General features: G+C 73.0%; 52 protein-coding genes (1 of these 52 cut by a window edge). 35 read left to right on the forward strand and 17 right to left on the reverse strand.

What is annotated here, in order from left to right; translation table 11 throughout:
* The first annotated feature begins 375 nt into the window (after positions 1-375).
* The 8 genes from ACFYOB_RS08905 to ACFYOB_RS08940 all read left to right on the forward strand — a co-directional run bounded on the left by ACFYOB_RS08905 (position 376) and on the right by ACFYOB_RS08940 (position 6,445).
* On the forward strand, positions 376-1,338 hold the full coding sequence (locus ACFYOB_RS08905) for a Zn-ribbon domain-containing OB-fold protein (protein ID WP_388556564.1): 963 nt from the start codon (positions 376-378) through the stop codon (positions 1,336-1,338).
* Positions 1,338-2,405: a thiolase domain-containing protein gene (locus ACFYOB_RS08910; RefSeq protein ID WP_388556567.1), complete on the forward strand. Its 1,068-nt coding sequence runs from the start codon at positions 1,338-1,340 to the stop codon at positions 2,403-2,405. Before ACFYOB_RS08905 ends, ACFYOB_RS08910 begins: the two co-directional genes overlap by 1 nt.
* The gene (locus ACFYOB_RS08915) at positions 2,402-3,577 is read left to right on the forward strand and encodes a thiolase domain-containing protein (RefSeq protein WP_388556569.1); all 1,176 of its coding nucleotides are present in this window, start codon (positions 2,402-2,404) and stop codon (positions 3,575-3,577) included. The genes ACFYOB_RS08910 and ACFYOB_RS08915 overlap by 4 nt, the downstream gene beginning before the upstream one ends.
* A 142-nt stretch (positions 3,578-3,719) precedes the next feature.
* Positions 3,720-3,947, forward strand: a complete 228-nt coding sequence (locus ACFYOB_RS08920) for a DUF397 domain-containing protein (RefSeq protein ID WP_388556802.1) — start codon at positions 3,720-3,722, stop codon at positions 3,945-3,947.
* 153 nt (positions 3,948-4,100) lie between these two features.
* The gene (locus tag ACFYOB_RS08925) at positions 4,101-4,574 is read left to right on the forward strand and encodes a hypothetical protein (RefSeq protein ID WP_388556572.1); all 474 of its coding nucleotides are present in this window, start codon (positions 4,101-4,103) and stop codon (positions 4,572-4,574) included.
* A gap of 9 nt (positions 4,575-4,583) precedes the next feature.
* A complete protein-coding gene (locus ACFYOB_RS08930) occupies positions 4,584-4,997 on the forward strand; it encodes an ACT domain-containing protein (protein ID WP_388556574.1) in 414 nt (137 codons plus the stop codon).
* 43 nt (positions 4,998-5,040) lie between these two features.
* Positions 5,041-5,859, forward strand: a complete 819-nt coding sequence (locus ACFYOB_RS08935; protein WP_388556577.1) for a maleylpyruvate isomerase family mycothiol-dependent enzyme — start codon at positions 5,041-5,043, stop codon at positions 5,857-5,859.
* Positions 5,860-5,944: 85 nt separating this feature from the next.
* On the forward strand, positions 5,945-6,445 hold the full coding sequence (locus tag ACFYOB_RS08940) for a hypothetical protein (protein WP_030960903.1): 501 nt from the start codon (positions 5,945-5,947) through the stop codon (positions 6,443-6,445).
* Positions 6,446-6,455: 10 nt separating this feature from the next.
* Here the strand turns inward: ACFYOB_RS08940 and kstD are convergent, their stop codons facing one another.
* From kstD to ACFYOB_RS08955, 3 genes are all read right to left on the reverse strand, one after another.
* Positions 6,456-8,255 carry a 3-oxosteroid 1-dehydrogenase gene (kstD, locus tag ACFYOB_RS08945; RefSeq protein ID WP_388556580.1) on the reverse strand — a complete coding sequence of 600 codons (1,800 nt, stop codon included), beginning with the start codon at positions 8,253-8,255 and terminating at the stop codon, positions 6,456-6,458.
* A gap of 78 nt (positions 8,256-8,333) precedes the next feature.
* On the reverse strand, positions 8,334-8,951 hold the full coding sequence (locus tag ACFYOB_RS08950) for a hypothetical protein (protein ID WP_388556583.1): 618 nt from the start codon (positions 8,949-8,951) through the stop codon (positions 8,334-8,336).
* 240 nt (positions 8,952-9,191) lie between these two features.
* Positions 9,192-10,316, reverse strand: coding sequence for an aminoglycoside phosphotransferase family protein (locus tag ACFYOB_RS08955; RefSeq protein ID WP_388556585.1), 1,125 nt, complete (start codon positions 10,314-10,316; stop codon positions 9,192-9,194).
* A 231-nt stretch (positions 10,317-10,547) separates the two neighbouring features.
* Between ACFYOB_RS08955 and ACFYOB_RS08960 the strand changes: the two genes are divergently transcribed.
* Positions 10,548-12,044 (forward strand): hypothetical protein, encoded by a 1,497-nt coding sequence (locus ACFYOB_RS08960; RefSeq protein ID WP_388556588.1) that lies wholly within the window; start codon positions 10,548-10,550, stop codon positions 12,042-12,044.
* Positions 12,045-12,118: 74 nt separating this feature from the next.
* Here the strand turns inward: ACFYOB_RS08960 and ACFYOB_RS08965 are convergent, their stop codons facing one another.
* Entirely contained in the window at positions 12,119-13,540 is a 1,422-nt protein-coding gene (locus tag ACFYOB_RS08965; protein WP_388556591.1) for a PP2C family protein-serine/threonine phosphatase, read from the reverse strand.
* A gap of 189 nt (positions 13,541-13,729) precedes the next feature.
* Positions 13,730-13,978: an SCO4226 family nickel-binding protein gene (locus ACFYOB_RS08970; RefSeq protein ID WP_388556594.1), complete on the reverse strand. Its 249-nt coding sequence runs from the start codon at positions 13,976-13,978 to the stop codon at positions 13,730-13,732.
* A gap of 290 nt (positions 13,979-14,268) precedes the next feature.
* Between ACFYOB_RS08970 and ACFYOB_RS08975 the strand changes: the two genes are divergently transcribed.
* The 5 genes from ACFYOB_RS08975 (at position 14,269) to ACFYOB_RS08995 (ending at position 21,379) form a co-directional block, all read left to right on the forward strand.
* Positions 14,269-16,479, forward strand: coding sequence for a molybdopterin cofactor-binding domain-containing protein (locus ACFYOB_RS08975; protein ID WP_388556597.1), 2,211 nt, complete (start codon positions 14,269-14,271; stop codon positions 16,477-16,479).
* Between the two features lie 49 nt (positions 16,480-16,528).
* Complete coding sequence (locus ACFYOB_RS08980; RefSeq protein ID WP_388556600.1) at positions 16,529-16,984, forward strand: (2Fe-2S)-binding protein; 456 nt, start codon at positions 16,529-16,531, stop codon at positions 16,982-16,984.
* Between the two features lie 177 nt (positions 16,985-17,161).
* Positions 17,162-18,589 (forward strand): PucR family transcriptional regulator, encoded by a 1,428-nt coding sequence (locus tag ACFYOB_RS08985; RefSeq protein ID WP_388556603.1) that lies wholly within the window; start codon positions 17,162-17,164, stop codon positions 18,587-18,589.
* Positions 18,590-18,640: 51 nt separating this feature from the next.
* Positions 18,641-20,599 carry an APC family permease gene (locus tag ACFYOB_RS08990; RefSeq protein ID WP_388556606.1) on the forward strand — a complete coding sequence of 653 codons (1,959 nt, stop codon included), beginning with the start codon at positions 18,641-18,643 and terminating at the stop codon, positions 20,597-20,599.
* Between the two features lie 33 nt (positions 20,600-20,632).
* Entirely contained in the window at positions 20,633-21,379 is a 747-nt protein-coding gene (locus tag ACFYOB_RS08995; RefSeq protein ID WP_388556609.1) for an MOSC domain-containing protein, read from the forward strand.
* 42 nt (positions 21,380-21,421) lie between these two features.
* Here the strand turns inward: ACFYOB_RS08995 and ACFYOB_RS09000 are convergent, their stop codons facing one another.
* Positions 21,422-22,627, reverse strand: coding sequence for a helix-turn-helix domain-containing protein (locus tag ACFYOB_RS09000; protein WP_388556613.1), 1,206 nt, complete (start codon positions 22,625-22,627; stop codon positions 21,422-21,424).
* A gap of 209 nt (positions 22,628-22,836) precedes the next feature.
* On the opposite strand from ACFYOB_RS09000, the gene ACFYOB_RS09005 reads away from it, so the two are divergent.
* From ACFYOB_RS09005 to ACFYOB_RS09040, 8 genes are all read left to right on the forward strand, one after another.
* Positions 22,837-23,400 (forward strand): TetR/AcrR family transcriptional regulator, encoded by a 564-nt coding sequence (locus ACFYOB_RS09005; protein ID WP_388556616.1) that lies wholly within the window; start codon positions 22,837-22,839, stop codon positions 23,398-23,400.
* 571 nt (positions 23,401-23,971) lie between these two features.
* Entirely contained in the window at positions 23,972-24,217 is a 246-nt protein-coding gene (locus tag ACFYOB_RS09010) for a helix-turn-helix domain-containing protein (protein ID WP_388556618.1), read from the forward strand.
* A gap of 160 nt (positions 24,218-24,377) precedes the next feature.
* Positions 24,378-24,809 (forward strand): hypothetical protein, encoded by a 432-nt coding sequence (locus ACFYOB_RS09015; protein ID WP_388556620.1) that lies wholly within the window; start codon positions 24,378-24,380, stop codon positions 24,807-24,809.
* On the forward strand, positions 24,806-25,591 hold the full coding sequence (locus tag ACFYOB_RS09020) for a transcriptional regulator (RefSeq protein ID WP_388556622.1): 786 nt from the start codon (positions 24,806-24,808) through the stop codon (positions 25,589-25,591). The genes ACFYOB_RS09015 and ACFYOB_RS09020 overlap by 4 nt, the downstream gene beginning before the upstream one ends.
* A gap of 71 nt (positions 25,592-25,662) precedes the next feature.
* Complete coding sequence (locus tag ACFYOB_RS09025; RefSeq protein ID WP_388556625.1) at positions 25,663-26,109, forward strand: roadblock/LC7 domain-containing protein; 447 nt, start codon at positions 25,663-25,665, stop codon at positions 26,107-26,109.
* Positions 26,110-26,180: 71 nt separating this feature from the next.
* A complete protein-coding gene (locus tag ACFYOB_RS09030; protein WP_388556628.1) occupies positions 26,181-26,555 on the forward strand; it encodes a hypothetical protein in 375 nt (124 codons plus the stop codon).
* Positions 26,556-26,723: 168 nt separating this feature from the next.
* Positions 26,724-30,311 carry a CDP-glycerol glycerophosphotransferase family protein gene (locus tag ACFYOB_RS09035; protein WP_388556631.1) on the forward strand — a complete coding sequence of 1,196 codons (3,588 nt, stop codon included), beginning with the start codon at positions 26,724-26,726 and terminating at the stop codon, positions 30,309-30,311.
* 125 nt (positions 30,312-30,436) lie between these two features.
* The gene (locus ACFYOB_RS09040) at positions 30,437-30,925 is read left to right on the forward strand and encodes a VOC family protein (RefSeq protein ID WP_388556634.1); all 489 of its coding nucleotides are present in this window, start codon (positions 30,437-30,439) and stop codon (positions 30,923-30,925) included.
* Here the strand turns inward: ACFYOB_RS09040 and ACFYOB_RS09045 are convergent.
* A complete protein-coding gene (locus tag ACFYOB_RS09045; protein WP_388556637.1) occupies positions 30,922-31,662 on the reverse strand; it encodes an NAD-dependent deacetylase in 741 nt (246 codons plus the stop codon). The genes ACFYOB_RS09040 and ACFYOB_RS09045 overlap by 4 nt on opposite strands.
* Before the next feature lie 219 nt (positions 31,663-31,881).
* On the opposite strand from ACFYOB_RS09045, the gene ACFYOB_RS09050 reads away from it, so the two are divergent.
* Together ACFYOB_RS09050 and ACFYOB_RS09055 are read left to right on the forward strand one after the other, a co-directional pair.
* Complete coding sequence (locus tag ACFYOB_RS09050; protein WP_388556640.1) at positions 31,882-32,313, forward strand: hypothetical protein; 432 nt, start codon at positions 31,882-31,884, stop codon at positions 32,311-32,313.
* A gap of 87 nt (positions 32,314-32,400) precedes the next feature.
* Complete coding sequence (locus ACFYOB_RS09055) at positions 32,401-33,252, forward strand: GNAT family N-acetyltransferase (protein ID WP_388556642.1); 852 nt, start codon at positions 32,401-32,403, stop codon at positions 33,250-33,252.
* A gap of 73 nt (positions 33,253-33,325) precedes the next feature.
* Here the strand turns inward: ACFYOB_RS09055 and ACFYOB_RS09060 are convergent, their stop codons facing one another.
* From ACFYOB_RS09060 to ACFYOB_RS09070, 3 genes are all read right to left on the reverse strand, one after another.
* Complete coding sequence (locus ACFYOB_RS09060; protein ID WP_388556645.1) at positions 33,326-33,769, reverse strand: SSI family serine proteinase inhibitor; 444 nt, start codon at positions 33,767-33,769, stop codon at positions 33,326-33,328.
* 414 nt (positions 33,770-34,183) lie between these two features.
* The gene (locus tag ACFYOB_RS09065; protein ID WP_388556648.1) at positions 34,184-34,645 is read right to left on the reverse strand and encodes a Crp/Fnr family transcriptional regulator; all 462 of its coding nucleotides are present in this window, start codon (positions 34,643-34,645) and stop codon (positions 34,184-34,186) included.
* 158 nt (positions 34,646-34,803) lie between these two features.
* Positions 34,804-35,106 (reverse strand): hypothetical protein, encoded by a 303-nt coding sequence (locus tag ACFYOB_RS09070; RefSeq protein WP_328924194.1) that lies wholly within the window; start codon positions 35,104-35,106, stop codon positions 34,804-34,806.
* 302 nt (positions 35,107-35,408) lie between these two features.
* On the opposite strand from ACFYOB_RS09070, the gene ACFYOB_RS09075 reads away from it, so the two are divergent.
* On the forward strand, positions 35,409-38,141 hold the full coding sequence (locus ACFYOB_RS09075) for a DNRLRE domain-containing protein (protein WP_388556651.1): 2,733 nt from the start codon (positions 35,409-35,411) through the stop codon (positions 38,139-38,141).
* Between the two features lie 97 nt (positions 38,142-38,238).
* Here ACFYOB_RS09075 and ACFYOB_RS09080 read toward each other — a convergent pair whose 3' ends face one another.
* The gene (locus ACFYOB_RS09080; protein ID WP_388556654.1) at positions 38,239-38,649 is read right to left on the reverse strand and encodes a DUF3224 domain-containing protein; all 411 of its coding nucleotides are present in this window, start codon (positions 38,647-38,649) and stop codon (positions 38,239-38,241) included.
* A 123-nt stretch (positions 38,650-38,772) separates the two neighbouring features.
* On the opposite strand from ACFYOB_RS09080, the gene ACFYOB_RS09085 reads away from it, so the two are divergent.
* Positions 38,773-39,798: a helix-turn-helix transcriptional regulator gene (locus ACFYOB_RS09085; RefSeq protein ID WP_388556657.1), complete on the forward strand. Its 1,026-nt coding sequence runs from the start codon at positions 38,773-38,775 to the stop codon at positions 39,796-39,798.
* 11 nt (positions 39,799-39,809) lie between these two features.
* Here the strand turns inward: ACFYOB_RS09085 and ACFYOB_RS09090 are convergent, their stop codons facing one another.
* Positions 39,810-40,328, reverse strand: coding sequence for a GNAT family N-acetyltransferase (locus ACFYOB_RS09090; RefSeq protein WP_388556805.1), 519 nt, complete (start codon positions 40,326-40,328; stop codon positions 39,810-39,812).
* A 420-nt stretch (positions 40,329-40,748) separates the two neighbouring features.
* On the reverse strand, positions 40,749-41,219 hold the full coding sequence (locus tag ACFYOB_RS09095; protein ID WP_388556660.1) for a hypothetical protein: 471 nt from the start codon (positions 41,217-41,219) through the stop codon (positions 40,749-40,751).
* Between the two features lie 98 nt (positions 41,220-41,317).
* On the opposite strand from ACFYOB_RS09095, the gene ACFYOB_RS09100 reads away from it, so the two are divergent.
* Positions 41,318-41,614, forward strand: a complete 297-nt coding sequence (locus ACFYOB_RS09100; protein ID WP_388556663.1) for a hypothetical protein — start codon at positions 41,318-41,320, stop codon at positions 41,612-41,614.
* A gap of 4 nt (positions 41,615-41,618) precedes the next feature.
* Here the strand turns inward: ACFYOB_RS09100 and ACFYOB_RS09105 are convergent, their stop codons facing one another.
* Positions 41,619-42,461 carry a MerR family transcriptional regulator gene (locus ACFYOB_RS09105; protein WP_388556665.1) on the reverse strand — a complete coding sequence of 281 codons (843 nt, stop codon included), beginning with the start codon at positions 42,459-42,461 and terminating at the stop codon, positions 41,619-41,621.
* Between the two features lie 58 nt (positions 42,462-42,519).
* Positions 42,520-42,948 carry a hypothetical protein gene (locus ACFYOB_RS09110; RefSeq protein ID WP_388556668.1) on the reverse strand — a complete coding sequence of 143 codons (429 nt, stop codon included), beginning with the start codon at positions 42,946-42,948 and terminating at the stop codon, positions 42,520-42,522.
* A gap of 231 nt (positions 42,949-43,179) precedes the next feature.
* On the opposite strand from ACFYOB_RS09110, the gene ACFYOB_RS09115 reads away from it, so the two are divergent.
* The 3 genes from ACFYOB_RS09115 (at position 43,180) to ACFYOB_RS09125 (ending at position 46,599) form a co-directional block, all read left to right on the forward strand.
* On the forward strand, positions 43,180-44,454 hold the full coding sequence (locus ACFYOB_RS09115) for an MFS transporter (protein ID WP_388556670.1): 1,275 nt from the start codon (positions 43,180-43,182) through the stop codon (positions 44,452-44,454).
* Positions 44,455-44,632: 178 nt separating this feature from the next.
* On the forward strand, positions 44,633-45,382 hold the full coding sequence (locus ACFYOB_RS09120) for a peptidoglycan-binding protein (protein WP_388556673.1): 750 nt from the start codon (positions 44,633-44,635) through the stop codon (positions 45,380-45,382).
* Positions 45,383-45,522: 140 nt separating this feature from the next.
* A complete protein-coding gene (locus tag ACFYOB_RS09125; protein ID WP_388556676.1) occupies positions 45,523-46,599 on the forward strand; it encodes an RNA ligase (ATP) in 1,077 nt (358 codons plus the stop codon).
* 37 nt (positions 46,600-46,636) lie between these two features.
* Here ACFYOB_RS09125 and ACFYOB_RS09130 read toward each other — a convergent pair whose 3' ends face one another.
* Positions 46,637-47,929, reverse strand: coding sequence for an ROK family protein (locus ACFYOB_RS09130; RefSeq protein WP_388556678.1), 1,293 nt, complete (start codon positions 47,927-47,929; stop codon positions 46,637-46,639).
* Between the two features lie 163 nt (positions 47,930-48,092).
* On the opposite strand from ACFYOB_RS09130, the gene ACFYOB_RS09135 reads away from it, so the two are divergent.
* From ACFYOB_RS09135 to ACFYOB_RS09155, 5 genes are all read left to right on the forward strand, one after another.
* Positions 48,093-49,409: an ABC transporter substrate-binding protein gene (locus ACFYOB_RS09135; protein WP_388556681.1), complete on the forward strand. Its 1,317-nt coding sequence runs from the start codon at positions 48,093-48,095 to the stop codon at positions 49,407-49,409.
* 10 nt (positions 49,410-49,419) lie between these two features.
* Positions 49,420-50,475 carry a carbohydrate ABC transporter permease gene (locus ACFYOB_RS09140; RefSeq protein ID WP_388556683.1) on the forward strand — a complete coding sequence of 352 codons (1,056 nt, stop codon included), beginning with the start codon at positions 49,420-49,422 and terminating at the stop codon, positions 50,473-50,475.
* Positions 50,465-51,328 (forward strand): carbohydrate ABC transporter permease, encoded by an 864-nt coding sequence (locus tag ACFYOB_RS09145; protein WP_388556686.1) that lies wholly within the window; start codon positions 50,465-50,467, stop codon positions 51,326-51,328. The genes ACFYOB_RS09140 and ACFYOB_RS09145 overlap by 11 nt, the downstream gene beginning before the upstream one ends.
* On the forward strand, positions 51,325-52,701 hold the full coding sequence (locus ACFYOB_RS09150) for a GH1 family beta-glucosidase (RefSeq protein WP_388556689.1): 1,377 nt from the start codon (positions 51,325-51,327) through the stop codon (positions 52,699-52,701). Before ACFYOB_RS09145 ends, ACFYOB_RS09150 begins: the two co-directional genes overlap by 4 nt.
* Positions 52,702-52,821: 120 nt before the next feature.
* Positions 52,822-53,739 carry an NADP-dependent oxidoreductase gene (locus ACFYOB_RS09155; protein ID WP_388556692.1) on the forward strand — a complete coding sequence of 306 codons (918 nt, stop codon included), beginning with the start codon at positions 52,822-52,824 and terminating at the stop codon, positions 53,737-53,739.
* Positions 53,740-53,752: 13 nt separating this feature from the next.
* On the opposite strand, the gene ACFYOB_RS09160 is transcribed toward ACFYOB_RS09155, so the two are convergent.
* Positions 53,753-55,766, reverse strand: partial view of a poly(A) polymerase gene (locus tag ACFYOB_RS09160; RefSeq protein ID WP_388556696.1) — the 3' portion only. The gene runs 875 nt beyond the window's last position; 2,014 of the gene's 2,889 nt are visible here — the last part of the coding sequence; its start codon lies off the right edge, out of view; its stop codon occupies positions 53,753-53,755.

The following is a 55,766-nucleotide window of genomic DNA, read 5'->3' on the forward strand; positions in this document are numbered from 1 at the left end:
CGTGCGTCGATCGTTGGCGGGGCTGGTTGGGGGTTCTGCCCCCGGCCCCGCGTGTCGATCGTTGGCGGGGCTGGTTGGGGGTTCTGCCCCCGGCCCCGCGTGTCGATCGTTGGCGGGGCTGGTTGGGGGTTCTGCCCCCGGCCCCGCGTGTCGATCGTTGGCGGGGCTGGTTGGGGGTTCTGCCCCCGGCCCCGCGCCTCGAACGCCGGCGGGGCTGGATTGGGGGCTCCGCCCCAGACCCCGCGCGTCGAACGTTGGCGGGACTGGATTGGGGCCCCGCCCCCGGCCCCGCGCCTCAATCGTCGGCGGGGCCGGATGCCGGGCTCCGCCAACCCGCCTCGAACTCCCCCAGCCACGAGAATCGGAGAGCCACCCGTGACAGCCACCGTGCCCTCGCCCGACCTGCTCCGTGCCCCGCTCGTCGTCGAGTTCCCGTTCACCCGGTCCCTCGGGCCCGTGCAGTCCGCGTTCCTCACCGGGCTGCGCGAAGGTCTCGTGCTCGGAGTGAAGACGTCCGACGGGGCCGTGATGGTGCCACCCGTCGAGTACGACCCCCGCACCGCCGAGGAGATCCGCGAACTCGTCCAGGTCGGCGCCACCGGCACCGTCACCACCTGGGCCTGGAACGGCCGGCCCCGCCCGAACCAGCCCCTGGACACGCCGTTCGCCTGGGTCCTGGTCAAGCTCGACGGCGCCGACACGGCCCTCCTGCACGCCCTCGACGCCCCCGGCCCCGGATCCGTGCGCACCGGGATGCGGGTGCGCGTGCGTTGGGCGGCCGAACGCACCGGGGCGATCACCGACATCGCCTGTTTCGAGCCGTACGAGGGCCCCGCCGGCCCCGGAGCCGCCCCGCACGCCGGGGACTTCGCGGAGCCCGTCACCGGCATCGTCGCCCCGGCCCGCCTGGACTACACGTACAGCCCCGGCCGCGCCCAGACCGCGTACATCAACGGCCTCTCCGAGCAGAAGACAATCGGCGAGCGCTGCCCCTCCTGCCACAAGGTGTACGTCCCGCCCCGCGGGGCCTGCCCCACCTGCGGGGTCGCCACCACCGACCGGGTCGAGGTCGGCCCGGCCGGCACCGTCACCACGTACTGCATCGTCAACATCAAGGCCCGCGGCCTCGACATCGAAGTCCCCTACGTCTACGCCCACATCGCCCTCGACGGCGCCGGCCTCGCCCTCCACGGCAGGATCGGCGGCATCCCGTACGACCAGGTCCGCATGGGCCTGCGCGTCGAACCCGTATGGACCGAAGGCGGCCGTTACCCCGACCACTACCGCCCCACCGGCGAGCCGGACGCGGACTACGACGCGTACAAGGAGCTCATCTGATGCCCAGGACGAGCAGGCACGCACGCGACGTGGCCGTCGTCGCCTTCGCGCAGAGCGACCACCTGCGCCGCACCGACGAACTCAGCGAAGTCGAGATGGTCATGCCGGTCCTCCACCAGGTGCTGGCCGCCACCGGCCTCAAGGCCGGCGAGATCGGCTTCACCTGCTCCGGCTCCAGCGACTACCTGGCCGGCCGGGCCTTCTCCTTCACCATGACCCTCGACGGTGTCGGGGCCTGGCCGCCGATCTCCGAGTCGCACGTCGAGATGGACGGCGCCTGGGCCCTCTACGAGGCCTGGGTCAAGATCCAGACCGGCGAGGCCGACACCGCGCTCGTCTACTCGTACGGCAAGTCCTCGCCGGGGCCGGTACGGGACGTCCTGACCCGGCAGCTCGACCCTTACTACCTCGCCCCGCTCTGGCCCGACTCCGTGGCCCTGGCCGCCCTCCAGGCCCAGGCCCTGATCGACGCGGGCGAGACCGACGAGCCCTCCCTGGCGGCCATCGGCGCCCGCAGCCGGGCCGCCGCCGAGGCCAACCCGCACGCCCAGCTGAGGGGTCCGGTGCCCCAGGGCGACTACCAGGTCCACCCGCTGCGCACCGGCGACTGCCCGCCCATCGGCGACGGCGCGGCGGCCGTGATCCTCGCCGCCGGGGACACGGCCCGGCGGCTGTGCGAGCGCCCCGCCTGGATCACCGGCATCGACCACCGCATCGAGGCCCACGGCCTGGGCCTGCGCGACCTCACCGACTCCCCGTCCACCCGGACCGCCGCCGAGCGCGCCGGGGTGTTCGACGCCCCGGTGGACACGGCGGAACTGCACGCGCCGTTCTCCTCGCAGGAGGTCGTGCTCCGCAAGGTCCTCGGGCTCGGCGACGGCGTCGCCGTCAACCCCTCCGGCGGGGCGCTCGCCGCCAACCCGGTCATGGCCGCGGGCCTGATCCGGATCGGTGAGGCGGCCGCCCGCATCCACCGCGGCGAGTCCGACCGCGCCGTCGCGCACGCCACCTCCGGCCCCTGCCTCCAGCAGAACCTGGTCGCCGTCCTGGAAGGGGACCCCGCATGAGCACGTCGGGCAAGGAACCCGTAGCCGTCGTCGGCATCGGCCAGACCAAGCACGTCGCCGCCCGGCACGACGTCTCCATCGCCGGCCTCGTCCGCGAGGCCGCCCTGCGTGCCCTCGCGGACGCCGGGCTGGGCTGGGCGGACATCGACGCGGTCGTCATCGGCAAGGCCCCCGACTTCTTCGAGGGCGTGATGATGCCGGAGCTGTACCTGGCGGACGCGCTCGGCGCCGTCGGCAAGCCCATGCTGCGCGTGCACACGGCCGGTTCGGTCGGCGGGTCCACGGCGCTCGTCGCCGCCAACCTCGTGGCGGCCCGCGTCCACCGGACCGTCCTCACCCTCGCCTTCGAGAAGCAGTCCGAGTCCAACGCCATGTGGGGCCTCTCGCTCCCCGTCCCCTTCCAGCAGCCCCTGCTGGCGGGCGCGGGCGGATTCTTCGCACCGCACGTGCGCGCGTACATGCGGCGTACCGGAGCCCCCGACACGGTCGGCTCGCTGGTGGCGTACAAGGACCGGCGCAACGCGCTGAAGAACCCGTACGCGCACCTGCACGAGCACGACATCACCCTGGAGAAGGTCCAGGCCTCGCCGATGCTGTGGGACCCGATCCGCTACTCCGAGACCTGCCCCTCCTCGGACGGCGCCTGCGCGATGATCCTCACCGACCGGGAGGGCGCGGCCCGCTCGCCGAAACCCGCGGCCTGGGTGCACGGCGGGGCCATGCGCAGCGAGCCGACCCTCTTCGCGGGCAAGGACTTCGTCTCGCCGCAGGCCGGCAAGGACTGCGCGGCCGACGTCTACCGCCAGGCGGGGATCACCGACCCGCGCCGGGAGATCGACGCGGTGGAGATGTACGTGCCGTTCTCCTGGTACGAGCCGATGTGGCTGGAGAACCTCGGTTTCGCGGCGGAGGGCGAGGGCTGGAAGCTCACCGAGGCCGGGGTCACCGAGCTCGACGGGGACCTTCCGGTCAACCCGTCGGGGGGTGTCCTGTCCACCAACCCGATCGGCGCCTCCGGCATGATCCGCTTCGCGGAGGCGGCCCTCCAGGTCCGCGGCCAGGCCGGGGAACACCAGGTTCCGGACGCCCGCCGGGCCCTGGGGCACGCGTACGGCGGCGGCGCGCAGTTCTTCTCCATGTGGCTGGTGGGGGCCGAGCCGCCGGAGTCCTGAACGAAAGACGGCCCCGCGTCGGGGACGGGCGGGGTGCCGGACCGGCCACGGGTGACTCACCGTGCCCTGTGCGGCACCCGCCGCGATGGTTAACCTTGCCCCCGGACGACGTACCGGGAGGAGCACGCACGTGGCCGAGAGCATGACTTCACAGCCCCTCGCTGGCTGGGGCAAGCCGGACCTCGATCTCACCGAGGCGCAGTGGCGGTCGAGCAGCCGGGGAGCGGGGGACGTCCAGATCGCCTTCGTCGAGGGCTTCATCGCGATGCGCAACAGCGAGCGCCCCGAAAGCCCCTCGCTGATCTTCGCGCCCGACGAGTGGCGCAGGTTCGTACTGGAGGCGCGGGGCGGCGAGTTCGACCTGACGTAGGCCTTCTCCTGCCGTGACCGCGCGCGGCGCACCACCGGGGGCGCGGAGCCGCCGGCCCGATGGTGCGCCGGCCGGGGCCCTCGGGAAATCCGTTGCCGGGCGTGCGGCGCACCCGCAGTATGGCCCGCATGACGATCATCCGCCGAAAGGGCGATGCCGCGTAAGCGGCCCGGCGCGCTGCGCGCCGAACGAGGAACCTTCGCAGGCCGTCGGCCTCCCGCCTGGGCGTGGGAACTGCCGTCCGTGGACCGGCTGTCGCCCGCCGCGAGTGCCCGGGTTCACTGGGCTCTGGGTGCCCGGTCGGGAAACGTCACGGAACTCCTGCGCATGTACCGGCGCTTCCTGGGCACGCCCGGCCGCCGGCTGTGGCTGGTCCCCTCGGGCTGCCCGGCCTGCCCCGGCTGCGCGCTGGACGACGTCGCCGTCGTCCGGGACGAGCTCGCCGACCACTACCGCGCCCTGCCGCCCGGCGCCCAGCGCGCGCTGGGCCGCGTACTGCGCCTGCTGGACGAGGAGTTCCGGCGCCGCACCTTCCCCGACCCCGATCCGCCCGCCGCGCACCGGGCCGACTGGAGCGGCTACCCGTACGCCTGGTGGCACCGTCGGCTCTACCGGGCTCACGGTTAGGGTGGCCGGATGAGCGGAGAGAGCGACCTGCGGAAGCTGCTGAGCGGGATGCGGCCCGAACTGAACGAGGGCCGGTACGTGTTCTGCACCGTCCCCGGCACCACCGTCCCCGCGGGCACCGCACCCGTCGCCACCGTCCTGGAGCCCGAGGGCCTCACCCTGGTCCTGCGTCAGGAGGACGCCGACGCGGCAGGCCTGGCCTACGACTACACGGCCGGCTGGATCACCCTGCGGATCCACTCCGCCCTCGACGCCGTCGGGCTCACCGCCGCCGTCGCCACCGAACTCGGCGCACACGGTCTGAGCTGCAACGTCATCGCCGGCTACCACCACGACCACCTCTTCGTGGCCGCCGACCGGGCCGCAGAGGCCGTCGCCGTCCTGGAGCAACTCGCCGGTCGCTCCGAAGACGTTCGCCCGTAGCCCAAGCGGGGAGGACCGGGCGAGGCCGGGGCAGAGTGATCTCATGGACCACGACTCCAGGCTCTCCCGCTTCCGGAGCGAGGCATCGGCATTCGAGAAGGCCGTCCGCGGGGCACTCGACCCCGGCGGGTCGGCGCCACTGGTCCCCTCGTGCCCCGGCTGGTCGGTCTGCGACCTCGTGGGACACCTGGGGGGAGTGCACCGCTACCTCATCCACGTCCTGCGGGAACGCCTTACCGAGGCACCGGACCCCGCGGACCTCTCCTTGTACGGCCTGCCCGCCGACCCGGAGGCACTGGCCGCCTGGCCTATGCCCGGCCGTGCCCCGAGCCCGGGCCCCGCGCCCGAGGGGCTGACGGACTGGTTCGCGCAGGGCGCGCGGGACCTGGAGGGGCTCCTGCGCGAGCTCGGGCCGGACGCGGCGGTCTGGACCTGGTCGGCCGAACAGAGCTCGGGTTTCTGGCTGCGGATGCAGACGATCGAGCTGGCCCTCCACCGCTGGGACGCACAGTCCGTGACGGGCGCCCCGGCCCCGCTCGATCCGGACCTGGCGGCCGACGCCGTGGCCCAGACCTTCGAGGTCATGGCTCCGGCACGGCGCTCCTGGCAGGCGGCACCGGCCGGTGCGGGGGAGCATTACCGCTTCCGGCGTACGGACGGTCCGGAATCCTGGACCGTCCTCTTCGACGGCGAAGAGGTCCTGTCGGCGCCCGACGACACCGCCCCGGCGGACGTCGAGGCAGCCGGGACCGCCTCGGACCTCGCCCTGTTCCTCTGGCACCGGCTGCCCGCCACCGGCCTGCGGGTCACCGGCGACACCACCCTGTTGGCGCACTACTTCACCCTGGTCCCACCGGTCTGACGGGCCTGACCGGCGGGCGGCCCGGTCAGGGCGGGGATGCGGGCCCCCGGGCCGGAAAACCCGTGCGGCCACGTACCATGGCGGCATGTCCTTCCTCCGCCGCCACCGCGCCGCCACCCCCGCCGGCCCGGACTTCGACGTCCTGGCCATGGACCCGGGGGACTGGCCGGGCAATCTCGGGGCCGGGCTGCTGCCCGCGCCCGACGGCAGCTGCCAGGGTGTCTTCCTCCGCTACGACCTGTTCGGCGGACGTGGCCCCGCGATGATCATCGGCAACCTCCCGGAGGGCTCTCCGGCCCGGGACCTCGCCGACGGCCAGGTCCCCTTCGAGGTCGCCCAGCTCCTCGACGCCCTGGAGAACGACGAGGACGTCGAGGTCACCGGCGTCGAGGACTGCCCCGTCATGCAGGGCGACAACCTCCTCATCGTCCGGAAGATCAAGCTGTCGGAGTCCCGCATCTCCTGCGTCCAGTTCGACCGCAGCGACAACGTGCTGGTCACCATCGCCAGCTGGGACCGCCCGATCACCGACGACCTCTACGCCCTCCTGAAGCCGCTCCCCGCCGAGCTCTTCCAGCAGGGCTGATCCACAGGAATCACGCGTCCGCGATGTCGTTCGCCGCCACGTAGCCGAACGTCATCGCGGGGCCGATCGTCGATCCGGCCCCCGCGTAGCTGTGGCCCATCACCGCCGCGCTCGCGTTCCCCGCCGCGTACAGGCCTCGGATCACCGAGCCGTCGGCCCGCAGCGCGCGGGCCCGTGCGTCCGTCACGATGCCGCCCTTCGTGCCCAGGTCGCCCGGCACGATCTTGAAGGCGTAGAACGGCGGCGCCCAGACGGGTGCCAGGCAGGAGTTCGGCGTCACCCCCGGGTCCGTGTAGTAGTGGTCGTACGCCGTGTCGCCCCGGTGGAAGTCGGGGTCGGTCCCGTTCCACGCCTGCGCGTTGAACCGGTTCAAGGTCGCCCGCAGCGCCGCCGCCGGGACCCCGATCTGCCCGGCCAGCGCGTCCCAGGTCCACGCCTTCTTCGCCGCGCCCGTCTCGTACCACGAATCGGGGAAGACGATCATCGGCAGGACGTCCTTGAACAGGTACTTGTTGCGGTAGTTCTGGTCCACGACCAGCCACGCCGGGATGTGCGAACCGGTCGCGGCCCGGTCCTTCTCGTACATCACGTGCACCACATCGCTGTAGGGGGCGGCCTCGTTGACGAACCGCGCGCCGTTCCCGTTCACGATCAGCCCGCCCGGCAGGGTCCGTTCGGCGAGGCAGAAGTAGGGCTCGCCGGGCAGCGGGATCGACGGGCCCCACCAGGCGTCCTCCATCAGGGCCAGCGCCGCCCCGGCCCGCTGGCCCGCCAGGATCCCGTCGCCCGTGTTCTCCTTCGCCCCCACCGACCACTGGGTGCCGATCGGCTGCTGCTGGTACTGCGCCCGCATCGACGCGTTGTGCTCGAAGCCGCCCGAGCCGATGACCACCCCGCGCCGGGCCCGTACGGCGCCGCGTACACCCTCCTTCTCCACGACCACCCCGGTCACCGCACCGCCTTCCTGGACCAGGTCGACCAGGGGGCTGTTCAGCCACACCGGCACCCCCGCCCGCTGCAGCCCGGCGCGCAGCCCGGCCGCCAGGGCCTGGCCCATCGTCAGCGGCTTCTGCCCCAGCAGCGCCGCCTTCGTGCCGCGTGCCAGGCACTCGGTGGAGACGGCGAGGCCCTTGGCGTTCACGGCCGCCAGGTTCAGCCACTTGTAGTCCTGGCTGAAGACCACCATCCCGGCGGGGACCGGCATGTACGCCGGGTTCAGGCGGGCCAGTTCGGCGCCCAGGATGTTCCCGTCGATCTGGTCGGGCTCGATGGAGCGGCCGTTCGGCAGCCCGCCCGGCAGGTCGGGGTAGTAGTCGCTGTACCCCTCCATGAAGCGGAATCGGAGCGGGCTGTTGGCCATCACGAAGTCCAGCATCCGCGGCCCGTTGGCGAGGAAGGCGGCCTGCCGGTCCGCCGGCACCTCGGGCCCGACGACCGCGGAGAGGTACGCCGCCGCCTTCTGCGGGGTGTCCGGCACCCCCGCGCCCAGGATCACCGAGTTGTTGGGCAGCCAGATCCCGGCCCCCGAGCGCGCGGCGGACCCGCCGAAGGTGGGCGCCTTCTCCACCACCAGTACGCTCAGCCCGCGCTTGGCGGCCGTGAGCGCGGCGGTCATCCCGGAGGCCCCGGAACCGACCACGACGACGTCGTACTCGCCGAGCGGGGGCCCCTGTTGGGCGCCGGCGCCGGCGGCCCGCGCGGCGGCGGACGGCAGCACGGTGGCGGTGAGCACCCCGGCGCCCGTCCCGGCGAGGACGGTACGTCTGGAAGGGAGGCCGTCGGGGGACGTGCGTGAAGCGCTTGCGGACATGGGCAGGCTCCGGCGGTGTGGGGAGGAGGGAACGGCTCCAGCATGTCTGATGCTGAGTCAGAAAAGGTGTTCGGGGGATCATGTGATGTCAAGGCCTCCGGCGCCGCCGCCTCCCGTGCGCCGCCTCCAGTACGCCACCGTCACCGCGCCCAGCAGCGGGCCCCACAGCACCAGCGGGGTGTAACAGGCGTAGAACCACACCGCGCTCCAGCCGCCCGCCGTGCTGGGGAAGTCGTCGGGCAGCGGATCGCCCTGGACGGTGGTCCCGGCCACCTGGGTCACCGCCGCGAGGACGGTCCAGAGAGCGGTCAGCGCGAGGGCGCCGAGCGCGGCCGGGACGCCGGCGGCGGCAACCGGGATCCGTCGGCCGCCGAGGACCGGGATCCAGCGGGGGACCACCTCTCCCCACGCGGCTACGAGCCCGACGGCGGTGAAGGCCAGCAGCTCGGAGACGACCGAGAGGATGACGACGTACACGTCGAGCGGCAGCCAGTGGGGCAGCCGCCCGCTGTCCGCCGCGGAATGGTCGACGAAGAGGAGGCCCAGCCGCCAGATGCCGGACGGCAGGACGGTGAAGGGGATGGCGTACGCGGCGATCCGCGCCCAGCGCGGAACTCCTGCCACGGGGGTATGCGCGGCCTTCCAGGCGGCGCGCACGCGACCGCCCGACGGTCTCGTCCCGGCATGCACGGACATGGCTACCTCCGGAGTGGCGGGCATCGGTTGCCCGGCCTGATCCGAAGATCGCAGCCGCGCCGGCGGCGCGGATCGCCCGCCGGGCGGATCCGCTTCCGCCGTGCGGGGGAGGCGGGTCGGCCTCGCGGCGTACCCGCCCGCGTACCGGGTGCTCACCCGCCCGCGTACGCACTTGCGTACGAGCGAAGTCCCGCGGCGGTGGGGGCCACGGGACTTCGCGCAAGGGGGACGCGGGACGCGTCAGCGGGTGCCGACCGCCGCGCGGATCGCTCCGCGCGCCATCCCGGCGTCGTCGTGCAGACGGCGCAGCAGCAGCCGCTGCTCCTCTCCGGACGACAGGGCGCCGGCCACCAGGGGCTGGGCCGGAGCGGTCGCCAGCATCGAGCGCTGGACCGCCGTCTCCGACATCCGGATCTCCCGGGTCAGCACCAGCATCAAGTTGACCAGGAAGGCGTCCCGAGCCGCCGGACCGGCCGACTGCGCGAGCCGGCTGATCTGGCTGCGCGCCGCCGGGGCGTCGCCCAGCACCGTCCACAGGGTGGCCAGGTCGTAGCCCGGCAGGTACCAGCCCGCGTGCTCCCAGTCCAGGAGCACCGGCCCGGCCGGGGACAGCAGCAGGTTCGACAGGAGCGCGTCACCGTGGTTGAACTGCAGAGCCGTGCCCGACAGCTTCACACCGTGCAGCAGTTTCTGCAGGTCACCGAGGTCCCGGTCGGTCAGCAGGCCCAGCTCGTAGTCGCGGGAGATCCGCCGCGCGTAGTTCAGCGGGGTCCCGAACAGATCCGCCGGCGGACGCCACTGGTTGACCCGGCACACCGCACCCAGGGCCGCCCGTACGTCGACCCGCGGCGGGGCCTCCACGGGATGCCGCTGCAGCGCCGCGACCCGGCCCGCCATCCGTTCGACGATCAGTACGCAGTTCTCCGGGTCGGCGGCGATCAGCCGCGGCACCCGGACCGGCGGGCGGTGTCGGACGAACGCCCGATATGCTCCCATTTCGTGCCGGTACCGCTCACGCCACTCGGGCGAGTGGTCCAGTAAAACCTTCGCGACGGCGGTCATCCGTCCGGTGGTGCCCACCAGGAGGACCGACCGGCCGCTGCGCCGCAGCACCTGGACCGGCGCGAACTCCGGACAGATCCGCTGCACCGAGGCGAGCGCGGTGCGCAGTTGAGCCCCTTGCGGCCCCGAGAGGTCGATTCTTCCGCTGAGCGGCTGAGATCCGGCTCCCGGCATCCGCCGTGCTCGTACGGTGCCCTGCGCTGGAACGGCGGGACGGCCGGGTTCGAGATAGGGGCCGCCGCCCGCCTGGAGCGTGCGGTGCGGCCGGACCGGGGCGGACACGGAGGACGTTGCTGCGTACATGGCGTTACGGATCCCTTCGTGCGCCGACGATTTGCGTACGCCGCCCCGCCGGATCCCGTACTTCACCCTGGGGAGCTCCGCCGGTGAACCGGGGCGGGGAGGCGCATTCCAACCAGACACCCGGGCGTGGGTGGCGCATCATCGAGCGTGCCCTGGCGAAGCCTGGCGAATAGTCGCCGGGCATCTGACGGCGGGCTAATGTCAACTCAGCCGAGAACCTGGGGGCTTGACGTGAGCAAAGGTCCGAACACCCGCTTGAACGACCTGTTCGGCCTGGCCGGCTGGTCGAAAGGCGAACTCGCGAGGATGGTCAACCGGCAGGCGGCGGCCATGGGCCACCCCCAGCTGGCCACCGACACCTCGCGGGTACGGCGCTGGATCGACATGGGGGAGTCCCCGCGCGAACCGGTGCCCACGGTACTGGCAGCACTGTTCACCGAGCGGCTCGGTCGTGTCGTGACCATCGAGGACCTCGGGTTCGTACGGCAGCGGCGCACCAGCAGAAGGCAGCCGGACGGGGCTCAGGAGAACCCCGACGGAATGCCCTGGGCGCCCGAACGCACAGCCGCGGTCCTCACCGAATTCACGGGAATGGACCTCATGCTCAACCGTCGCGGTCTGATGGGCGCGGGCGCCGTGCTCACCGCCGGCTCCGCCCTTACCAACGCCATGCACGACTGGCTCCACACCGACCCCGCCCTCGCCAAGGAGAGGCAGCGCTTCGGGGGCTCCTTCCAGGCCGACCCCGCGGGCTACGACCGCTACGAGGCCGCGCCCATCGGCTCCCAGGAGATCGAGGCGCTGGAACGCTCCGTCGAGGTGTTCCGAGCCTGGGACGCCTCCAGAGGAGGTGGCCTCCAGCGCAAGGCGGTCGTCGGCCAGCTCAACGAGGTGGGCGGGATGCTCGCCTACCACCACCCCGACCACCTCCAGCGGCGGCTGTGGGGGGTGGCGGCCAACCTCGCCGTGCTCGCCGGCTGGATGTCCCACGACGTGGGCCTCGAACCCACGGCGCAGAAGTACTTCGTCATCGCCGCGCACGCCGCGCGCGAGGGCGGCGACCGGCCGCGCGCCGGCGAGGCGCTGTCCCGGGCCGCCCGCCAGATGGTCCACCTCGGCAAGCCGAACGAGGCCCTCGACCTGATGAAGCTGGCCCAGTCGGGCTCCGGCGAGCAGACCCTGCCGCGCACCCGCGCCATGCTGCACACCATCGAGGCCTGGGCGCAGGCCGCCATGGGCAAGGGCCAGGCCATGCGCCGCACCCTGGGCGAGGCGGAGGAGCTGTTCGTCTCCGACAAGAGCGACGTACCGGCGCCGAGCTGGATGCAGCACTTCGACGAGGCGGACCTGCACGGCATGCAGGCGCTGGCGTACCGTACGCTCGCCGACCACGATGCCACGGCCGCGCCGATCGCCGCCCGCCACGCCAAGGAAGCCCTGCGGCTGCGCGGCGACGGCTACCAGCGCTCGCAGATCTTCGACTACATCTCGATGGCCTCGGCCTGCTTCATCGCCGACGATCCCGAACAGGCCGACCGCTACGCCCGGCTGGCCCTCGTGTCGATCAACGAGACCTCCTCGCACCGGACATGGGACCGGCTGCGCGAGATGTACCGGCTCACCGGCCAGTACGCGGGGTACGCGCGCATCGAGGACCTGCGCGAGGAGATCGAGCTGGCCCTGCCCGACATCCCGGCACCGCGCGGCCCGCGCGGTACGGAGGTGTAGTGGCCGAAGGCGGAAGGAGACGAGAGAGGCCGCGCCTTCCGGCGCGGCCCTGAACCCTTGACGCTGTTCCCCGCTCAGGAGCCGACCCGGGCCACCAGCACGCAGGCGTCGTCCTCGCGCTCGCTCTCGCCGAACTCTTCGATCACCATCCGCACACAGTCCTGTGCCGACCTCGCCGCCGAGAACCGGGGCGCGAGCGCCAGCAGCCGCTCGGCTCCGTCGGCCCGGCTGAACTCGATGCTGCGCGGCGTCAGCCCGTCCGTGTGCAGGACGAGTACGTCGCCGACCTCCAGTCGCTCCTCGGCCTGCCCGTACGAGGCTCCGGAGGTGGCGCCCAGGAGGACGCCCTCCGGCGGTGCCAGGGAGCGGCCGGAGCCGTGGCGGAAGAGGAGGGGGGCCGGGTGTCCGGCCTGCGCCCAGCAGAGCACGCGGCGCGCGGGGTCGTACCGGCAGCACACGGCCGAGCCGAGCGCGGGCTGTACGGAGGTCTCCAGGAGCTGGTTCAGCCAGCCCATCAGGGGGCCGGGCTCGATGCCGGCCATGGCCATGCCGCGCAGGGCGCCGAGCATCATCGCCATCCCGGAGGTGGCGGTGACCCCGTGCCCGGTCAGGTCGCCGACGGTCAGCATCGAGCGCCCGTCGGGGAGTTCGAGGGCGTCGTACCAGTCGCCGCCGATCAGTGCGCGGGTCGCCGACGGCAGGTAGTGCGCGGCCACGTCGAGCGAGCCCGAGCTGCTGTACGGGAACCGCAGGGAGCCGCGCCACGGGGGGAGCACGGCTTCCTGCAGCTCGACCGCCAGCCGGTGCTCGGTCTGCGCGATCTCCCGCTGGCGCTGCAGCGAGTCCCGTGACTCGCGCACCGCCCGCTGGCTCCTGCGCAGTTCACTCACATCCCGGAGCACGGCCCACATGGATGCCGTGCAGCCGTCGGAGTCGAGTACCGGTTCGGCTCTCATGTGCAAGGTCCGGACTCTGCCGTCGGCCCGGACGATGCGGAACTCGCCGTCGATCGGCTTGCCGTCCACAAGGCAGGCGGTGACCCACGCGGTGAGCAGCGGCTGGTCCTCGGAGAAGAGGGTGGAGCCCAGTTCATCGAGCGGGAGTGCGCCCGACTCGGGGGACCGGCCGAAGATCTGGAACAGCTCGTCGGTCCAACTGACCTCGTCCGTCAGCAGGTTCCACTCGGCACTGCCGACGCGCGTCTGCGCCTCGGGCCCGGCTTCGGGGGCCGCCGACGGGAGTTCGACGGTCTCGGGCGCGGGCGGCAGGCCCTCTTTGAGCTGACCCAGGTGCTCGCGAAGGTCGTCGAGGTGGTGGACGGCGAGATCGCACAGCGCGCGCTGCCAGCGGCCCTGGGCGTCGTCGTCGTCGACGACGGTGTCGCGGCGGACCGCGTCCACGTCACCCCGAAGGCGCCGGGTCTGCGAGATCAGTGCGTCCACCGACCCCGGCTCGGGTGGTTGCGCGGGACGGTCCGCGAACAAGTGGGACGGCATGAGAACTCCGATACAGGCGCGGCACGGCCAAGTCTGGAGGAAGAACCGGTTACGACTGTGGCACAGGCCGCGACGGCCTGTAAGGAGTTTGGCAACATCCGTTAAGGACTTGCATGTGGCATATGCCAAGGGCCTCCCGGCATCTCTTCATCTGTACGAATACTTCCGGCCACCCCTGTACGGGCGGCCCTAGACGGAGATCGGCACCGGGTGGATCTCCGCGGCCGGGTGTCCGGTCGCCTGGTGGATGCGCTGCACCGCGTCGGCCGAGGGAGCCTCGGAGAGGCAGTAGACCGTTCCCGACTCGGGGTCGGCCCAGGCCTGCTTGAAGTGCACGCCTTCGCGCGCCTCGATCTCCAGGTCCGCCCGGTGGGCTGCCATCAGCTGGTCGGCGGTGATGCCTTTCATACCGGTGTGCACGTCCATGAAGGTCGCCATGGCCGCACACCTCCTCACTGTCTCGGTGGGTACGCGGGTCTGCTCTTCTCATCGTCCACCTGTGGCCTGAATCCTGCTGCTCCGCGGCGGTTCGTCGCGTGTACGCGCGAGGTGTGCGAGTGCGCCGGGCCGTGGAGCACCCGTCACACCTCCGGTGCGGTACCCCTCGAACGAAGGACCCCGCTCCGCGCCACCGCTTCCCACCCCGCGCGCCCATCGCTACCCTACGTGTCGGTAACGAGCAGGGGGAGGTCCGCACGCGGGCCCGTGCAGGGTGGGGACACAGCATCATGACCGGGCAGAGCCGCCGCACCTTCCTCACGTACCTCGTCGCGGCGCCGACGCTGGCCCTCGTCACCCGGGCCGGGGCCGACGCCCTCGCCCCGCAGCCCGCCCACGCCGTGGTGCCGAGCCTGCCCGCCATCGCCGACGTCATCGACCTCGGAGACCTGTTCATCCTGGCGGGCGCGCCCACCTCCGCCCTGCTGGCGCTCGCCGTCGAGGCGGACGGGACCATCCGCTTCCGGCTGCCGCGCGAGGAGGTGGGCCAGGGCCTCACCACCGCCGTGGCCATGCTGGTCGCGGAGGAACTCGACGCGCCGCTGGCCGCCGTACGCGTGGAACTGGACGACGCGCGGCCCGAGCTGGTCTTCAACCAGCTCACCGGCTCCTCCAACTCCATCCGCTCCCTCTACGGACCGGTCCGGCAGTGCGCCGCCACCGCCCGGGCCCGCCTCGTCGCGGCCGCCGCCCGCCGCTGGGGCCTCTCCGCGGCCACGCTGACCACCGCGAACGGAGCGGTCCGCGCCCCCGACGGCCGCACCGCCGACTACGGCTCCCTCGCCACGGCCGCCGCCGACCCGGACCTGATCGTCCTCGGCGCCACCCCGAAGAAGACCGCGAAGCACACCCTCGTGGGGCGGCCGACCAGCCGGGTCGACGCCCGCGCCATGGTCACCGGAGCCCAGCGGTACACCCTCGACCTCGACGTGCCCGGCGCCAAGCCCTGTGTGGTGCGCCGCCCGCCCACCCTCGGCGGCAGCGTGAAGTCGGTCGCCAACACCGCTGCGGTCCAGGCCATGCCCGGGGTCCTGCACGTTTTGACCGTACCGACCGGGGTCGCCGTCGTCGCCGAGACCTTCGGTCAGGCCCTGAACGCCAAGGCCGCCCTCCAGGTCACCTGGGGCCCCGGCCCGGCCGACGCGCTGTCCGACGCGCAGATCCGTACGAAGCTGCGCGCCGCGACCCCGCCGCTGCTGGTGCCGCCGCTGCTGACCCCGTACGTGGACGCCGAGTTCGACTTCGCGTTCGTCAGCCACGCGCCGATGGAGACCAACTGCGCCGTCGCCGACGTGACGGAGGACCGCGCCGAGATCTGGTCCGGGCTCAAGTCCCCCATCGTGGCCCGCGAGACCATCGCCGCCGACCTCGGCCTGCCCCTGGACAAGGTGAAGGTGCACGTGGTCCAAGCCGGCGGATCCTTCGGCCGGCGGCTCTTCTTCGACGCGGCCCTGGAGGCCGCCCGGATCTCCAAGGCCTGCCGCCGCCCGGTCAAGCTGATGTGGACCCGCGTGGACGACACCCGGCACGGCCGGATGCGCCCCGCCACCCACCACAAGATCCGGGCCACCCACCTGCTGGGCGAGGTGCTCAGCTTCGAGCACCGGGTCGCCGCCGCCGAGACCGACTTCCGGCACGGGCTCGGTGAGATCATCACCGCCACGGCCGCGAACCTGCCGCTCGGCATCGGCAACGCGACACTGGCCCAGACCCTCTTCCTCACCACGGTGAAGTCCCCGTACCACTTCGGGCTCACCACGCAGGCCCTCACCGAGGTGCCGACCGGCATCCCCACCGGCTCCTGGCGCTCGGTCTACTCCGCCAACACCCGCGGGGCCGAGGAGATCGTGGTCGACGAACTGGCCGCGGCGACCGGCAAGGACCCGTACCGCTTCCGCCGCACCTTCCTGAAGACCGACGCCCAGCGCGCCGTGCTCGACAAGGCGGCGACGGAAGGACAGTGGGGGCGGCCGATGCCCGCGGGATGCGCGCAGGGCATCGCCTTCCACGAGGAGTACAAGTCCCGCACCGCCTGCCTCGTCGAGATCGACACCCGCGACCCGGAGCACGTCCGCGTCACCAAGGCGGTCATCGCCGTGGACGTGGGCCTGCCCGTCAACCCGCGCGGCCTGGAGGCCCAGATGATCGGCGGCCTCACCGACGCCATCTCCACCACCCTGCGCGCCGGCCTGCACCTGGACAAGGGGCTTCCGCTGGAGGGCAGTTACAGCCAGTTCCACTGGGCGAAGCAGCGCGACACCCCGCGCGACGTACAGGTTCACGTACTCCCGGCCACCGGGGAGGAGCCGGGCGGCGCGGGCGAGCTGGGGGTCCCCGCGGCGGTCGGCGCGATCGCCAACGCCTGGGCGCGGGCGACCGGTTCCAAGCCGCGCAGCTTCCCCCTCGACTTCGACGTCGACTTCACCCCCTACCCCCGATAAGCCCCCCCGCAGGCCCCCAGCCCCCACAGCCCCGGACCAGGAGTACGCCGTGCCCTCCCACACCTTCACCGTCAACGGGCGGAGCGTCACCGTGGACGCGCCCGACGACCTGCCCCTGCTGTGGGTCCTCCGCGACATGCTCGGGGTCAACGGTCCCAAGTACGGCTGCGGCGTGGACGTCTGCAAGGCCTGCACCAGTCATCTCGACGGCACCGACATCCGGCCGTGCGTGGTGCCCGTCTCCGCCTGCGCGGGGAAGTCGGTGACCACCATCGAGGGGCTGGCGAACGGGGACGAGCTGCACCCGGTGCAGGAGGCCTGGCTCGAACAGGACGTCGCCCAGTGCGGCTTCTGCCAGCCCGGCCAGATCATGGCGGCCGTCGCACTGCTCAAGCGGACCGGCGAGCCGACGGACGAGGACATAGACGCCATCGCCAACATCTGCCGGTGCGGCACGTACTTCCGCATCCGGGAGGCCATCCGCAGTGCGGCCGCCAGGATGTGAGCGGCGGCGGACCCCGGTGCTTCCCCCGTACCGGGCGCATCGCGCCCCCGCCGGGATCCGGCCGCTCGTCCCTCAGCCTATGCGGGTGGAGAGCCGTCCGCAGGGTGCGCTGCGCCCAGTGACGGGCCGAGACGGGTATCACTGCGCACAGTGTGCGGCGGATGGTTGAATGCGGCCGTGCCTCGGTCCGACGACATCCTCAAGGTCCACAGGCTCGCCCACACCGGAGGCTCGGCCGCGCTGCTGGGGTGGCTGGCCGCCCGCCTGGGCGGGTGGGCCGGTGTGGTGGACGCCGACGAGCAGGGGCGGGGTCCCGAGTCCGCCGTGCGGGGCGCCGCCGAGATGAGCGCCCGCGGCGTACGGTCGGCCGTCCTGCACCACGGCGGCTCCGCCACGCTGCTGTTCGCGCTGGACGACGGGCGTGCGCTGGCCGCCGTACTGGAACTGCCGCACCACCCCGGCGCGGCCTCGCTGCTCGCGGACGCCGCCGTACCGCTGGCCCTCGTACTGCGCGCCGAGGAGGCCGCGCGGCGGGAGGAGCGGGCCCAGCTCGCCGAGTCCCGGGCCCGGGAGGCGGTGCTGCACCTGCTGATGAACGGCCGGCTCTCCATCGCCCACCAGATCGCCGAGACGCTGGGGTCCTCGCTGCCCGAGCCGATGCGCATGTACGTCGTGGAATGCCGGACCGGCCGCCGGGGTGAAGTGGCCCGGCGGTGCGAGGAGCTGACGGGCGGCCGGGCCTGGATCGTGCGCTGCCCGGCTTACGTCCGCCACCTCATCGTCCTCGTCCCGGCGGACCTGGCCCCGGCCTCGGCCGACCACGACCCCCTGGCCTGGGCGCTGGTGGAGGTGGCCCCGGACTGCGCGGTCGGGATCAGCGGGGAACTGGGCCTGCGCGAGGCCCCGGCCGCATACACCCAGGCCTTCCACGCCCTGGCCGTCGCCCGCGGCCGGAGCGAAGGGCACGCCCGCTTCGGGCCGGGCCCCGAACTGGCGCTCGCCGCGCACGGAGCGGGGGCCGGCTGGGCCGAGGCGCTGCTGGCTCCCCTGCACGCGCACGAGCCCCGGCGCCCCCAGGACCCCGGGGCGCAGGAGCTGCGGGCCACCGCTCACGCCTGGCTGAACTTCACCTCGCACGCGACCCGGCTGCTGAAGATCCATCGCAACACCCTCGCCGCAAGGCTCCGCCTGGTCGAGGCGCTGCTCGGCCTGGACCTCGCACGTCTCGCGGACCAGGCGGCGCTGTCGCTGGCACTGCGGCTGACCCCGGACGGTCCGCCGGGCGGGGGGCGGGGCGCGGGCGCGGCGCTCGCCCCGGACCTCGACGAGGTGCTGCGCGATCCGCGCCTGACCGCGTGGGCCCGTTCCCATCTGGGCCCGCTGACCGGACCGGACGCTCCGCCCGGCGCCCGCGAGACCGTCCGCGTCTGGCTGGCGCACGACGCCCAACTCGTCCCGGCCGCCGGGGCGCTGGGCATCTCCGTGCCGGGTGCCCGCAAGCGGCTGTCCCGCGTGGAGGCACTCCTGGAACGCTCCCTCCTCCAGTCCCCGAGCGCCCGCCACGACCTGTGGCTGGCGCACCGGGCGGAGGAGCTCGCCGGGTGACACAGGCGGCAAAAGGGAAGACCGGCGCAAAACGTCGACGATCATTCCTCCATGAGGCGCATCAATGCGAAACGCGTACTGGTCGGTGAACCCCTCGACACCGCGCGCCTGGGGGAAACCCTGCTGCCCAAACGGCTCGCCCTGCCCATCTTCTGCAGCGACCCGCTCTCCTCGGTGGCGTACGCCACCGAGGAGATCCTGCTGATCCTCGCCCTCGGCGGCGTCGCGCTGCTCCACCTCACGTGGTACGCGGCCGCCGCCATCGTCTTCCTCCTCGTAGTGGTCGTCGCCTCCTACCGGCAGACCTGCCACGCCTACCCCGGAGGCGGCGGCGCCTACATCGTCAGCTCCGAGAACCTCGGCCAGACCGCGGCCCTGACCGCCGCCAGCGCCCTGCTCGTCGACTACGTGATGACCGTCGCGGTCTCCGTGGTCTCGGGCGTCGACGCCATCACCTCGGCCATCCCGGCGCTGAGCGGCCACGCGGTCGCCCTGTCGGTGGCGTTCGTGGTGCTGCTGACCCTGATGAACCTGCGCGGTGTGCGCGAATCGGGGCGCGTCTTCGCCATCCCCACCTACGGCTTCGTGCTCGTCATCTACCTCATGTTCGCCTGGGCCGCCGTCCGCATGGCGACCGGCGACACCATCCGCGCGGAGTCCGCCCACCTGCCGATCACCGCGGCCGGCACCTACACCGGGATCGCAGTCGTGTTCCTCGCGATGCGTGCCTTCGCCTCCGGCTGCACCGCCCTGACCGGCGTCGAGGCGATCAGCAACGGCGTCCCCGCCTTCCGGAAGCCCAAGGCCGGCAACGCGGCGACCACCCTCGCCGCGATGGGCGTGCTCTCGGTGACCATGTTCATGGGCATCACCGTGCTCGCCATGACGTACCAGGTGCACGTCGCGGCCGACCCCACCGAGCTGGGCCTGCCCCCCGGCACCCCGACCTCCACCGCCCTCGCCCAGATCGGCCGGGCCACCTTCGGCGACTGGCACTTCCTCTTCTACCTGCTCCAGGCCGTCACCGCGGGCGTACTGATCCTCGCCGCGAACACCGCCTTCAACGGCTTCCCTATGCTCGCCTCGATCCTGGCCAGGGACCGGTACGCGCCGCGCCAGCTCTTCAACCGCGGCGACCGGCTCGTCTACTCCAACGGCGTGGTGCTCCTCGCGCTCACCGCCATCGCGCTGATCGTCGCCTTCGACGCCGAACTGACCCGCCTCATCCAGCTCTACATCATCGGCGTCTTCGTCTCCTTCACCCTCTCCCAGGCGGGCATGGTCCGGCACTGGCGCGGAGAACTCGCCTCGCCCGCCACCGCGCGCGAGGAGCGGGTGCACATCCACCGCCGGCTCGCCATCAACGCGGTCGGCGCCTCCTTGACCGCCCTGGTCCTTGTCATCGTCCTGATCACCAAGTTCACGCACGGCGCCTGGCTGGTCGTCATCGCCATGCCGCTGCTCTTCCTCGGCATGAAGGGCGTACGCCGCCACTACGACCAGGTCGCCCGCGAAGTCGCCGTCGCCCCCGGCGCGAAGCCGCGCAAGCCCGCCCGCCACCACGTACTGGTCCTGGTCGCCTCCGTGCAGGCCCCGACCCTGAAGGCGCTCGGCTACGCCCAGGGCCTGCGCCCCGACACGCTGACGGCGGTCACGGTCGCGGCGGACGAGGAGGAGGCGGCCCGGCTCCGCGCGGCGTGGGCCGAGCACGCCCCGGGCCTCCCGCTGAAGATCCTCCACTCGCCGTACCGCGAGGTGGTCCGCCCGATCCTGGCCCACGTCGTGGAGCTGGTGGCGGACAGCCCGGCCGACATGCTGTCCGTGGTGATCCCGGAGTACGTGGTCGGCCACTGGTGGGAGCAGCCCCTGCACAACCAGAACGCGCTGCGGCTGAAGGCGCGGCTGCTGTTCACCTCGGGGGTCGCGGTGATCGACGTGCCGTACCTGCTGCGGTCGGCGAAGACCGAGGACGCCCCGCTCGCCCCGGTCGCCCCGGTCACGCCGAAGTGACCGGTACTCCGCGGGCGGGCTACCGTCGCCGTCGTGGCGGAACTCATAGGTGTGATCGAGCGGTTGTGGCGGTACCCGGTCAAGTCGACCGGTGGCGAACGGCTGCGCAGCGCGGAGGTCGACCGGCGGGGCCTGGTGGGCGACAGGCTGTACGCGGTACGGGACGCGGACGGCAAGTTCGGCTCGGGCAAGAACACCCGCCGCTTCCGGCGCATGGACGGGCTGCTGCACCTGAGCTCCCGCTATCCGGAAGGCGACCGGAGGCCGCAGCCGCCGCGGGAACGGCAGCAGCCGCGGCAACCGGAACTGATCGACCCGCATGGACGCACGGTGGCCGATCCCACGGCCTACCTCCGCGCGTACCTCGGCCGCGACGATGTGGAGCTGGTCCGCGAAGGCGGGATCTCACACTTCGACCAGCTGCCGCTCAGCGTCCTGACCACGGCCACCCTCGACTGGATTCGCCAGGAGGTACCGGACGTACCGATCGACGAACGCCGCTTCCGGCCGAACGTCCTCCTGCGCACCCCACCCGGTACCCCGCCGTTCGTCGAGGACGAGTGGATCGGACGCGGGGCCCGCACGGGGGACGCCCTTCGCATCGAGTTCCTGCGCTCCAGCGAGCGGTGTGTGATGACCAACCAGGCCCAGCGGGACCTTCCGTACTCGTCACGGATCCTGAAGGCCATCGCCGCGGCCCACGACAACCGGCTCGACGTGCTCGCCGGCGTCATCGCACCGGGCACCGCCCGCGTAGGGGATCCCGTACTGCTGGCCTAGCCCCTCACCGCCGGCCCAGCCCCTCACCGCCGGCCCAGCCCCTCACTTCGGGTCCACGCGGCCACGAGGTGCCTGTGGTGCCGGGGTCCGCTGGACCACCGCCGCGTGGGCGAGCGCCAGCTCCACCAGCTGCCGCGGGTCCGACAGGGAGCGCCCCGTCAGCTGCTCCACGCGGCGCAGCCGGTTGGACACGGTGTTGCGGTGGCAGTACAGCCGCTGCGCGGCGAACGTCGTCGAGCCCCGACAGGCCAGCCAGGTGCCCAGGGTGGTCAGCAGCAGCCGGCGGTCCTCCGCGGGCAGGGCCAGCACCGGTCCCAGTACCACCTGCCGCAGCCGCCCGGCGAGTTCGGCCTGGCCCGCGACCAGCGCCCCCGGCAGTCCTTCGTCCAGCAGGGCGGTGCGCGGGCCGCCGGACTCCGGGGCGGTACGCAGCGCGAGGGCGGCCAGCCGGTACGCCCGGGCGAGTTCGGCCGGAACCTCCACGACCGGGCTGACCCCGGCCCGGACCCCGAGCGGCGCGAGCAGTTCCCGTACGGACTCCAGCGGATGGTGGCCCAGCTCCACCAGGCCGGTCTCCGCCTCGGCACGGATCCGCCACAGCACGCGCAGGTCGCCGGCCCCCGCTCCGGGCCTTTCCATCGCCCGGGCGGCACCGTCCGCGGCCACCACGACCACCGCGAAGCGGCCGCGCTCCGGCAGCCCCAGCTGCGCCGCGGCCTCCGGGGCGGCGGGACCCGCGGGGGCGGCCGCGCCGTCGAGCAGGGAGTCGAGCAGAGCCGCGCGGCGCTCCCGGTCACGGTCGGTGCGGGCGGCCTCCGTACGCCGGTAGGACTCGGACGCGGCGTCCGTCATCTGGTCCAGTACGTCCCACAGCGCGGTCGCGCCCGGCAGCAGGCGGGGCAGCGCCGCCCGGTCGTGCGAGGCCACGGCCTCGGAGAGGGCCGCCCAGAGCAGCCGCCCGCCGCTGCGGTAGGTGCGCAGCAGCGGGGTGAGCGGCAGCCCCAGCTCCGCCCGGAGCGTGCCGGCGGCCCGGGCGTCGGCGAGCTCCACCGGCAGGCCGCGGGAGCTGCGGACCAGGCCCTCGACGGCCTGGCGGAGGTTGTGGTGGATCCGCTCGCGCAGCTCGGCCCGGCCGAGCGGGGCGGCGTACGCGGGATCCTCGGTCAGCGTCCGGTCGGCGAGCCGGTCCGCCGCCAGGGCGAGCCGGCGCGCCAGGTCCTCGCGTATCTCCTCGATGATCCGCTCCATGACGCGCAGCCTGACACGGGGGAGGGGGTGGTGGGGAGGGCCCGGACCAGCCGCATCCGCATGCGTGTACGCATCCGCTACCGTGAGCGGAGCACTGCGCTTGCAGTGCTCACCGGTCTCCGGGACTGCTCGCCACGACCCGTACCCGCCGTACCGCCCGCCGCTCACGACCCGCCGCCCACGGCCACCGACGACCCCGAGGACCGCTCATGCGCCAGAATCCGCAGCGCCGCGCCGCACTGCTCGACGCCGCCATCGAAGTCCTGGCACGCGAGGGTTCCCGCGGCCTGACGCTGCGCGCGGTGGACGCCGAGGCGGGCGTGCCGACGGGTACCGCCTCGAACTACTTCGCCAACCGGGCCCAGCTGCTCGTGCAGATCCTCCACCGCACCCGGGAGCGGCTGGTCCCGGACCCCGCCGACCTGGCCGGCCCGCTGGACACCAAGGTCCTGCTCGGCCAGCTCCTGGGCCGGATGCGGCGCGAGCGCAGCGTGCACATCGCGATGCTGGAGCTGCGGCTGGAGGGCACCCGGCGCCCCGAACTCCAGGCGGAGCTGGCAGGGTTCCAGCGCGCCGAGCTGGAGGCGAACGTCAGCTGGCACCTGGAGGCGGGCCTGCCGGGGGACCGGCAGGGGGTGGTGCTGCTCTACCTCGCGATGCTGGGTCTGATCGTGGACGACCTGACCGTGCCGACGCTGCTGGAGTCCTACCCGGTGGAGACGCTCATCGAGGAGATGGCCGAGCGCCTCCTCCCGGAGCGGCCCGCGGGCTGACCGGCCGACTCGGCGCTCACCTCGTCCTCCCGGGATCCGTCGCAGAGGACCTGCGCCGGATACGGGCCGTCCGCGGCCGCGCACCGGCCGCAGGCGGGTGGGTCGGCGGGTGACCGGAACGTCACGGCGTTCACGAACCCTTCCTGCTGGTTCGGCGCGGGGGACGGCTCCACCACCACGCTGTACAACCCGGCGGTGCCGAAGGAACGCGTTGACGCTCCACCGGGCGGACGCGGACGCGAGCCCCAGCAGCAGGGCCCCGAATCGGCTGCGCAAGGCCCCGCAGGACGGTCGCGATCCGGCCGGATTCCGGGTCCGGCGCGCCAGGGTCCACGTTCCAGTCGAAGGCCTCGCACCATTCGACGTACCGTTCGGCACGGGGTACCGCGGTCCCGCGCTGCGGGCACTCCCGGGCAGGCGGCGCCGCCGACCCGACGCCGATCTGCGCCCGCGCGGCCGGGCCGGGGTGCGGTGATCTTATGCTCAGGTTTACGCGAGTCAGCTGGTTTTGCGGCTGGTGAGGGACTTTGATGGGTTTGCCAGGCCTCGCACCGGAGCAGGGGGACCACCCATGGGCACCGCGCAACACAGCCAGAAGGACAGCACACCCACCCTGATCGGTTCCGTGCAGCGCGCGCTGCGCCTGCTGGAAGCGATGTACGCGGAAGGCGGGGTGACGGCCAAGCGGCTCGCCCGGCTCACCGGCATCCCGCTGCCCACCGTCTACCACTTGCTGCGCACCCTGAGCCATGAGGGCTATGTGCAGCGCGAGGGCGGCTCGTTCCGGCTCGCTGACGATCTTCCGCTCGCTTCGTGATCAAAAGTGGACGGGTTCCGGCCAAGCTCTCGCGCCCTTCCGTGCATGTTCCAGCGGAAAATGCCAGAACGCCCTTTCGCAGTGTGGAAGTTGAGTAAGTTCCCTCCTGTCGCGCCGTACGACCGTGCACTCCGCACGTCCGGCCGGGAGGGGAGCCCGCGTGCCCGGGATCGACGAATGCCTGCTCGAAGCCATGGCCCTGCCTGGTGCGCGGGGGGCCGCGCTGGTCGACTGGAGCAGCGGACTGGCCCTCGGCACCGCCGGGGACTCGCCCGTGGGCGATCATGAGACCACCGCCGCCGAGACCGCCGAGCTGGCCCGGGCGGCCGCCGAGTACGAGTCCTTCGCCCCGGCGGAGGCCGAGCGGATACCCGGTGACGGGTCCGGCATACCGCCCGCCGGCCCGCCCGTCGGCCCACCTGTCGAGGACGTGATCGTCACCACCCGCACCGGCTACCACGTGCTGCGCTTCGTCGAGACCAGCTTCGACAGCAGCGTCTTCCTGCACCTGTGGCTCGATCGTGCCGACGGCAATCTCGCCCTGGCCCGCCACAGGCTCCGCGCCCTCGCCGAGGGGCTGGTGCTCAGATGACCACCCCGGTCACCACCGCCGGCGTCGCCGTCTCCCCCCTCCTCACCCGGCTCGCCGCCGAACGCGCCACCGGCGCGTTGTTACGTGACCGGGGCACCCTCTTCCTGGAGAACGGCCGCATAGTGCACGCCGAGAGCCCGGCCACTCCCGGCCTCGACGTACTGCTCACCACCGGCGGCGGCCTCGCCCCAGAGCGCTGGCGCGAGGCCGTGGACCGGGCCGGTGCCCGCCGCCAGGTCGCCCGCTTCCTCGTGGACAGCGGCGGCCTCGCCGGCGGAGAGCTGGAGATCTGCCACCTCGCCGCCATCTTCGACGCCGCCTTCTTCGCGCTCTCCCCGGGCAGCGGCCCCTCCCGCTTCCGCCGCGGAGCCACCCACTGGATCGGCTCGGTCCGCTCCGTCCCGGCCGCCGCCGTGGAGCGCGAGACCCGCCGCCGCCGGGAACTGCTCGACGCGGTCTGGCCGTACCCGCTGCTGGACACCTCCCCGGTCGTGCCGAGACAGGCCCTCCCCGGCCAGACCATCACAGCCCGGCAGCGGATGCTGCTGCACCAGGCGGACGGCGCGCGCACCCCGGCGGACCTCGCGTGGGTACTCGGCCGGCCCGCCTTCCACACTCTGCTCGACGTACGGCGCCTCGCGGCGGCCGGACTGGTCGAGACCCCGCACGCACCGGCCCCGCCGCCGGTCGTGGACCCCCTGCCCGACTGGATGACCCAGGCCCAACCCCCGGACGTGGCGCTGCTCCGCCGGTTACGCGACGCACTGGAGGCAAGCCTGTGAGGCTCCCGCTGCGACCGGCCCTGCGCGCCGACCGCTCCGAGCGGAGGCAGCCCGAAAGGAGAAAGGCCGACATGAGCACGGTGCCTCCCGAGGCGGAGGCCGAGATACTCGCCGAGCTCCGCAGGCTGCGGGCCCGCGTGCCCCAGCTCACCGGCGCCCTCGCCGCGAGCGCCGACGGCCTCGTACTCGCCCAGGACAGCGCAGCTGCCGAGGCCGAGACCGTCGCGGCACTGACCGCGGCCGCCCTCGGTGTCGCCCAGCGCCTGAGCGACAGCACCGGCCAGGGCGGATTCCGCGAGCTGCTCGTGCGCGGTGAGCACGGCTACGTGGCCACCTATGCGGCGGGCGAGGCGGCCGTCCTCACCCTGACCGCGGAGCCGCGCGTCAACGTCGGCCGGCTCCACCTGGAGGCCCGGCGCTCCAGCCTGCGCGTGGGCGAGCTCATCGACCGCACCCTCGGGCGGCGGGGCACCGGCGTTCCGCCCCTTCCGCCGCTGCCGCCCGCTCCGCCCACCTGACGCCCCGTAGGGCGACACCAGACTGCACCGCAACCAGAACAGCCACAGCGAACACGAAAGAGGAACCACTCATGGCAAATGTCGAGACCTGCCTCAAGGAATGCACCACGACCATCGACGGCGCACTCGGCGCCGCCCTGGTCGACTACGGCAGCGGCATGGCCCTCGGGACCATCGGCGGTGGCAAGGACCTCGACCTCGCGGTGGCCGCCGCGGGCAATACGGACGTGGTCCGCGCCAAGGTCCGCACGATGGAGATGCTCGGCCTCAAGGACGAGATCGAGGACATCCTCATCACGCTGGGCGGCCAGTACCACCTGATCCGCCTGCTGAAGGGCCGGGGCACCTCGGGCTTCTTCCTCTACCTCGCCCTCGACAGGGGCCGGGCCAACCTCGCCATGGCCCGCCACCAGCTGAAGAGGATCGAGGCCGAGCTGGAAATCTGAGCCAGACCGCGTCGTCGAGGTGGCGGGCGGCTTAAATCTTTGCCGTCCGCCCCGGCGATCAACTGTGGTATGCCCGATAAGGGAGGAGATCGCGATTCTGCCACCTAGTAGGATGCTGTGAGTAGCTGATCATCGATAAAGCACCAAACGCTGGAGAACCCGCCACCCATGCCCCCGCGCCTGAGCATCGTCGTCCCCGTCTACAACGTCGAGCTCTACCTCGACGAGTGCCTGGAATCCATCGCCGCTCAGACCTTCGGCGACTTCGAGGCCATCCTCGTGGATGACGGGTCCACGGACACCAGCGCCGTCATCGCCAAGGCCTTCGCCGCGCGGGACAAGCGCTTCCGGGTCGTGATGCAGGAGAACGCCGGCCTCGGCGCCGCTCGCAACGTCGGTGCCCGGCACGCCCACAAGGACAGCGAGTACCTGGCCTTCGTCGACAGTGACGACACCATGCCGGACTACGCCTACCAGCGGCTGATCGAGGCCCTCGACGAGACGGGCTCGGACTTCGCCGGCGGCAACGTGAAGCGCTTCCGCTCCGTCGGCATGTCGCAGTCCTGGGGCCACCGGGCGGCCTTCGCCAAGACCCAGCTCAAGACCCACATCTCCAAGTTCCCGGCGCTGGTCACCGACCGCACCGCGTGGAACAAGGTCTACCGGCGCACCTTCTGGGACGAGCACGGCTTCCAGTACCCGGAGGGCATCCTCTACGAGGACGCCCCGGTCAGCATCCCCGCGCACTACTTCGCCTCCAGCGTCGACATCCTCAGCGACTGCGTCTACCACTGGCGCGTCCGCGAGACCGGCGAGCGCTCCATCACCCAGCGCTCCACCGACCCGGTCTCGCTCATCGACCGCGTGACGTCCGTCCGCCTGGTCCGCGAGTCTCTCAAGGCCAAGCAGGGCGCCAAGTACACCCGCTACCTGCGCGACTACGACTACAACGTACTGAGCGAGGAACTCCCGCTCATCTACAAGTACGTCGGTGAAGGCGGCGCCGACTTCCGCGCCGCGTTCGTCAAGGAGGTCGGCGGCCTCGTCCGGGAGATCGGCACCGGCCCCTGGTCCGACCTGACCGTCGCCGACCGCCTCAAGGCGTTCCTGGCGAGCGAAGGCCGCGTCGAGGACTTCATCGCCCTCCAGGACCACCAGCGCGACTACCACTACAGCGTGCCCGTCAAGGGCATCGCCCGCCCGCAGGCGGACTACCCCTTCCTGCAGGGCCGCCCGCCGGTCCCCGCCAAGATCCTCACCCTCGGCCCGCGCGAGCGCCGCGTCGTCAGCCGCCTTGAGCAGGCGGCCTGGGCCGACGGCAAGCTCCTCCTGCGCGGCTACGCCCTGCCCGGCCACCTCGGCGCGGAGAGCCGCCTCGGCTCCCGCAAGATGCTGGTGTTCCGCGAGGGCGGCAAGCGCCGCCGCTCGGTCGTCAGCGCCCGTACGGTCGCCTCCCCGATGGCCACCGTGAACGCCCACCACCTCGCCCTGAGGCACGCCGACTGGGCCGGCTTCACCGCCGTCGTCGACCCCTCGGTCTTCCAGTCGGGCGGCACCTGGCGCGAAGGGATATGGACCACCTCCGTCGCCGTCACCGGAGCCGGCGGCCTGCACCGCGCCCGCCTCAAGGGCGGCGAGAACGACACCGGCCAGAACCCGCCCGCGCACTGGGTGGCCCCGGACGTCCGGATCGTGCCGTCCGTCTCCGGCTCCCTCACCATCCAGGTGGAGATCGTCCGCGCCCGCGCCCTGGACGTACGAGCCGACGGTGACGACGCCGCCCTGATCAGCGGAGAGCTCTCCGCCCAGATCGACGGCGCCGCCACCCTGCAGGCCGTGCACGTCAGCACCGGCACCGTCCTCACCTTCCCGCTGGAGACCGCCGCCGGTACCGCGGCCGGCGCCGGCCGGATCCCGTTCACCGCCCGTGTGCCGCTGGCCGAGCTGGCCGCCGTACCGGACGCCCCGTGCGAGCCCGGCGAGTGGACCCCGGAGCCGTGGAGCCTGTCCGTGCTCGGCGCCGACGGCACCGAGCACCGCCTGGCCCACGACGAGCGCGGCGGCTTCAACGGCCTGGTCCTGCCCCTGCCCGGCCAGGCCGAGGGCCGCGTCCTGTTCGCCAAGCGCGGCAACACCGGACACCTGACGCTCTCCGTGCAGCCCTCGCCGCCGCTGATCGACACCGTCGAGACCAAGGACGGCACCGTCACCCTGAAGGGCCGCTTCACCGCGCCCACCGACGAGCCCTACGAGCTCGTCCTGCACAACGCGCACGGCGTGGAGTTCAGCTACCCCGTCACCCGTGACGGCAACGGCTTCGAGACCACCTTCGAGCCCGTGCTCCCCGAGCCGTACGCCGGCCGCACCACGCTCCCCGAGGGCCGCTGGTGGCCCACGCTGCGCCCGGCCGCCCAGGGCGGAACCACCGCGGGCCTCCTCGGCGTCGACCGCGGCGCTCCCGTGCAGATGGGCCCCGGCCTGCTCTTCGCCGGACCGCACCCGCTCACCGTGCACGGCCGCCGGATGCGGGTCGAGACCCGCTTCTACGACCGCATGGTGCTGGTCGCCGACCCGCTGCTCAGCCCGCACGACCGCTCCCGCTACACCCAGCGCGTGATCCGTTTCGAGACCTACCCGGCGCAGCGCGCCCTGCCGGTCAAGGACGTCGTCCTCTACGACACCTTCCAGGGGAACGGCGCAGGCGACTCCCCCCGCGCCATCCACGAGGAGCTGGTGCGCCGCGGCGAGAAGCTGGAGCACGTCTGGCTGGTCCGCGACGGCCGCGCCGAGGTCCCGGCGACCGCACGCGCCGTGCAGCACGACAGCGTGGAGGCCTGGGAACTGCTGGCCCGCGCCCGCTACTACGTGACCAACGACAACGTGCCGGGGCACTTCGAGCGCCGCGCCGGTCAGGTCGTCGTCCAGACGTGGCACGGCACGCCGATCAAGCAGATCGGCCACGACTTCGTGCACGACTACTACACGAGCCCCGAGATCCTGGAGGGGCTGGCGCACGACAGCGCCCAGTGGACCCTGCTCGCCTCCCCGAGCTCGTACGCGACGCCGCTCCTCAAGCGCGCCCTCGGCTACGACGGCGAGGTCATCGAGGCCGGCAGCCCGCGTACGGACGCACTCGTACGGCCCGACGCCGAGCGGATCGCCGAGGTCCGGCGGCGGCTCGGCCTGCCCGAGGGCAAGAAGGTCGTCCTCTACATGCCCACGTGGCGCGAGAACTGCGAAGGCTGGTCCGGCGGCTACAAGCTCGACCTGCGGATCGACCTGGAGCAGGCGCGCCGTGAGCTGGGCGAGGACCACGTCCTGTTGATCCGCGGCCACCACCACGTGGGCGAGCAGGTCCGCGAGGGCGTCCGCGACGGCTTCGTCGTCGACGTCTCGCGCTGGCCCGACGCCGCCGACCTGCTGCTCGTCGCCGACGTGCTGATCTCGGACTACTCCTCCGCGATCTTCGACTTCGCGCTCACCGACCGGCCGATCCTGCTCTTCACGTACGACCTGGAGCACTACAAGGGCACGCTGCGCGGCTTCAACTTCGACCTGGAGGAGAAGGCGCCCGGCCCCCTGCTGGCCGATTCGGCGAGCCTGATCGAGGCCGTACGGAACGCGGACACCGTCGGCGAGCAGTACGCGCAGGCGCGGGCGGCGTTCCGCGACGAGTTCTGCGACCTGGACGACGGCCGCGCCACCGAGCGTGTCGTCGACCGCATGCTCGCGATGGGCGCTCAGCCCGCGAAGTAGGCCGTACGGGCGAAATCCCCGCCGAACACAGACCGGCCCCGGGCCCACCGATGAATTTCGGGCCCGGGGCCGGTCTGTATGTGAGGAACGGTAACCACCGTCCACACACCGGCCTGGAGGCAGAGATGAGCGGCAACGGTTTCACCACGTGTCTGTGGTTCGACGGCGACGCGGAAGCGGCCGCCGACTACTACGTGTCCGTCTTCAAGGACGGCAAGATCGGCCGGACCAGCCGCTACACGGAAGCGGGCCCCGGGACGCCGGGCGCCGTGATGATCGTCGAGTTCGAGATCAACGGGCAGAAGTTCGTCGGCCTCAACGGCGGACCGCAGTTCCCCTTCACCGAGGCGATCTCCTTCCAGATCCACTGCGCCGACGAGGCCGAGGCGGACTACTACTACGACGAGCTGACCAAGGAGGGCGGCCAGGAGTCCGCCTGTGGCTGGGTCAAGGACAAGTTCGGGGTGTCCTGGCAGGTCATCCCTCCGGGTGCCATCGACGTGATCGGCGATCCGGACCCGGAGCGGGCCGCCCGCGCCACCGCCGCCATGATGAAGATGAAGAAGCTGGACGTGGCGGAGCTGCGTCGGGCGGCCGACGGGTTCTCGGGCTAGAGCGTTTTCCGGCCGGCGGAGATCCGGGCCAGGAGTGCGGGCAGGGCGGTCCCGATCGGCTCGCGGACCACCTCGTCGGCGAGCGGGTCGTACGGGGTCTCCTCGGCGTTCACGATGATCAGCCGGGCCCCGGCCTCCGCCGCCATCCCGGCCAGGGAGGCGGCCGGCTGCACCTGGAGCGTCGACCCGACGGCGATGAAGACCTGGCACCCCTTGGCCACCGCCATCGCCTGCCCCAGCACCTGCGGGTCGAGCCGTTCGCCGAACATCACGGTCGCCGCCTTGAGGATCCCGCCGCACCGCCGGCAGGCGGGATCCGGCTCCCCGGCGGCGACCCGGGCCAGCGCCTCGTCCATGTCCGACCGGGCACGGCAGGCGGTGCACACCACCGACCGGGCGGTGCCGTGCAGCTCGAACACCTTGCGTGCGGGCATCCCGGCGAGCTGGTGCAGCCCGTCCACGTTCTGTGTGATCACCCGCACCGGGGTGCCGCCGCGCTCCAGCTCCGCCACGGCCAGGTGCGCGGCGTTGGGCCGCGCCCCGAGCACGGCGAGCTCGGCGCGCATCAGCCAGGACCGGCGCCGGATCTCCGGATCGGCCATGTAGTACGAGTAGGTCACGAGCTTCTCGGCGTCGGGCTCACGCCGCCACAGACCCTGCGGCCCCCGGTAGTCCGGAATCCCGGAATCGGTGGACATCCCGGCCCCACTGAACACTGCGACGAGCGGTTTCCCCATGCGCCGAGCCTATGTACGGGTCCCTCGCGGACGCGACCGCATTTATCCGTTCACCCGTCTGCCACCGTCCGCCGCCCGTCTGCGCCTCCCGCAGATCGGGGCGGGGACCCGTGCGCCCGGGGCCGGAGGGCCGTTTCTGCGGTGAATCCCGACCTCCACTGGGGTGAGATCCGGGCCGGGCCGCTGCCCTCGGCACCGGCAGGCGGGTACAAACCGGGCATGAAGCTCAAGCCGTACAGCCTTGTCGCCCTGCTGCTGACCCTGTCGGCGCCGGTGACCCTGCCGTCCGTTCCCGCTCTCGCCGCGCCGGTGGCCGTCCCGGGGCCGCCGCGGCACGACGCCGAGGCGATCAGTCACTTCCTCGCGGCCTTCTACGGCAAGCACGGCCCGTCCCACCGGGACCGTGAGAGCCGCATCTCGCAGGTGCTCAAGGACAGACAGAAGGAGACCCCGGAGGTCGACGTCCTGCTCTGCGCGCAGAACGAACCGCAGGACATCAGCGTCGGCCCGGTCACCGTCGCCCAGTCGGCGGCCGTCGGCTGGGCCACCGTCACCACCCACTGGGAGTCCGGCGAGACCGACACCTTCACCGCCTACGTACGCCTCGACTCCGAGCCCATCCGGGTCGACGACGTGATCTGCGCGGGCTGAGACACCCGCGCGCCACGGCAGGGCCGGTTCCCGGCGGCTCATCAGGCCCTGCTGCACGTCCTTCGGCCGTCTGGTACAACACCGGGCATGACGGGATTCGAGATCACCGGCGCGAGCGCCGCCGACATGGAGATGATCCGCGGCTGGGCCGACGAGGAGGGCTGGAACCCGGGAGACACGGACCGGTTCGCCTTCGCGGTCGCCGACCCGGAGGGCTTCCTCGTCGGCCGGCTCGACGGCGAGCCGGTGGCCTGCGTCTCCGCGGTCCGCTACGGCGAGGGTTTCGGGTTCATCGGCTTCTACATCGCCCTGCCCGCCTTTCGCGGGCAGGGGTACGGCATCAGGCTCTGGCATGCCGCGATGGAGCGGTTGGACGGCCGGCTCATCGGGCTGGACGGGGTCGTCGAGCAGCAGGACAACTACCGCAGGTCCGGCTTCCGCCGGGCCTGGAACAACGTCCGCCACGAAGGTGTCCCGCAGGGCGCCGGTGAGGACGCCGGCGCCGGGGTCGACGTGGTCGACGCGGCCGCGCTGCCCTTCGGGCAACTCGCGGCCTACGACCGCCGGTTCTTCCCCGAGGCGCGCGACGCCTTCCTCTCCGCCTGGACCGCTCTGCCCGGCCGGACGGCGCTGGCCGCCGTCCGCGGCGGCCGGATCGAGGGGATCGGCGTCATCCGGCCGTGCAGCGGAGCCTCCCGTATCGGCCCCCTCTACGCGGCCACCCCCGGCGTCGCCGCCACCTTGCTGCGGCGGCTCGCCGAGCACGCGCCCGGCGGTCTGGTCTCCGTGGACGTGCCGGACGCGAACCCGCACGGCATCGCCCTGTTCGAGGGCCTCGGGATGGTCCCCACCTTCGAGACCGCCAGGATGTACACCGGCCCGGCCCCCGAGGTCGAACTGGCCGGGATCTACGGGGTCACCAGCCTCGAACTGGGCTGACCCGGCGAGGCGACCGCGGCCGGGCGGCTGTCGACGTGCCACCCGGCCGGTCACCGCATGCGCTGAGCGGGCGTCAGAAGCTGAACAGGACGCCGTTGGCGCTGCGCAGACCGCACGGGTTGCCGAAGGTGTGGTCGTAGTTCAGCCGACGGCCCTGCCACACCCCGTCGGCCGTGACCGTCATGGGGTTCCACTCCTTGGTACACGCCGCGTCGGGCCCGGGCGCCGCGAGGACGTCCAGCCGTGCAGCGTTCGCACGTAATTCGGCGCACGCGCCGACCGGGTTCGGGTGCGTCCCGCCCGGCGTCGGCGCGCAGACCAGCGTCACCGCGCGCAGTACCGTACCGGTCGCGGTGTCGTCTCCGGCGGTCACCCCGAGCACGAGCGCGGACGGGGCGTAAAGGCTTTCCGTGCCGGAAGTAGCGGCTCCGGCCGCCCCCGGCCAGGCCAGCGCAGTGAGCGCGGTGAGCGCCATGGCGGCGGAACCGAGCCCGAGACCCCTGGTGATGGACCGCATTTCGAACACTCCCTTGGGTTGTTGTTTCGGATAGCGGACAGAGTCTTGCCGACGCGGGCCTTGAACGCCCGTTCGGACCCCCATTTCTCGTCACCGATCGTGTACGGATGACTGCAGACCGCAGCGGTGCGACAGGGCTGACCTGTGCCGGAGCAGGCCGCCGAAACGGCCGAACACCGACCGCGAGACACGCGTGAAACCTTTGCGAAAAGGCCCCGGAAGCGCTCCGGGACCCCCGCCGGGCAGCGCCGGCCATACCCCAGGACTCGTCGCTCCCGGCCCGGCTCGCGGGGGCCGGCGGGATGCCGGTCCGGGAGAACGTGACAGCCGGCCTCCGCCGGACGGCGGCCTCGTCGCCTTGAACCCGGCCGGGATGTTGCGGGCAGCCGTCTGCTGGGCGTCCGCCCGGAGGGCTCAGCGCGCCGCGGCGCGCGGGGCGTAGAGGTCGATGAGACGGGTGCGGGTCTGGTGCAGCCGAATGGCAAGGACGCGCCCGACCCAGTGGCCGATCGCGGACCCGAAGGCGGGATCGGCGTCCATGAGCAACCGCACGCTCGTGCCGTCGAACTCGTACGCCCGCACCGGCGTCATCGCCTCGGCGCTCAGCTGCCACACGTACGGCGGGAACAGCCACGACCAGCCCACCAGCTCACCGGGGCCGAGGTTCTCCACGGGCGTGGGCCTGCGGCCGCCGGCCACGGGGATCTGCAAGGTCACCGTGCCCGAGCGCACGATCCAGAAGGACTTCGCCACGGAGCCTTCGTCGAAGATCCGAGCGCCTTCGGGGAAATTGACCTCGCGGGCCTGGGCCATCAGTCGGCCACGATGCTCGGCGGACAGCACGGCAGCCATCCGGACGGGGGAAGGTGTGCTCACGACGGCCTCCGATCACGACCCCCCACGGCGCACTGCTACCCCCAGTGTCGCCGACTGGCGCCCCATCGAGACCGCAACGGACAGGGCTTCTTCCGGACCGGGCCCATCCGGCCGGTCCCGGTACGCCCCGCACGTTCCCGCCCGGCCAGGCGGCCCCTCTACTCGTCGGCGTTCGCCTCCAGGCAGGCCAGTTCCATGGCGTCCAGCACCGCCTCGTTGCTGCGCCCGCTCAGCTCGGCGACGTTCTCGATCTGCGCCGTCGCCCAGGCCGACAGTGTCATGGCCAGTACCCGGAGCCCGTCGGTGCCGTAGTCGGCCAGGATCGCGTCGGCCACGACCATCGCGTCCTCCGGCACCTGCTCGGGGGGTTCGAGGCCCGCGAGACCGCGCAGCATGGCGAGCGTGCGGCGGGAGATCTCCGGCGTCATCCTCGCCAGCCGCATGTCCTCTTCTTCGTCCATCCCCGCCCCATCCTCCAGTGCCGTGCCCGTCCCCCCAGGGCACCGTAGAGGGGCGCGGCGCCGCGCGGGGCGGTTTTGCCAGGGTGACCCTGTGCGAACGGGTGGTGGCCGACAGGTTCCGGTTGGCTCGTCTTGGCGCACCGCCAATTTGGCATCCGATGTGTCAAGTGGGATGAACCGATTGAAGATTCGCCCTAGGGTGCGCCCGTACGCATGGCTGCGGACGGCTGTTCGGCCGTTTCCGGCCATGACTCACCCGGCCGCGCCCGATACGGCCACACCGCACTCGAACTGGGGGGTTCATGCGTAGATCCAGAGGGCTGGCGGCCGCTCTCGCCCTGTCCCTGGCCACAACCGGCGCGGGGATCGGCCTCGGCCTCGTCCAGCAGGCGGCGGCCATCACCCCGCCCGTCGCGTTCACCGCCGACGCGCTGTCGACCTGGCAGCCCAACGGCGTGGTCTGGGCCCTCGCCGAGGCGGGCGGCCAGGTCTTCGTCGGCGGCACCTTCTCCGCCGTGCGCCCGCCCGCGGGCGGCGCCGGCAGCGAGCAGCCGGTGGCGAACTTCGTGGCGCTCGACGCCGCGACCGGCGCCCCGACCTCCTGCGAGCTGTCCTTCACGGTCGGCGGCGGCACCGCCACCGTCCGCGCGCTCACCCTCTCGCCCGACAAGAGGACCCTGTACGCGGGCGGCTATTTCGGCGCCGTCAACGGCACCCCCGTCTCCAGTCTCGCCGCCATCGACGTGGCGAGCTGCACGGTGAAGCCCGCGTTCCGGCCTGCCTTCGCGGCCACCGTACGGGCCGTCGCCGTCACCGACGACACCGTCTACGCGGGCGGCGACTTCCTCAGCGTCGCCGGCCAGCAGCGCGAGCGCTTCGCCGCGGTCGACGCGGCCGACGGGACGCTCAGGCCCTTCACCGCCAACGCGGACGAGCCCGGCCGCGCCGTGGAGGTCACCCCGGACGGCAACAGCGTGCTGCTCGGCGGCGACTTCTTCACCGTCAACGGTACGAACACGCACGCGCTGGCCGTCGTGAACGCGACGAGCGGCGCGGTCACCAAGTCCTATCCCGGCTTCATCGAGACCAACTCGGTCGTCAAGGACATCGCGACCGACGCGACCGGCTTCTACACCGCCAACGAGGGCACGGGCGGTGGTGTCTTCGACGGCCGGATCGCGCTGGGCCTCGGCGACTTCAACCAGCGCTGGCGCGACACCTGCCTCGGCGCCACGCAGGCCGTACTGCCGTACCAGAGCGTGCTCTACAGCGCCTCGCACGCGCACGACTGCTCCAGCGTCGGCGAGTTCCCCGACGGCCAGCGCCACCACCTGCTCGCCCAGCCGACCAGTGGCACCGGCAAGCTGGGCTGGGCCCCCGACACCAACGACGGCATCGGCGAGGGCATCGGCCCGCGCGTGATGACGGTCGGCTCCAAGGGCGGCGTCCAGTACCTGTGGGTCGGCGGCGAGTTCACCACCGTCAACGGCGCGGCGCAGCAGAGCCTGACGCGTTTCGCCTCCACCGGGGACACCGGCGCGCCCACCGTGCCCGTCGCGAGCGCGGTCAGTTTCAAGCCCGGCCAGGCGCAGGTGCGCTGGCGCACCAGCCTCGACCTCGACGACAGTGCCCTGACCTACAAGATCTACCGCAACGGGGCGGCCCCGCCGATCGCCACGGTCACCGCGGACTCGCTGTTCTTCCGGCGCCCGCAGGCCTCCTGGACCGACACCACCGTCACGCCCGGCCAGTCGTACACCTACCGCGTGACGGCGACCGACGCGGCGGGCAACGCCAGCGCCCTGTCGGGCACCGCGAGCGTGACGGTCCCGACTTCCGTGGACGGCTACCCGAACCAGGTCCGCGTCGACGGGGCCCAGCAGTACTGGCGCTACGACGAGTCGGCCCTGCCCTTCGTCGCCGATTCCTCGGACGGCGGCAACCAGAGCGGTGTGCACCTGAACGCCCCCGCCCTGCGCCAGACACCCGGTGCGGTCTCCGGCGCGAGCACGGCGATCGGCTTCAACGGCACGGACACCCAGGTGTACGGGGACAAGCGCCAGACGGTTGGTAGCACATACACCATCGAGACCTGGTTCAAGACGAACACCACCCGCGGCGGCAAGCTCTTCGGCTTCGGGAACAACCAGTCCCGCGGCAGCAATCAGTACGACAAGCATATCTACATGACCAATGACGGCCGGCTGGTGTACGGCGTCTACACCGGCGCGACCCGCACCGTCACCACCAGCGCCGCGTACAACGACGACAAGTGGCACCACGTCGTCGCCACCCAGGGCCCCGGCGGGATGACCCTCTACGTCGACGGTGCGCAGAAGGGCACCCTGAACGTCACCACCCACGAGAACTTCTCGGGCTACTGGCACGCCGGCGGCGACAGCCTCGGCGGCTGGCCGGACCGCCCGACCAGCGAGTACTGGGCGGGCCGGCTCGACGAGACCGCCGTCTACCCGACCGTCCTGAGCGCGGCGCAGGTGCAGAACCACTACGCCCTCGCCACCGCCCCGGCCGACTCGGTGGTCGAGGTGACCGCCGCGGAGGACACCTACGCCAACGCGGGCGCGCCCGACACCAATTACGGCACCTCGAGCTCGCTCGCCGTGCGCGGCACCTCGTTCTACGCGAGCTACCTCCGTTTCAACCTGCCCGCCGCACCCGCGGGCACGGTGCTGAAGTCGGCCGCCCTCAGCGTGAAGACGAGCACGATGAGCGGCGCCGGTACGACGGACACCGTCTCGGTCGTCCCGGTCGCCGGGCCGTGGACCGAGGGCGGGACGACGTACAACAACCGCCCCGGCCCGGGCGGTCCGGCGCTCGGCGCCTTCGCGGGGGTCCCGGACGGCTCTGCGGTGCACACCACGGCGCTGAACACCCAGGTCGTCGCCGCGGCCCTCGGCACCGGCTACGGCCTGGCCCTGAGCAGCGCCGGTACGGACGCGCTGTGGCTGTGGTCCTCGGAGGCGCAGGCCAACGAGGGCACACCGCAGCTGACGCTGACCTTCGGCGCGCCATGAGGTACGCCTTGAGGTACGTGGTGAGGTAGGGCAGCGCCGTCGGTGGGGACGGGCCGGTTCCGGTCCGCCCCCACCGACTGTCCGGACGGCCCGGGCCTCAGGCGATGCAGTACGTGAAGGTGTACTCCACGGACGATTCGCCGTACGGGAAGGTGAACCCTCCGGAGCCCGTCAGTCCGGCGAGATCGCCGGTGCCGGAACCCGGCACCACCTCGAAGCGGCACACGGTACCGGCGGCGTCGAAGCTGCCGCGCTCCTCCAGGACGAAGGTGCCCTTGCGGCCGTCGACGCTGCCGGAGAGCAGTTCCATGCCGGTGTACGTGCCGACCTTCTCGCCGGTGTACGCGATCGTGTACGTGCAGGTGGTGCGGTCCGCCTCGACCCCGCCGGTGAAGGAATTGGCGACCTCGGCGCGGGCGAGGCGCACAGTGGCCTCCGCGGGGCCGACGGGACCCTCCTGCCAGTCGGCGAAGGTGAAACGGCCGCCGGTCTCTACGGGCGTGGGCATGGTGATCTGATCCTCTCGGCGGGCCCGGACGGTTCTCGCCCGCCCGGGCCGTTCAGCGGTTTGTGCCCCCAGGCTGGCAGCCGTACCTGACACCTCCTGTCAGGTACGGCGACAATGACTGCCATGCGCGCCGACCGGCTCCTCTCCCTGCTCCTGCTGCTGCAGAACCGCGGCCGGATGACCGCGCCCGAGCTCGCCGCCGAGCTGGAGGTGTCCGTCCGTACCGTCTACCGCGATGCCGAGGCCCTCGGCGCCTCCGGAGTCCCCGTCCTCGCAGACCGGGGTCCGGCGGGCGGGTTCCGGCTGGCGGACGGCTACCGCACCCGCCTCACCGGCCTCACCGACGCCCAGGCCGGCTCCCTCTTCCTCGCCGGAGTACCCGGCCCCGCGCGGGAACTCGGCCTCGGCGCCGAGCTGGCCGCCGCCCAGCTGAAGCTCCAGGCCGCCCTCCCCGCCGCGCTCGCCGGGCGGGCGAGGCTGATCCAGGACCGATTCCACCTCGACGCGCCCGCCTGGTTCCGCGACGCCGACCCCGTCCCGCACCTCGCGCGGATCGCCGAAGCCGTCTGGGACCAGCGGGTCCTGCACACCCACTACCGCCGCTGGGGCGGCGAGGTGCACCGCGAACTGCATCCGCTCGGCCTCGTCCTCAAAGGCGGCATCTGGTACCTAGTGGCCCGGGCCGGGCATTCCGAGCACGCCGAGCACGCCGAGAATGCCGTGAACTCAGAGGCCCCCGCGGCCCCCGCGGCCTCCGTCCGGACGTACCGGGTCTCCCGGTTCCTGGCGGTGGACACCTCGGCCGACGCCTTCGAGCGGCCCGCCGGCTTCGAACTCGCCGCGTACTGGCAGGAGTCCACCCGTCGCCTGGACGCCGTGCTCCACCAGCAGACCGCCGAGCTGCGCCTCTCTCCCCGCGGGCAGCGGCTGCTGCCGATGCAGTTCGGCGCGGCGGGCGTACGGGCGCTCGCGGACGCCGGTCCGGCCGACGCGGAGGGCTGGGTACGGATCCGGCTCCCGGTGGAGTCCGAAGCCGTCGCGGTCGGCGACCTGCTCCGGCTGGGCAGGGAGGCCGAGGTCCTCGGCCCGCCCGCGCTGCGCTCGGCCGTCGCCGGCACGGTCGAGGCGCTCGCCGCCCGCTACCGCTGACACCGGCCGCCTCACCCCGAGCCGAGGCCGCCGCGGCCGTCGGACTGCCAGCGGATCTCGCCGTCCTGGCGGTGCGGGGTCGCGCGCAGGCCGCAGGCCGCGGCGACCGCCGCCGAGGCGGCGTGGTCCGGGTGCACGTGCGCGACGAGGGTGCCGATCGGGAGCTCCGTCAGCCAGGCGGCGAGCGCCCGGCCGGCCTCCGCGGCGAAACCCCGGCCCTGCCATGCGGTGCCGACGGTCCACGCCAGCTCGGCCCGGTCACGGCCGGGGGTGATCGTGGCCTGGACGGTGCCGACCAGCCTTCCCTGCTCGCGCAGCCGCAGTACCCAGTTGGCCCATACGACCTCGGGGTCGGGGGAGCCGGCCGCCAGCCGCTCGTAGCGGGCGCGGAGCCCGTCGGGCGACAGCGGTGCGCCGCCGATGAAGTCATGCAGGGCGGGGTCGGCCAGTACGAGGGCCATCTCGTCGGCGTGCGCGGGGCTCAGCGGGAGCAGGTCGAGGCGCCGGGTGGCGAGTGCGACGGGCCGGATCGCGGGACGGCGGACCTTGGCGGCCGCGCCCGGGCGGGGGACGCCGTCCACGGCCAGGCAGATGCCGAACACCCGGTCGCGGCCGGTCCAGCCGTTGACGTGGCCCTGGTTGTTGCTGATCTGCACGCGCCGGCGGGGCGCGTCCACCGCCGACACCAGGTGCAGGTACACCGCGCCGCTGACACGGGCCAGGACGATGTCGCCGACCTCGACCAGCGCCGGGTCGGCCGGCGCGATGCGAATTCTCCCCCAGACTCCGTCCAGGGGTACCCCCAGCCGGCTGTGGATCAGGGGCGCCATGGATCCGCCGGCCGGCCGGAAGTCCACGGTCTCGCCGCGGCCGATTCGGTCCGCCAGCGCTTCGAGCATGCTCATCGGGCGAGTCTCGCCGTGCGGGACGGTGACGGCCACCGGATTTCGTCAGCGCGGGGGCTCCACCTCCAGGAAGCGGCGCCCGCGGGCGCCCCGGTACAGCAGGCACACCCAACCCAGCCGTTCCAGCACGGCCGCACAGGCCTTCAGCCGTTCCTGTTCCTCGCCGGCCGCGCCGCCGCCCCGGGGACCGGTCCAGGTCACCTCCGCCCGCCCGGGCTCCGCTCCGGCGGCCACGCGGTAGCCCGTCCGCGTACGCAGTCCCCGCGCGTCCAGCGCCGACGGTGTGATCCCCGCCGCCTCCAGTACGAGGGCCACCGCGTGCGGCAGCCGGCGGACCTCCCACGGGGCGGGAACCGCCGTGCCCGCCGGGCCGTTGACCAGCCGACGGATCTGGAGCAGCCCCTCGTACGCCGTGTGTACCTCCGCCGCCCGCCGGGCAGCCGATGCCCCGGACACGTCCGGCGCGTCAGAGCCGTCGCCGGTCGCGGCCTCGAAGCCCTGCCCGGATGCCTCCATCACCCACCACCCCCGCCCGCCCGTCTGAGTACCTGGCGCCCAACAGCCTGAGTATCCGCCCCGATTCCCCGCCGCGCCGCCGCTGGTCGAATGAGGCCATGACCTCCGAGGCCCCGCGCAGCGCCACGCTCCGCCCGCGCATGCAGCACGTGACCACCGCCGGCACCGCCCTGGCCGTGGCCCTGGTCCCGCTCGTCGTCGGCGTCCTGTTCGCCAAGGCGATGGCAGCCGACCCGATGACCCCGGTCAACGCCCTGATCGCGAGCGGCGGCCAGCGGGCCGCCCTGCCCCGGGGGGAGTGGCGGCGCCGCGGCCGCACCACCGTGCACCGGCTGCGCACCGCCCGCCGGGACACGGCCAGGCGCTGCGCCCACATCCGCGGCCGCAGCGCCTGAGGCGTCAGCAGGCCGGGTCGAGGGGCTCCTGGAGTTCGGTGACCCACTGGTCGGGGTCCTGCGGGCAGGCGAGGGTCAGCTCGCGCGCGTACCCCGACGAGCGGTGGCCGTGCGCGTCGATCCACCGCGCCAGGGCCTGGGCCGTCGGCAGCACCCCGTCCATCGAGCCCCGGTGCACCACGGTCGCCGCCCGCTCCACAGCCGGCAGCGTGACGATCCGTACCCCGCCCCCGAGGTCCTCGGCGCGGACCGACGCCGCCACCGGCAGCCCGGCGTGGACCAGGACCGCGGCGGCGGGCTCCACGCCGGGCGCGTCCTCGTAGTAGGCGAGGCCGGGACCGGTCGGAACCACCCCGGCCTCCTCGACGCGGCGGCACAGCTCCTCGTACAGCGGGCCGATGACCGGACTGATGTCCTGCGGCTCGTAGCTCCCCGCGATCCCGGACAGCTCGGCGAGCCGGACGGACGGGAGACTCTTCACGACGATGTCGTCGACAGGCATGGAACCCTCGCTCTCGATGGTCCGGAGCCTCGCCTCGACCTGGACCAGCCGGGCCGCCGCGGCGGCCATGGCGGTCTCCAGTTCCGCCTGGCGCAGCCGCAGCATGCCGCGCATCTCCTCCGTACCCACCCGCTCGTCGAGGATCGTCCCCACCTGGTCGAGGCTGAAGCCGAGTTCCTTGAGCGCGATGACACGGTTGAGGCGGGCGAGCTGCCCGGCCTCGTAGAAGCGGTAGCCGGTGAAGGGGTCTACACGGGCCGGGCGCAGCAGTCCGAGGGCGTCGTAGTGACGCAGCATGCGGACCGACACCCGGCCGTGCTTGGCGAAGTCTCCGATGGTGAACATGACGCCTTCCAGTGCAGGCCCTGACACAGGGGGAGGGTCAAGCCTCGCACCGTGGTGGTCAGCGACCGTACTGGCGTAGGCACAGATCGACGATGGAGGGCGGGACGGTGCCCTCCGCGGCCGCGCACAGCTCGTCCATGCGCGGTGGCCGGCCCGGCCCCCGCCGCGGATGGGGAACCGTGGGCTTGGCGGCGTGCTGCCGTCCGGTGGACGGTCGGGAGGCCTTGGCCCGTGGCCGCGCCGCCGACGGGGCCGGGTCCGGGGCCGGATCGGGGGCCGGGTCGGGACTCGGGCCGGTGCCGTCCGCTGCGGCCGCGGGCAGCTCCCCGAGGGGCAGTGGCACGGGCGGCGGCACGTCAGGCGCGTCGGCTGGCGGTACGGAACCGCGCGCGGGAACCGGAGCCGACTGCTGCGGGCCGACGGAGACACAGCCGGCGCTCGCGAGGAGCGCGAGGAGGGAGAGGGGCACGGCCCGGCGTAACTGCATCGGACCACCTTGCCGTACGCCCCGCCCTGCCGGGGCCACGCCTCACGCGTCCGGGTGACGGCGGCCGTGAAGCGGAACCGATCCTGCCCGGCACGGTCCGGCGGCCGGGCCGGGAATTACCGGGGTGGGCGGGGAATTGGAACGGCAGTGCGGGCAATGGGGGAGGCGCGACCCCCGGCGCCCCGCGCTGCCGTGTCCTGCCCGCCGATCAGCCCGTACGGAGTACGCCACATGACCGCAGCCGCCGCGCCCGGCAACCCCGCGCCGACCCCCGAATCCGGTCGGTGCCCCGATCCATCCGCTCCACCCGCTCCCGGCACCGGGAGCGGGCCCGTCTGGAAGGGCTGGGCGGCCGTCTGCGCCGTCGCGCTCGGGATCTTCTGCCTGATCACCTCCGAGCTGCTGCCCGTCGGGCTGCTCACATCCGTCGGCGCCGATCTCGGGGTGTCCGACGGGACCGCCGGGCTGATGGTCACCGTGCCCGGGCTGGTCGCCGGATTCTGCGCGCCGCTCGTCACCGTCGGCGCCGGCCGCCGGGACCGGCGGCTCGTGCTCTGCGTGCTCATCGCCCTGATGGCCGCCGCCAACCTCGCCGCCGCACTCGCCCAGGACTTCGCCCTCGTCCTCGCGGCCCGCCTGCTCGTCGGCGTGAGCGTCGGCGGCTTCTGGGCCATCGCCGGCGGGCTCGCCGCACGGCTGGTCCCCGCGCACCACGTCGCGCGGGCCACCGCGCTCGTCTTCGGGGGCGTCCCCACCGCCTCCGTGCTCGGCGTCCCCGCAGGGACCCTGCTGGGCGAACTCGGCGGCTGGCGCACCGCCTTCGCGGCGGTCGGCGCGCTCGGCCTCGCCACCCTGGCCGCCCTGCTCCTGCTGTTGCCCCCGCTGCCGCCGAGCCGCCCCATCGCCTTCCCGGAACTGCCCGCCCTGCTCCGCGAGAACTCGGGAGTCCGGGCGGGAGTCGTCGTCACCTTCCTCGTGGTGACCGGACAGTTCGCCGCCTACACCTTCGTACGGCCGATCCTGCAGGACGTCTCCGGCATCGACGCCCGGTACGTCAGCACCCTCCTGCTCGGTTACGGCGTCGCGGGCGTCGCGGGCAACTTCCTGGCCGGGGCGCGCGACGCCCATCGCACGCTGCTCACGGTCAGCGCCTGCCTCACCGTGATCCTCGCGTCGATCGCCGTTCTGCCGGGAGCGGTCGCCGGGACCACCCTGCTGCTCGCCTGGGGGCTGGTGTACGGAGGGGTCTCGGTGAGCCTGCAGAGCTGGATGATCAAGGCGGCTCCGGCCGCGGCCGAGGCGGCCTCCTCGCTCATGGTCGCCATGTTCAACCTGGCCATAGCCGCGGGCGCGCTGCTCGGCGGCCTCGCGGTCGACGGCATCGCGGCCCAGGCCGCCCCGCTCGGCGGAGCCGCCCTGATGCTCCTGGCCGCGGGTACCGTCTGGGTCACGTCGGTCCGTCGCCGGGATAGCGGACCGAAGGGACAGTTCGGACATCAGGCTTGACCCGGGGTGCGCACAGGGGACAGAGTGCGCCCGATCAAGAACCACCGCATGAGCTGCACTCGGAGACTCCAGGATGTCCATATCGGTCCGCTCTTCGCTCCACCCGGCCACGACCGGTGGTTCTCCCGCGCTCGGTGCACGCGGTGCCGCACGGCGCTCCAGAGACTGACCGGCAACCGTGTCCCACCACCCCGACGAGAGCGGACTCGTCCCCGGCGACAGCCTGTTCACGCACCCGTACGCGGTGCCCTCGGACGGTCCGTCCGGGCCGACGGCTCCCGCCTGGCCGCAGAGCGGCCCCGCACCGCTGTCCTTTCACGGTTTCGAACCGCGAGAGGAGGCGACCGCCGCCCGCGACGCCGCCTCCGCCGTGCCCCGCTCACGCCGCGCGGCCGGGCGTGAGCGCGACGGTGGCCGCGGCAGCCGGCTCCCGGCGGCGGCCCTCACCCTGATCGCGCTCGGCCTGGCCGGTGGCCTGGTGTACCTGCTGAGCGGCCCCGACGAGGAGGAGCCCCCCGCGCGGGCCGAGGCGCCGCTCAGGCTGTCCCTGCCGGCGCTCCCGGCGCGGAGCCCGGACGGCAGCCCGTCGCCGGAGGTGTCCGTACGGTCCGTGAAGCCCTCGGCGTCCGCTTCGGCCCAGGCCTCGGCCTCGGCTTCCCAGGGCTCGCCGAAGCCGGGGCCGTCGGCGAGCGCCTCGGCCGGGCAGGCCTCGTACGGGACGCTGCGCATGGGGGACAGCGGTTCCGGGGTGCGCGCCCTGCAGGAGCGGCTGTTCGGGCAGGGGTTCACGTACGTCGCCACGACCGGTGTCTACGACAGCCAGACACGGCGCGGCGTCGCCCAGCTCCAGCGCGACCGGGACATCAAGGGCGACCAGCCCGGTGTCTACGGGCCCGCCACGCAGGCGGCGTTCCCCATCGGCGGCTGACCGTCCCGCGGTCGGCGGCACTTGGCGGCCCGGCAGGCTAACACCCCGATAAGCGCTGGACCAGCGGAAATGGCGGGAGGGAAAGTGGGCGTCGGCCGCAGCCGCGTCCATCACCACCGCCACGTCCGAGGAGTCCGCCCATGTCGACCTTGCGAGTCACCGTCGAGGAGCTGACCGTCCACGAGCACCCGAACGCCGACGCGTTGGAGCTGGCCCAGGTGGGCCTGTACCGAGCCGTCGTCGCCAAGGGCGCCTACCGCACGGGTGAGTTCGCCCTGTACATACCGGAGCAGGCCGTCCTGCCGCCCGGCCTGATCGAGGAGCTCGGCCTGACCGGGAGGCTGGCCGGAAGCTCCGCCGACCGGGTCAAGGCGGTCCGGCTGCGCGGCGAGCTCTCGCAGGGGCTGGTGTGCCGGCCGAGCGCGCTCGCCGACGTCGATCTGGTGCTGGCGGCCAAGGAGGGCACGGACTTCGCGGAGTTGCTCGGCATCACCAAATGGGCGCCGCCCGTGCCGACGACGATGAACGGCGACGTCGAGTCCGCCCCGGACCTGATGCCGTGGGTGGACATCGAGAACCTCCAGCGCTATCCGCACCTCTTCGAGCCCGGCGAGCCGGTCGTCCTCACGGAGAAACTGCACGGCACCGCCTGCCTGTTCACGTACGTCGTCGAGGGCGAGCGGGCCGTGGTCTCCTCCAAGGGATACGGCTCGAAGGGGCTCGCGCTGAGCGAGGACGAGCGCAACGTCTACTGGCGGGCCGTCCGCGGGCACGGCGTGCCGGCCGTCGCGGCCGCACTGGCCGCCCGGCTCGGCGCGAGCCGGGTCGGGATCTTCGCAGAGGTGTACGGCGCGGGCGTGCAGGACCTCGGCTACGGGACGGATGCGCGCACCGCCGGCGATCCGCCCGGATACGCCGTCTTCGACGTGTCCGCGGAGATCGACGGGCAGGTGCGGTGGCTGGACCCGGCTGCCGTGCTGCCGGAGGGCGAGCTGCCGCTGGTGCCGCGGCTGTACGAGGGGCCGTACGACCTCGACACCGTGCTGGAGCTGGCGAGCGGCCGCGAGACCGTGTCCGGGCGGGGGCTGCACCTGCGCGAGGGGGTCGTGATCCGGCCGGCGGTGGAGCGGTACAGCCCGGTGGTGGGCGGACGCGCCATCGGCAAGGCGGTGAGCCCGGCGTACCTGACCCGGAAGGGCGGTACGGAGTACGAGTGACCGCCGGGGCCGGTCCGGCCGGCCCCGGCCCCGTCGCTCACGGCTTTCGGTCCTCCAGGGCCGTGCGCCGGCCCGGCGGTTCGGTGTGGGGGGCCGGGGCAGCGCGGCGGCCGCCCGTCGCGAAGAACGCCGAGAGGGGGAGGGTGGCCGCGCCGACCGTGACGGCGTCCGGGCCGAGGGAACCCAGGCCCACGGTGACCCGGCCCGCCGGATGGCGCAGGGAGTACCGCGTCGCGTGCTCCCGTACCGCCGCCAGGATGTGGGGGCCCAGCATCAGGCCCGCCCAGCCGCCGATCAGGATCCGCTCCGGACGGAACAGGTTGATCAGGTCCGACAGCCCCGCGCCCAGGTACTCCGCGGTCTCGTCCAGGACGTCCCGTGCCACCGGGTCCCCCGAACCGGCCGCCGCCAGCAGGGCCGACAGGGCCTCCTCCTCGTCCACGCAGTCCACCGGGCCCCCGCCGCGCTCGGCCCAGCGGGCCAGCAGGGATTCGGCTCCCGTGTACGCCTCAAGGCAGCCCAGCGCCCCGCACCGGCAGCGCCGGCCGCGTACGGAGACCGTCAGGTGGCCCCACTCCAGCGGGGTCCCCTGCGTCGTCCCGCCGTCCGTCGAGCCGTCGGTGATCAGGCTCGCGCCGACGCCCGAGCCGAAGAGCACGACCACCGCGTCCCTGGCCCCGCGCCCCGCGCCGAACCACATCTCCGCCTGGCCGAGGGTCCGCGCGCCGTTGTCGATGATGTACGGGACCTCCGGCGGCAGGGCTCCGGTGGCGCGCAGCAGCTCCTCCAGCGGGACCGCGTCCCAGCCGATGGTCTGGCCGTGCACCACGGCTCCGCCCGGCGCCTCGCGGTCCACGATGCCCGGCACTCCGACGCCCACGCCCAGCAGCCGCTCCGTACCGACACCGGCTTCGGCGAGCACGGTGGCGATGCCCTGCTCGATGTGGTCGACGATCGGGCCGACGTCATAGCAGCCGCGCGGCAGCAACGGGAGTTCGGTGCGGGCCAGTTCGGTCAGGGCCAGGTCGAACAGTTCGACACGGACCCGGGTTTCGCCGACATCGACGCCGATCATGTGGGCGCTGCCGGGCGCCACGCGCAGCAGGGTGCGGGGCCGGCCGCCGTCCGAGTCGACCACGCCGGCCTCCTCCAGCAGCCCGTCCGCGACGAGTTCGCCGACGACGTTGCTGACGGATCCGGAGCTCAGCCCGGTGGCGGGCCCGAGTTCCTGGCGGCTCATCGGCCCGCCGAAGTACAGCCGTTGGAGAACGGCGCTCCGGTTGCCCCGCCGCAGGTCCCGCACCGTTCGTCCGCTACGCCCCGTGGTCATCCGGCCCCTTCCGCAGTGACATCGCTCGCAACATACCCTTGCGCGACCTCTTGACGCGACCCTTTCACGAGGCTTAACTCACGTCCTAAATTAAGGCCTGGACGGAGCGCCCGCGTCGGCCTTTCCGTTGCCCGCGAGCCTCGCCGAAAGGGGCCGAGCCGCCATGCGCAGAACCAGAGCCGCCGCCGCAGCCGCCGTCACCGTCGCCCTCCTCACCGCCACCGCCTGCGGCGGCGGATCCGCGGACAGCGGCGCCGGATCCAACACCGCCCCGGAGGAGCTCACCTACTGGGCGTCGAACCAGGGCCCGGACATCGCGGCGGACCAGGCCACGCTCGGTCCCGAGCTGAAGAAGTTCGAGCAGCGGACCGGCATCAAGGTGAAGCTCGAAGTCGTCCCGTGGTCCGACCTGCTCAATCGGATCCTCGCCGCCACCGCCTCCGGGCAGGGCCCGGACGTCCTCAACATCGGCAACACCTGGTCATCCTCCCTCCAGGCGACCGGCGCCCTGCTGCCCTGGGACGCCGGGAACTTCGAGGCGATCGGCGGCAAGGACCGCTTCGTCGAGTCCGCGATCGGCTCCGGCGGGGCCGCCGGCAAGGACCCGGCCGCCGTCCCCCTCTACTCGATGTCGTACGCGCTCTACTACAACAAGAAGATGTTCCGGGAGGCGGGCATCGAGAAACCCCCGGCCACCTGGGACGAGATGGCCGCCACCGGCCGGAGGCTGTCCAAGGACGGCAAATGGGCGCTGGGGGCCGAGGGCTCGAACCTCTCCAACAACATCCACCAGGCCTTCGTGCTCTCCAGGCAGCACGGTGCCGAGTTCTTCGACGCCGCCGGCAAGCCCTCCTTCGACACCCCCGCCAACGTCGAGGCCGTCAAGCAGTACGTCGACCTGATGGCCAAGGACAAGATCATCGCGCCCGGCAACGCCGAGTACGACAAGAACCAGTCGCTCCAGGACTTCGCCGGCGGCAAGACCGCCATGGTCCTGTGGCAGAGCGCCGCCAGCAGCTTCAAGGCACACGGCATGAAGGAGGGCGACTGGGGTGTGGCCCCCGTCCCCGTCCCCGCAGGCGGCACCCCCGGTACCGGCAGGAACACCAACTCCATGGTCGCGGGCATCAACCTGGCCGTCTTCAAGAACACCGACAACATCGACGGCGCCCTGAAATTCGTGAAGTTCATGACCGGCGACGAGGAGCAGAAGATCCTCAACAAGGCCTACGGCTCCATCCCGCCGGTCAAGGCCGCCCAGAGCGACCCGGCCTTCGCCGCCGAAGACCTCACCGTGCTCCGCGACACCCTCGCCACCAGCGCCGCCCCGCTCCCGCAGGTCCCCGAGGAGTCGCAGTTCGAGACCACCGTCGGCACCGCGATCAAGGAGCTCTTCGCCGACGCCGCGGCCGGCCGCGCCGTGACCGCCGAATCGGTCAAGGCGAAGCTCACCAAGGCCCAGCAGCAGATGCCGAACTGAGCCCCGCCAGATGACCTCCGTGCCCACCGCGAAGCCACCCGGCACCGGGCCCGACGCCGCAGCCGACGTCCGGTCCGGGGCCGACGCCGCCGGGCGGCCGCGCCGCGCCGCCGCCCGCGTACGCCGTACGGGACGACTGCGCCCCACCGGCCGACTGCGCCGTACCGCCCTGCCCTACCTCCTGCTCCTGCCCGCCCTCCTCCTCGAACTGCTCATCCACCTCGTCCCGATGGTGACGGGCATCGTGATGAGCTTCCGGGAGCTCACCCAGTTCTTCATCCGGGACTGGTCCCGAGCCCCTTGGACGGGCCTGCGCAACTACGAACTCGCCGTCGACGTCAACCGCCCCGTCGGTGAGGCCCTCCTCGGCTCCTTCCTCACCACCTGCCTGTTCACCCTGCTCTCCGTGGGCCTGTGCTGGCTGCTCGGAACCGCCGCCGCCGTGTTCACGCAAGGCAGCTTCCGCGGCCGCGGCTTCCTGCGGGCACTCTTCCTCGTCCCGTACGCCCTGCCCGTCTACGCGGCCGTCATCACCTGGGTGTTCATGTTCCAGCGGGACAACGGCCTGGTGAACCACGTCCTCCACGACCAGCTCGGCCTCGGCGGCGCCGAGCACACCTTCTGGCTCATCGGCGACAACAGCTTCTGGGCCCTGCTGACCGTCTCGGTGTGGAAGGGCTGGCCGTTCGCCTTCCTCGTCGTGACGGCCGCCCTCCAGAACATCCCGGGCGACCTCTACGAGGCCGCGGCCCTGGACGGCGCCGGCGTCTGGCAGCAGATCCGCCGGATCACCCTGCCCTCGCTCGGCGCGGTCAACCAGGTACTGGTCCTGGTGCTGTTCCTGTGGACCTTCAACGACTTCAACACGCCGTTCGTCCTGTTCGGCAAGGCGGCGCCCGAGGCCGCCGACCTGATCTCCGTCCACATCTACCAGTCGTCCTTCGTCACCTGGAACTTCGGCACCGGCTCGGCCATGTCCGTCCTCCTGCTCCTCTTCCTCCTCCTGGTCACCGCCGGGTACCTGCTCGTCACCACACGCGGACGGAGGAACGACGATGCCCGCTAGGCCCCGCGGTCCGCTCGACCCGCCCCTGTCCTTCCGGGTCGTCCGGGCCGTCTTCCTGACCCTGCTCGCCGGTTTCGTGCTGCTGCCCGTCTACGTGATGGTCACCAGCTCGCTCAAGCCGCTGGCGGACGTGGCGGGCCGGTTCCGCTGGATCCCGGGCGGGCTCACCGTCCGCCCCTACATCGACATCTGGCACACCGTCCCGCTCGCCAAGTACTTCCTGAACTCCCTGATCGTGGCCGGGGCCGCCACCGTCTGCTCCGTGGTCATCGCCGTCTTCGCGGCGTACGCCGTCAGCCGCTACCGGTTCCGCGGCAAGCGCCTGTTCACCGTCGCCGTGCTGTCCACCCAGATGTTCCCGGGGATCCTCTTCCTCCTCCCGCTGTTCCTGATCTTCGTGAACATCGGCAACAGCACCGGGGTGGCGCTCTACGGCTCCCGGGGCGGGCTCATCCTCGCCTACCTCACCTTCTCGCTGCCCTTCTCCATCTGGATGCTCATCGGGTACTTCGACTCGGTGCCCCGCGACCTCGACGAGGCGGCCACGGTCGACGGCTGCGGCCCGATCGGCGCGCTGCTGCGGGTCGTGCTCCCCGCCGCCGTGCCCGGGATCGTCGCCGTCGCCGTGTACGCCTTCATGACCGCGTGGGGCGAAGTGCTCTTCGCGTCCGTCATGACGAACGACACCACCCGCACCCTCGCCGTCGGACTGCAGGGCTACTCCACGCAGAACGACGTGTACTGGAACCAGATCATGGCCGCCTCGCTCGTCGTCAGCATCCCCGTCGTCGCCGGATTCCTGCTGCTGCAGAAGTACCTGGTGGCCGGACTCACGGCAGGAGCCGTCAAATGACCCTTTCCGAAAGCCTCCCCGCCGCCGACCGCGCCCTCGACCTCGCCGCCCTGCCCCGCGACTTCGCCTGGGGCACCGCGACCTCCGCCTACCAGATCGAGGGCGCGGTCGACGAGGACGGCCGGTCCCCCTCCATCTGGGACACCTTCACCCGCGTCCCGGGCGCCGTCGACGGCGGCCACACCGGCGACACGGCCTGCGACCACTACCACCGCTGGCGCGGCGACATCGGCCTCATGCGGCAGCTCGGCACCAACGCCTACCGGCTCTCCGTCGCCTGGCCGCGCGTCGTGCCCGGGGGAGACGGCCCCGCCAACTCCAAGGGCCTCGACTTCTACGACCGGCTGATCGACGCACTGCTCGCCGCCGGCATCGAACCCAACGTGACCCTCTACCACTGGGACCTGCCCCAGGTCCTCCAGGACCGCGGGGGCTGGCCCGAGCGCGCCACCGCCGAGCACTTCGCCGCGTACGCCGGTCTCGTCGCCGGACGGCTCGGCGACCGCGTCACCCAATGGGCCACCCTGAACGAGCCGCTGTGCTCGGCGTGGATCGGCCACCTGGAGGGCAGGATGGCCCCCGGCCTGACCGATCTCACCGCGGCCGTCCGCGCCTCCTACCACCTGCTGCTCGGCCACGGCCTCGCCACCCAGGCCGTCCGCGCGGCCGCCCCCGGAGCGCGGATCGGCATCGTCAACAACCTCTCCACCGTCGAACCGGCCACCGGCAGCGAGGCCGACCACGCCGCCGCCCGCCGCGTGGACGGCCACGTCAACCGCTGGTGGCTCGACCCCGTCCACGGCCGCGGTTTCCCCGCGGACATGCGCGAGGTCTACTGCGTGGACCTCCCCGAACGTCCCGGCGACCCCGCCGCCATCGCCGCCCCCCTCGACTGGACCGGCCTCAACTACTACTTCCCGCAGGTCGTCACCGACGATCCGGCAGGCCCCGCACCCTTCGCCCGCCAGATCGAGCGGCCCGGCGTCCCGCGCACCGCCATGGACTGGGAGGTCGACGCCGACGGCCTGGAGTCGCTGATCATGCGCCTGTACGAGGAGTACGGGGCCCAGCGTGTCCACATCACGGAGAACGGCTCCTCGTACCCCGACACCGTGGCCCCCGACGGCCGCGTCCACGACCCCGAACGCACCGCCTACCTCACCGCCCACCTGGCCGCCTGCGCCCGCGCGGCCCGCCGCGGCGCACCGGTGGCCGGCTACTACGCCTGGTCGCTGCTGGACAACTTCGAATGGGCCTACGGCTACGACAAGCGCTTCGGCCTGGTCCACGTCGACTACGCCACCCAGCGCCGCACGGTGAAGTCCAGCGGCCGCCGGTACGCCGAGATCATCGCCGCGCACCGCGCCCGCTGACGCTTCGCCGCACCGCGCCCGCCCTGCTTCTCGGGGCGGGCGCCGCGTGCGTGGTGGGATGGGCCCGGGGCGGGTCCAGCAGCTCACGGAGAGGTCGGGTAGATGGCGCAGGACAACACCATGCGAGCGATTGCCTATGAGACGTACGGCGGGACGGAGGTGCTCACCGAGACCCGGCTGCCCCTGCCGAAGGTCGCTCCGGGCGAGGTCCTCGTCCGGGTGAAGTACGCCGGTGTCAACCCCGTCGACTGGAAGGTCATGGCGGGCGGGCTCGACGGCCTGATGGACGTCGTGTATCCGGTGGTTCCCTGCTGGGACGTATCCGGCACCGTCGAGCGGGTCGGACCGGACACCCCCGAGTTCGCCGAGGGCGACGAGGTCATGGCCAACGCCCGTAAGGACTACGTGCACGGCGGGACCTGTGCCGAGTTCGTCACCGTGCCCGCACGGTCCCTCGCGCACAAGCCCGCCTCGCTCGGCTGGGCCGAGGCCGCCGGGCTCCCGCTCGCCGGCCAGACCGCCTACCAGGTGCTCACCCGGCTCGGCACCGGCAAGGGCGACACCGTCCTCATCCACGGCGCCGCCGGCGGCGTCGGCTCCCTCGGCGTCCAGATCGCCCGCGCGCTCGGGGCCCGGGTCATCGGCACCGCCTCCCCCCGCAACCACGACCGCGTCCGATCGCTCGGAGCCGAGCCCGTCGAGTACGGCGACGGACTCGCGGGCCGGGTGCTCGAACTGGCCCCCGAAGGAGTCACGGTCGTCGCCGACTTCGTGGGCGGGGTCCTCGCCGTCACCCGCGAAGTGCTGCACGACGAGGGCCGCCACGCCTCCATCGCCGACCCCACCGTCACGGGCTCGGGCGGCGAGTGGATGTGGGTCCGCCCGGTCGGCAGCGACCTGGAGGCACTGGGCCGCCTCGCGGACAGCGGACAGCTCACGGTGCCCGTCGCGCGGACCTTCCCGCTGTCCGAGCTGGCCGCGGCCTTCGAGCTGAGCCAGGGCGGCCACACCTCGGGCAAGATCGTCATCGAGCTCTGAACGTGAACGCCCGCTACGGGCCGACCGCCGGGCCCGGGCCCTGCCGAACCAGGTCCGGCACCTCGCCGCAGGCCGCCCACGTGACCTCGACGCCGGGCAGGCCGCGCGACCACGGCGCGGCCACGGCGGCGAGCTCCGCCGCGTCCGGCGGGGTGGCGCCGAGCCCGATCGCGTAGCGGGCCAGGCCCGGGCCCGTCCCGAAGGGATGCGGCCAGGCGTGCGCGTCGGCGGTCCCGGCCTCCTCCAGGGCGCCGAGCAGCGCCCGCATCCGGCCGCGTACCCGGCCCAGGACCGACTCGAACTCCCGTTCGTCGGGCGCCCGTACGGTAACCACCGCCCAGGCGGCGTGCCGCCGGTGCAGCGGCGGCGCCGCCAGGACCTCGCCGAAGGCCCCGGGATCCGTGTCCAGCAGCTCCCAGGCCCGGTACAGCTCCCGGACGAGCAGATCGCGCAGGCCCGGTCCCACCTGGGCCGTACAACTGCGGACCGGCTCGGAGGGGGTCAGGACCGTCACCGGGCCGGGACCCGGCGGCGAGGGCGCCAGGCCGACCGGCTCCCGCCAGTCCCACGCCGCCCACATGCCGAAGAACTCCCGCAGCAGGGCCTCGGGCGGTACCGGCCCGGCCGCGCTCACGGTGCGCGCGGCGAGCACCGCCCAGGCGAGGCCGGGCAGCGCCCCGAACGGCGCCGAGTCCAGACCCCGCGCCCTGGCCCAGGCCTTGACCTCCCGCGCCAGCCGGGTGAAGGCGTCGGACTCCCCGCGCACGAAGTCCCGTACGGCATCCGCGTCGCTCAGCGCGCTGAGCGCGACGGCCGGCGCCTCGCCCAGCTCCGACCGCCGAGCGAGCGCCTGCCCCGGTTCCACCGCGCCACAGCCGACCACCACCAGGTCCACATCCAGCGTCCCCAGCCGGAACCGCAGGCCCGGCACCCGCGCACCGGTCACCTCCCGCATCCGTTCGGCCTCGGGCAGCGCCGCTTCGACCCGTCGCCGCACCTCCGCGACATCGGGCGAGCCCGGCAGCGCCGCCACCAGGTCCAGGTCCGCGTGCGCGAGCTCGCAGCGCATGCGGCGCGATCCGGCCACCCGCAGCAGCCCGGGGCCGATCGCGTCGGCCACCCGATCGGCCGTGGCCATGGCGAACCGGGCGCCGACCGGCTCGGTGACGGGTCCGGTGACGGCTTCGCCGACCGGCTCCGCGGCCTCCGGCGCCACCCACCGCACCTCGCCGGTTCCCAGCGCCACCGTCGCCCGGACCCGCATCGGCCCGTCCCCGCGCCGCGACAGCACCGCCAGTTCCCCGACGCGCGCCGACGCTCCGCCGCCGAGCCGGGCGGTGAACTCCCGGGCCGCCCGCTGCGGATCCCGGCTGCGGCCCAGGGTCAGGTGCGGGGTGTACTCCCCGGTGCGCCCCAGGCACCCCGGGAACCGCCGCGCCAGCGCCCCGCGCAGCTCCTGCCACGGCTCGTCGCCGGCCGCCGCCGGATCCAGCCAGAGCGTGGCGTCCTCCCGGTGCCCGAAGCTGTGCACCCCCTCCAGCCGTGCCGTGAACGCGGGTGTCGCCGCCGCCACTTCGGCCAGCAGCGGCACGGCCTCCTCGAACGAGGACTCGGGTACGAAGCCGAAGAGCAGGTTGACGTGTGCGGGCCAGCGGTCGGCCTGCGGGTCGTACGCCCTGCGCAGCGCGTCCGCCGCCTCCGGGAGGCGGGGCGGCAGCCACGCCACCGCCGTACGCGCTGTCGCCGGTACGTCGAGCCGCGCGGGCCCGGCACCCGGTGCCCCCCACTCCACCGTCGCCTCCACCCCGTAGTGGTCGGAGACGAACAGGCCGTCCCGGTCCGGGGCGTGGCCGCGCAGCGCCGCCCGGGTCACCCGCGCCGGCCCGGAGGCCCTCAGCAGGATCCGGTCCAGCCGCGCCGCCCGCCCGGACAGCGAGCCCACCGCCGCCAGGGGATTGGCCACCGGATCGAACGTGGGCGTACCGTCGCCGGCCCCGTGCACGTCGGTCCAGGCATCCCGCATGCCC

It is taken from the genome of Streptomyces sp. NPDC006463 (assembly GCF_042870715.1).
Classification (GTDB): Bacteria; Actinomycetota; Actinomycetes; order Streptomycetales; family Streptomycetaceae; genus Streptomyces.

What these genes read in the sequence shown, in the direction of transcription:
- ACFYOB_RS08910 (WP_388556567.1), top strand. Translation starts at nt 1,338, where the DNA reads ATGCCCAGGACGAGCAGGCACGCACGCGACGTGGCCGTCGTCGCCTTC.
- ACFYOB_RS08915 (WP_388556569.1), top strand. Translation starts at nt 2,402, where the DNA reads ATGAGCACGTCGGGCAAGGAACCCGTAGCCGTCGTCGGCATCGGCCAG.
- ACFYOB_RS08920 (WP_388556802.1), top strand. Translation starts at nt 3,720, where the DNA reads ATGACTTCACAGCCCCTCGCTGGCTGGGGCAAGCCGGACCTCGATCTC.
- ACFYOB_RS08925 (WP_388556572.1), top strand. Translation starts at nt 4,101, where the DNA reads ATGCCGCGTAAGCGGCCCGGCGCGCTGCGCGCCGAACGAGGAACCTTC.
- ACFYOB_RS08930 (WP_388556574.1), top strand. Translation starts at nt 4,584, where the DNA reads ATGAGCGGAGAGAGCGACCTGCGGAAGCTGCTGAGCGGGATGCGGCCC.
- ACFYOB_RS08935 (WP_388556577.1), top strand. Translation starts at nt 5,041, where the DNA reads ATGGACCACGACTCCAGGCTCTCCCGCTTCCGGAGCGAGGCATCGGCA.
- ACFYOB_RS08940 (WP_030960903.1), top strand. Translation starts at nt 5,945, where the DNA reads ATGTCCTTCCTCCGCCGCCACCGCGCCGCCACCCCCGCCGGCCCGGAC.
- kstD (WP_388556580.1), bottom strand. Translation starts at nt 8,255, where the DNA reads ATGTCCGCAAGCGCTTCACGCACGTCCCCCGACGGCCTCCCTTCCAGA.
- ACFYOB_RS08950 (WP_388556583.1), bottom strand. Translation starts at nt 8,951, where the DNA reads ATGTCCGTGCATGCCGGGACGAGACCGTCGGGCGGTCGCGTGCGCGCC.
- ACFYOB_RS08955 (WP_388556585.1), bottom strand. Translation starts at nt 10,316, where the DNA reads ATGTACGCAGCAACGTCCTCCGTGTCCGCCCCGGTCCGGCCGCACCGC.
- ACFYOB_RS08965 (WP_388556591.1), bottom strand. Translation starts at nt 13,540, where the DNA reads ATGCCGTCCCACTTGTTCGCGGACCGTCCCGCGCAACCACCCGAGCCG.
- ACFYOB_RS08970 (WP_388556594.1), bottom strand. Translation starts at nt 13,978, where the DNA reads ATGGCGACCTTCATGGACGTGCACACCGGTATGAAAGGCATCACCGCC.
- ACFYOB_RS08975 (WP_388556597.1), top strand. Translation starts at nt 14,269, where the DNA reads ATGACCGGGCAGAGCCGCCGCACCTTCCTCACGTACCTCGTCGCGGCG.
- ACFYOB_RS08990 (WP_388556606.1), top strand. Translation starts at nt 18,641, where the DNA reads ATGAGGCGCATCAATGCGAAACGCGTACTGGTCGGTGAACCCCTCGAC.
- ACFYOB_RS09000 (WP_388556613.1), bottom strand. Translation starts at nt 22,627, where the DNA reads ATGGAGCGGATCATCGAGGAGATACGCGAGGACCTGGCGCGCCGGCTC.
- ACFYOB_RS09005 (WP_388556616.1), top strand. Translation starts at nt 22,837, where the DNA reads ATGCGCCAGAATCCGCAGCGCCGCGCCGCACTGCTCGACGCCGCCATC.
- ACFYOB_RS09010 (WP_388556618.1), top strand. Translation starts at nt 23,972, where the DNA reads ATGGGCACCGCGCAACACAGCCAGAAGGACAGCACACCCACCCTGATC.
- ACFYOB_RS09020 (WP_388556622.1), top strand. Translation starts at nt 24,806, where the DNA reads ATGACCACCCCGGTCACCACCGCCGGCGTCGCCGTCTCCCCCCTCCTC.
- ACFYOB_RS09025 (WP_388556625.1), top strand. Translation starts at nt 25,663, where the DNA reads ATGAGCACGGTGCCTCCCGAGGCGGAGGCCGAGATACTCGCCGAGCTC.
- ACFYOB_RS09030 (WP_388556628.1), top strand. Translation starts at nt 26,181, where the DNA reads ATGGCAAATGTCGAGACCTGCCTCAAGGAATGCACCACGACCATCGAC.
- ACFYOB_RS09035 (WP_388556631.1), top strand. Translation starts at nt 26,724, where the DNA reads ATGCCCCCGCGCCTGAGCATCGTCGTCCCCGTCTACAACGTCGAGCTC.
- ACFYOB_RS09040 (WP_388556634.1), top strand. Translation starts at nt 30,437, where the DNA reads ATGAGCGGCAACGGTTTCACCACGTGTCTGTGGTTCGACGGCGACGCG.
- ACFYOB_RS09045 (WP_388556637.1), bottom strand. Translation starts at nt 31,662, where the DNA reads ATGGGGAAACCGCTCGTCGCAGTGTTCAGTGGGGCCGGGATGTCCACC.
- ACFYOB_RS09050 (WP_388556640.1), top strand. Translation starts at nt 31,882, where the DNA reads ATGAAGCTCAAGCCGTACAGCCTTGTCGCCCTGCTGCTGACCCTGTCG.
- ACFYOB_RS09055 (WP_388556642.1), top strand. Translation starts at nt 32,401, where the DNA reads ATGACGGGATTCGAGATCACCGGCGCGAGCGCCGCCGACATGGAGATG.
- ACFYOB_RS09060 (WP_388556645.1), bottom strand. Translation starts at nt 33,769, where the DNA reads ATGCGGTCCATCACCAGGGGTCTCGGGCTCGGTTCCGCCGCCATGGCG.
- ACFYOB_RS09070 (WP_328924194.1), bottom strand. Translation starts at nt 35,106, where the DNA reads ATGGACGAAGAAGAGGACATGCGGCTGGCGAGGATGACGCCGGAGATC.
- ACFYOB_RS09075 (WP_388556651.1), top strand. Translation starts at nt 35,409, where the DNA reads ATGCGTAGATCCAGAGGGCTGGCGGCCGCTCTCGCCCTGTCCCTGGCC.
- ACFYOB_RS09080 (WP_388556654.1), bottom strand. Translation starts at nt 38,649, where the DNA reads ATGCCCACGCCCGTAGAGACCGGCGGCCGTTTCACCTTCGCCGACTGG.
- ACFYOB_RS09085 (WP_388556657.1), top strand. Translation starts at nt 38,773, where the DNA reads ATGCGCGCCGACCGGCTCCTCTCCCTGCTCCTGCTGCTGCAGAACCGC.
- ACFYOB_RS09095 (WP_388556660.1), bottom strand. Translation starts at nt 41,219, where the DNA reads ATGGAGGCATCCGGGCAGGGCTTCGAGGCCGCGACCGGCGACGGCTCT.
- ACFYOB_RS09100 (WP_388556663.1), top strand. Translation starts at nt 41,318, where the DNA reads ATGACCTCCGAGGCCCCGCGCAGCGCCACGCTCCGCCCGCGCATGCAG.
- ACFYOB_RS09105 (WP_388556665.1), bottom strand. Translation starts at nt 42,461, where the DNA reads ATGTTCACCATCGGAGACTTCGCCAAGCACGGCCGGGTGTCGGTCCGC.
- ACFYOB_RS09110 (WP_388556668.1), bottom strand. Translation starts at nt 42,948, where the DNA reads ATGCAGTTACGCCGGGCCGTGCCCCTCTCCCTCCTCGCGCTCCTCGCG.
- ACFYOB_RS09115 (WP_388556670.1), top strand. Translation starts at nt 43,180, where the DNA reads ATGACCGCAGCCGCCGCGCCCGGCAACCCCGCGCCGACCCCCGAATCC.
- ACFYOB_RS09125 (WP_388556676.1), top strand. Translation starts at nt 45,523, where the DNA reads ATGTCGACCTTGCGAGTCACCGTCGAGGAGCTGACCGTCCACGAGCAC.
- ACFYOB_RS09130 (WP_388556678.1), bottom strand. Translation starts at nt 47,929, where the DNA reads ATGACCACGGGGCGTAGCGGACGAACGGTGCGGGACCTGCGGCGGGGC.
- ACFYOB_RS09135 (WP_388556681.1), top strand. Translation starts at nt 48,093, where the DNA reads ATGCGCAGAACCAGAGCCGCCGCCGCAGCCGCCGTCACCGTCGCCCTC.
- ACFYOB_RS09140 (WP_388556683.1), top strand. Translation starts at nt 49,420, where the DNA reads ATGACCTCCGTGCCCACCGCGAAGCCACCCGGCACCGGGCCCGACGCC.
- ACFYOB_RS09145 (WP_388556686.1), top strand. Translation starts at nt 50,465, where the DNA reads ATGCCCGCTAGGCCCCGCGGTCCGCTCGACCCGCCCCTGTCCTTCCGG.
- ACFYOB_RS09150 (WP_388556689.1), top strand. Translation starts at nt 51,325, where the DNA reads ATGACCCTTTCCGAAAGCCTCCCCGCCGCCGACCGCGCCCTCGACCTC.
- ACFYOB_RS09155 (WP_388556692.1), top strand. Translation starts at nt 52,822, where the DNA reads ATGCGAGCGATTGCCTATGAGACGTACGGCGGGACGGAGGTGCTCACC.